The organism is Desulfallas sp. Bu1-1, from assembly GCF_015594625.1.
GTDB lineage: Bacteria > Bacillota > Desulfotomaculia > Desulfotomaculales > Desulfallaceae > JADNRQ01.
The window spans coordinates 56,868-113,731 of sequence record NZ_JADNRQ010000003.1 but is presented as its reverse complement, the minus strand read 5'-3'; the positions used below and the strand labels follow the sequence as shown (position 1 = coordinate 113,731).

Genomic DNA, 56,864 nt, shown 5'->3' with positions numbered 1-56,864 from the left:
TTCTCCATGCCTCGGGGACAGCACAACAATATTATAACATGAGAACTGTTGTTTGGGAAGTATTTGTCGCCCTGACGGGCAACGACCCTTTTATCCCACGGCTTCCAGTCCCGTGGGTTTTCAGGGGTGATTTTCTATAAAAACAAATTAGTGCAGGATTTTTTCCGCCATCTCCCAGCCCAAATCCAGCGCCTTGCGGTTCAGTTCCCCGGTACCCCGGGGGATTCGGGCAAGTAAAGCCTCCGTCAGCGCCTGGCGGGATACGACTCCGGTGATCCGGGCCATAACCCCCAGCGCCACCACGTTGGCCACCATTTCCTTCCCCACTTCCTCCCGGGCCGCCAGGCTGATGGGCAATTTATAGACCACCCCGTCCACTTCGGGTATGGTATGCACGTAGGTGGAATCGGCAATCAGCACACCGCCGCGCTCCAGGTCGCCGGCAAACTTGTCGCAGGCCTCCTGGCTCATCACCAGCAGCACGCCGGGCCGGGAGACTTTGGGATAATCAATTTCCTCGTCACCGATAATCACCTCGGCGCGGCTGGCCCCGCCGCGGGCTTCCGGGCCATAGGATTGGGACTGAACGGAATTCTTGCCGTCCCGGATGGCCGCTTCGGCAAGAATAATCCCGGCCAGGATCAATCCCTGCCCTCCCTTGCCGCCGAGCCGCAATTCACTCTGTTCGCCCACGGGATTCACCTCCCTTTAAGGGGGTTAACGTGCCCGGCCCGCTCTCCTCCCTGGCCCGGGCAATGATTTGATCATACACAAAGGTATATTCCGGCGTTTCTTTTTTATGTAAAAGGCCAATCACGATCTTCCCTTCCAGTTCCCCGGGGGACATCTGTTTAGTCTTTTGTACATGCACCGCGTTGTCCCGCTGCCACAGCAGCATTTCCGCACCGCCCTTCATCTTGTTACGCCGCCCGAAATTGGTGGGACAGGCTGTAATCGCCTCCACCAGGCTGAACCCTTTGTTCTCGATTCCTCCGGCGATCAGGCTGGTGAGCAGGTTGGTATGGTAAGTGGTGCTCCGGCCGACAAACGTGGCACCAGCCGCCCGGGCCAGTTCCGCCACGTCAAAAACCGGCTCAATGGTGCCGTGCGGCGCCGTGGTGGCTTTTTTATTAGCCGGGGTAAGGGGTGAATATTGTCCCCCGGTCATGCCATAAATATTGTTGTTGAATAAAACCACGGTCAGGTCGATGTTTCGCCGGGCGGCGTGAATAAAATGGTTGCCGCCGATGGCCGTGGCGTCGCCGTCGCCGGTCACCACGATCACATTCAACTCGGGCCGGGCCAGCTTGATGCCGGTGGCAAAAGCCAGAGCTCGCCCGTGGGTGGTGTGCAGGGTATTAAAATCCAGGTAGCCCACGGCCCTGGAAGAACAACCGATCCCCCCGACAATAATTGTTTTGTCCTGTTCGAGCCCCAGTTTTTTGATGGCCCGCAGCAGGCACCCCAGGACTATTCCATTGCCGCAGCCCGGGCACCACATGTGGGGAAACCTGTCCCGCCTCAGGTACTTCTCCAGTTCCTGCATCATCTAGACCACCTCCCGCAGGAGCGCCAGTATTTCGCCGGGCGTGATGAGCTCGCCGTTAACCCGGTTGACGCCTCTCACCCGGTCCCGGTCCCCTACCACCCGTTCCACTTCCAGCCTGTACTGCCCCAGGTTCATTTCCGGCACAATGATAGTATGCACTTTTTCCGCCACCGCCGCTACCCTTCGGGCGGGAAAAGGCCATAAGGTCAACGGGCGGTATAAGCCGGCTTTAATCCCGCTGTTTCGTGCCTCCCTGACCGCCCTTCCGGCCGAGCGGGCCGTAGCGCCGTAAGCCAGCACGACCACCCCGGCGTCCTCCAGGTGCATGGAATCATCCATAATTATATCATCCAGGTTGCGGTTGATTTTTTCGTGCAGGCGCAACAGCAATTGTTCCGCCACCTCGGGGTTGTTGGTTGGCAACCCCAGCTCATCGTGAGCCAGCCCGGTAACATGGTAGCGGTAACCATCGCCGAAATTGGCCATTGGCGGCACCCCTGTTTCGTCCGGGCGGTACGGGAGATAACCGGCGGGCGCCACGCCGGGTCCCTTGCGGTTGACAATTTCCAACTCCCCCGGAGCAGGCAGGATCACCTTTTCCCTGAGATGCCCGATTACTTCGTCCAGCAGCAAAACAACGGGCACCCGGTATTTTTCCGCCAGGTTGACCGCCCGCACGGTCAAATCATAAGCTTCCCGCACCGACGAAGGGCTAAGTACAATCACCGGGTGGTCGCCGTGGGTGCCCCAGCGAGCCTGCATGACATCGCCCTGGGCGGGCGCCGTGGGCATCCCCGTACTGGGGCCGCTGCGCTGCACATTGACGATGACGCAGGGCACCTCCGCCATGGCCGCAAAGCCGATATTTTCCTGCATCAGGGAGAAGCCCGGCCCGCTGGTGGCGGTAATCGATTTGACTCCCGCCAGCGAAGCACCGATCACCGCCGCCAGGCTGGCGATCTCATCTTCCATCTGGATAAATTTGCCACCCATCCGGGGCAGCCGTTCCGCCATGATCTCGGCAATTTCCGTAGACGGGGTGATGGGATAGCCCGCAAAGAAACGAACCCCGGCCACAAGAGCCCCTTCGGCCACGGCCTCGTTTCCCTGCATCAACCGGGCCATCTCGACTACTTGAGTCATAACGGCACACCTTCTTCCGCACGTTCCAGTATATTATACCCGCGCGCCGTCCACGCGACCCGGCGCGCGGCCGGTGTGCGAAAAGTTTCCGGCGTACACGGCGATCCTTTCTTTTTCCGCGTGCCGCTCAACCGAAATGGCAAAATCGGGGCAATGGGACTCACATTTGCCGCATCCCGTGCAGGAAGCGGGGTAGGCCGCCACCGCCTTGCCGCGGTTATCCAGCAGCAGCACCTTGTTCGGGCAGAGGGCGGTGCAAATGCCGCAGCCTTTGCACCAGTGCCGGTTAATGCGAATGCTATAATCATCATAATTGAAAACAGGTCTGGCCATGCGCGATCACTCCAATTGCTAAATAAAAAGCTATTTGCCCTCACCGGTTCGCAACTACCGTGCCAGCAGGCCATAAAAATTTTTTTATCTCCCAACACCAGTACCGGCAATGCCCGGTTTTCAACCTTGAGCAAATTTTGTCCGGTATGATTAATCAATCTCCCGTCATCCACCATCTCAAAATGACACAAAAAGCCCGCACGGCCAGTAAAGCCGCGCGGGCTCTCATTTTGATACAAATATCATTCTGATATCTGAAAAGCAGGAATTAATTTAATCCGGGGGTACTATTTACTGAAAAAGTCTTTAAATAACTGGCGCAGGTCCCGCTTTAAGATCTTTCCGCTGGGGGTTTTGGGCAGCTGATCCATAAAGATCACTCCCTTGGGCACTTTGAACGCGGCCAGGTTTTCTTTGCATAGATTGATTATTTCCTCTTCCTTGATGGTTTGACCGGCCTTGGGCACGACAATGGCCGTCACCCCTTCCACCCACTTTTCGTGTGGCAAGCCTATCACCGCCACCTCGGACACCCTGGCGTCCCTGTAGATTACCTCCTCCACCTCACGGCTGGGCACGTTTTCTCCCCCTGTTTTAACCATATCCTTTTTCCGGTCCACCACCGTCACAAAGTTGTCCCCGTCCAGCACTCCGATATCCCCGCTGTGAAACCAGCCGTGAGCCAGGGTGGCCTCGGTTTTATCGGCTTCTTTAAAATACAACAGCATGGCATGGGGACCGCGACCGCAAATTTCTCCGGGCATCCCCGGGGATGTAACGGGCGCGTGGTTGTCATCCTCGATCCGGGTTTCCATGTTGATACCGCCCTGGCCCGCCGCCCCGGCCTTGGAAATTTGAAATTCGGGTTTTAAAATAGTGTGGTAAGGGCTCAGTTCCGTCTGCCCGTAATAGTTGTAAAACCTTTGACAATTGGGCATGCGCAGTTGCAGCTCCTTCAGCACCTCCACCGGCATAATGGAAGCGCCGTAGTACCCCTTGGTAATGGAACTGAGATCGTACCGTTCAAAATCCGGGTGCCGCAGCAAGCCGATCCAGACCGTGGGCGGGGCGAAAAACATGGTGACCTTGTATTTTTCAACGTATTCCATGATCTGCTTGGGGTCTGCCTGGAGCAGCAGCACATTGGTGGCCCCGAGCATCAGGCAGGGGTTGAGAAAGACATCCCGCTGGGCGCAGTGAAAAATGGGCAGCGCGTTCAGGTTGATGTCGCCCGGGGTGTATTCCCCGTCAATGATACAGCCCGTATATTCGGCCAGGAGGGACTGGTTGGTCAGGATAACCCCCTTGGGCAATGTCTCCGTGCCGCTGGTGTAAGTCATTTGCACCGGATCCTCGATATGCAGTTCGACGTCGGGTTCTTCAGCCGGGTATTCGCGATACCAGGCGTCAAAGTCTTTAAACCCGGCGGGGGCGGGTTCACCTTTGCCCTGGTTGGACCAGATAAATGTTTTTACCGGGGGCATGTCGTCCAACACGTCCCGGACCAGGTCGTAGAGGGCGTCTTCCACGATAAAAACTTTGCTTTCCGAGTGATTGATGCAATAACTGATGTCCTTCCCCCTGAGCAGGTAATTGATCGCCAGGTAGATGCCGCCCGCCTTGGCCGTGCCCAGCCAGGTTATCACGTGGTGGATCGTATTGTGGGCCAGCACGGCCACCCGGTCGTACTTTTGTATGCCCAGGTCCAGCAAGGCATTGGCGAACCGGTTGCATTCCGCTTCCAGCTGGGAATAAGTGAGAGTGATATCGTTAAAAATCAAGGCCGGTTTGTCCGGGTAGCGGTAAGCGCTCCGGCGTACCATGTCGGCGACGACCCAGCGGTTGACTTTGTTGTACCTGCTGCGGATAAAATCAATATTTTCTTTGTTGATGACATTAAATCTTTCCTTGTCCTTTTCGCTGAGCGGCGAAATATTCATTATAGTACCCCCTTTATGAAAATTAGAAATGGGCAAAATTTTAGGAAAATTGGGGTTGAAAGTGAAAGCCCTCCAGCCCGAGGCTTCCACTTTTTTATTCACATTACCCGATACTTATATCTGGCGTTCCGCTGGTTTGTTCCGCTCTCTTCGCAATTATCCTTTTAATGGATCAAGTTACTGCCTGTCACTGTGATGATTTTTCATTCTTCTGACGAGCTGCTGGCGACATGGACTCCTAACCCAGTAAATTTTTGGCGATCACAACCCGTTGAATCTGGTTGGTGCCCTCGTAAATCTGGGTAATCTTGGCGTCACGCATCATGCGCTCCAGCGGGTATTCTTTCATGTAGCCGTAGCCGCCCAGCACCTGCACGGCGTCCACCGTCACCTGCATGGCCACGTCCGAGGCGAACAGTTTGGCCATTGAAGAAAACCGGCTGACTTCACTGGCGGGTACATTATTCTTTTTGGCGTTTTCAATCAGGAAAGCGGCCTTGTATACCAGTTGCCTGGCGGCTTCAACCTTTGTCGCCATGTCGGCCAGCATGAACTGGATGCCCTGGAAGGAAGCAATCGGCTTACCGAATTGAACCCGTTGCTTGGCGTAATTGACGGCATAGTCCAGGGCGCCCTGGGCGATGCCCACGGCCTGGGCCCCGATAACGGGGCGGGTGCAGTCCAGGGTCATCATGGCGATTTTAAATCCCCGGCCTTCCTTGCCCAGCAGGTTTTCCGCCGGAACGGGGCAGTTGTCAAAAATAATTTCCGTGGTTTCCGAACCCCGGATGCCCATTTTATGCTCCTTTTTGCCCACGCTCAGGCCGGGGTAGTTTTTCTCCACGATGAAAGCGCTCAGGCCCTTGAGCCCGGCCTTGGGATCGGTGGTGGCAAACACGGTAAATACGTCCGCGATGCTGCCGTTGGTAATAAAACATTTTTGTCCCGAAAGCAAGTACTTGTCGCCTTCCCGGACCGCCCTGGTCTTAACGCTTCCGGCATCCGAACCGGCGTTGGGCTCTGTGAGGGCGAAAGCCGCAATCTGGTCGCCATCGGCGATGCCCGGCAGGTATTTTTGTTTTTGTTCCTCGGAGCCACTCAGTAAAATGGGCATCATTCCCAGCTCCTGGGCGGCAACGATCAGGGACGCGGAAGCGGAGACCTTGGCAATCTCTTCGACGATCAAGCACACCGAGGGAAGCCCGGCGCCCGTTCCGCCGTACTCCTCGGGTATCCCGGCGCCCAGCAATCCCTGCTCGGCAATCATTTCTTTCAGGTCCCAGGGGTACTCATCCTTTTCATCAATTTCAGCGGCCCGCGGCGCCACTTTTTCTTCCGCCAATCTTTGAACTGTTTGACGCAACATTTCCTGTTCTTCAGTTAACTGGTAAGACAATTTAAAACCCCCTATCTTTTATACTTTTTAGTAATGCATGTTTTTGAATTTCACCGGTTTCCGACCCGGGCAGTTGTTCTACAAATTCGTATTGTGCGGGAATTTTATAATCGGCCAATTTATCGCTGCCCCTTAAAAAAGCGTCAACTTCCTTTGCGGTGAGAGCTAAATGCATCAGTGTGCATCACCAAATTTTTTTACCCCTTGGATTCAATTGCTCGATCGCTTGCATAACAAGAGGTTGGAGTTGTGGAAATATTTAGTTTTATTTAAAAATAAATATCGTGAAAATTTACTAACGCAAAATCTATACCAGAAAACAAAATTTCCATAAACTTGGAATTTACGTGTTTTTAAATAGCAATCCCAACCAGAAAGGCGCTAAAATCAGTTTTCCACATCCCTTCGGGGCATACCCGTTCCGGGTACAGGCGGGTCGCGCGCTTTTCGGTGTTTGATTCCTTAGCCCTGGCCATAAATTAGACCAGGCTACTTTCATGAAGCATAAAAACATGTGCTTGCATCACAGGCGCATCAAGGCGCATCGCATCACTTTCAAATATTTTTGACCCCAAATCAGCGATTGCCGGGCTTAATGTTATATTTCTTCATTTTTCTTACTACAGTTGATTGATGAACACCCAATGCTTCGGCAACTTTCCTGGTGCTGCGCAATCTGTTGTATAATTCTTCAATAAGTTCTTTTTCCGAACCAAATCCCTTTTCCGTAAATCCGGGATGCAAATTCCGGCCCGGCTGCAAAAAAATGGTGGGCAGGTCTTTGGTGGTAATATTATCGTGAGCGTTTATCACCACCAGCCGTTCGATTAAATTGGCAAGCTCACGCACATTTCCGGGCCATTTATAGTTAACCAGGTATTCCATTGCATCGGCGGCAATGCTTTTGTTCAATTTATATTTCTCGTTATACTTTCTCAGGAAATGGATGATCAATGCGGGTATGTCGCTGCGCCTTTCACGCAACGGAGGTATGGTAATGGGAACCACGTTTAAGCGATAGTATAGATCGGCACGGAACAGGCTTTTTTTTACAAGGCTATCCAGGTTCTTGTTGGTGGCCGCTATCAAACGCAAATCCACACTGACGGGCCTGATGCCGCCCAGCCTCGTAACCTCGCCGTCCTGAAGCACATTGAGCAGTTTGACTTGCAAAGAAAGGGGCAGTTCGGCAATTTCGTCCAGGAACAGGGTGCCTCTGTGCGCCAGCTCCAACAAACCCGGCTTTCCCTCTCGCCTGGCCCCGGTAAAAGCTCCGGGTTCGTACCCAAATAATTCCGATTCCAACAAATTCTCCGGTATCGCCCCGCAGTTAATCCTGATAAATGGCGCCCGGGCGCGCCTGCTGGCTTTATGAATCAACCTTGCCACCACATCTTTCCCCACCCCGGATTCCCCCTGGATGAGAATGGTGGAATCAACTCTGGCCACCCTGATCGCCAAATCCAGAATATTGCGCATAGCCTGGCTGTTACATACGATTGTGTGACCCAGATATTTTGTACGCAGTGTTTCCAGTTCCTGGTGATATATTTCCGATAATTCCTTGCTTGTTTCTACTTCGCGCCGCAAGCTGATTAATTCGGAAATATCCCGGCAATTAATTACCACTCTGTTTATTTTACGGCTGTTTTTATAGCGAACCGGGTTTGCCGTAAGGAGAATTTCCCTGCCATCCGGAAAACGGTGGACCAGGGTCACGGAACCGCTTTTGTTGATAGCCTCCTTGCTGATGCTGTTTATTATTGCATCAATATCCAATTGCATTTTGTTGTAGGCTGCGTTGCTTTGCATCAAATTGCCATTTTCATCTACAACAACAATGCCATCGTAGGACGAGTTGATGACAGCATTTAATTCTTCATAAAGTTCCGTGGTTTCAGTAAGTTCCCGGGATATTGAAGCCAGCTCGGATATATCCTGGATTACCACCACCGCCCCCATAACACCGTCACCGGTAATGATTGGAGTCCGGTTTGCCACCACCAGGTTTCCGTTAAGAAGCATTTTCTTACCGAATTGTGGTTTACCGCTTGCTATAATTTCCATCACACCGGGATCGAACTTTAAATCAATAACACTTTTACCCAGTATATCGGCTGATTTATATCCAATCAGGCGCTCAGCGGCCTTGTTAAAGATAACGATGATTCCGTTTCTGTCTATGGCATAAATACCGTTATGGGTGGAATCCAAAATGGCATTTAAGCTGTTGATAATTTCCAGCATTTTATGCTCAAATGCCTTGACCAGATTTGTCCTGGTCATCATGGCCACAAGGTTACCGCTATCATCGGTGACGGGCAGCCGGCCCACCCCTTCCGTCTGCGCAATTTGCCATGCTTTCTCGGCCGAGCTTTCCACGCTAATTGTCCGAATATCCTTTTTCATCAAGAGGCTGACCGGGGTATCGGAAGTATAATCGTTAACGTAAGCGCGGTATAAATGAGTCTTGGTAAAAATGCCCTTAATCTTTCCCTGCTCATCAATCACCGGTGCCCCGTCTATGGAATGTTGGATAAAAATTTCAACTGCTTGCTTGAGGGTGTGGTGCTCCTTCAGCGTTATTGGGTTGTGAGTCATAAACTGGGAGATTTTCATTTCATCACATCCCGCACAAGAAAAATGTAAGGTTTTGTTTATAATTAGTTATTTTTTTGTTAAATACCTTTATTTCACTCGTGTTTTAAGATAAATTAATTACCATAATTTATTGCGATTAATTAGTCAGCTGAAGGGGTGATGCAATAATGGGCATGGCAATTTTTAAGCAAAGCAATGGAATGTATGCCGTTAATATTGTGGCATCATGCGGGGTTTTGACCCCGGACCAGCTCGCCGGCCTGGGCAAGGCGGCCCGGGATTGCGGGGTGTTCCGCCTCAAGCTTACCACGCGACAAACCATCGTGGCGGTACTGGACAAGGAGCAAATCCCCCGCCTGGTGGAACGCCTGCCGGAACTGGGCCTGGCGGTTTCCCCGTATGGCGGCGCGGTGCGGGCCGTTAAAGCCTGCGCGGGCAACGCGGCCCTTTGCCCCCGGGCACTCGGCGACGCCCTGGACCTGGGCATTGCCATTCAGGAACAATACCTGGGCCGGGAAGTTCCCAAGGACGTCAAAATAGCCGTGGCCGGCTGTCCCCGCGGTTGCACCGACCCGCTCTGCGCGGACTTCGGCATTGTTGCCCGGGGCGCCGGCACTTTCGACGTATTCCTGGGCGGTCGCGGCGGTAGCGCCAAGCCCGTCCATGGACAATTACTGGCAAACCGGGTGGCAAGGGAAGACATCTTCCCTTTGTTGAATCACGTATTGGAGCGCTATACCGCCCTGGCCCAGCCCAAGGAACGGTTGTCGGCCGTCGTTGCCAGGCTGGGGCTGGATCCGTTCCTGCCGCCGCCGGGCCTAATTACTGCAGATGACGCGCAAGAAACCGTAGATGAAGAATTTTTGGCCTTTCTGGGCGGGAAAGGAAGTGATCAAAGTGGGTAGCACGATTCGGACCTCCGACCAGGTGGACCTGGGCGCCATGATTACTCCGCTGCAAAAAATATGCGCGGAATGCGACCGCTACCAAACCGGGGAGTGCAAGCCGCCGGCATGTCTGGTGGGGTTTGCCCTGCGGTCGTTGCAATTTGCCAAGAAAAAAGGCATCATGGACATTCCCGGTGCGGCAAGCCACATTCCACACACCGACCTGAAACACTACTTCGTGGAAAACATCGTGCCGGCCCTGGCCGAAACCTGCCGCCAGTGCCGGGAATGCCGGGACAACCACTCCCCTGACTGCGTCATCGCGCTGGCACGAACCTGCTTGGAAAACGCCGTGCTGGAAAAGAATATCCCCTACCCCGGCAGCGTGTTCATGTACCTGGCCATGGTTAAAAAACAAAACCCCGCCGTTGCGGAGTTGCTGGCCAAAGAACTGCAAAACAAGTAACGCCGAATTTGACATTATTACCGGAAACACTCTACCAGTTTGTGATAAAATAATTATATTCATGCACAAACTTACGGAGGGGAATTTGAATCATGTACGCGGACAGCGTTAAAAACATCAAAGGTGTGCACTTGAACGCCCCGGGAATAGCCAATGTTTTCAAGCAATCTTTATCTGCATCGTACCCGAGGAAGGAGACGTTTAAGCCCTTAAATCGAAGGATGCCGGAGTGTTGACCGGAGTAAAACCCTCGTCTGCTTAAAGAAGAGGGTTTCTTTTTATTAAGCCCATCCCAATATTCAATATTGATAATTTGCTGATCGCAATGATAAAACATTTTAGGTTTATTTAGGGCCTAGTCTCAATTAACCCATACCTCACAGATGAATAAAACTTTCTTTTATATTTAGTTCAAACGTCATTGTTTTCATCTTTATTTGCTTGTTTACTTTTTTTGGTACGCGATAGTGAAGTAAGCCAACATCCAAAAAATTGAGGCTAAAATGATAATCTTGCTTTTATTCCGGCGGGTACCGGAAATGTCCGGTGATTTCCCAGCGGGTAAGGCAATCTTCCTCCCGAGCCACGCCAGCGTTGTGGATAACCAGGGGTAGACCCCGCCTGTTTTTACGGTCGCTTACTATGCCACAGTGTTCTAAACCGTTGGGAAACTTCCAGTAGACCACGTCGCCCCAGTGCCATTCGGATAAGTTTTCTCCTTCCACGGAAATAGTGAGAGACTGACCGTGCCGCTCAAAAAATTTCATCTGGTTTGGCACCCGGCGGTGGTCGATATTGGAGTCCGGCCCTTTAAGACCCCAGTTTTGCGGGTATTGTTCAAAGTTTGCCTTCATGTCCTCATGAATCAGTTTTTGCAGGTCAATGCCGGCGCGGCGGAAAGCACGCACCACCACGTCGGTGCAGGCGCCCCGGTCCGGCGGCACGTCACCACCTGGATACTCGATTTTTTGGTAGGTGGCATCGTAGACTACCTCTTTAACCACTTCTTCCCGCGCGCCAATCACCACCCGGTCATATACGCTCCGCTTTGCCTCGGGGATTTTTTCCACCGGGGAGGGTCCGGGAAGCCTCGTTTCCGGCATATTGCCCGCCCGCCGCTGTCCACTACCGGTTGTACACCCGGCAATAATCACCATTAGCGCCAGCAGCAGGGCATAAATAATATACTTCCGGCTGTACATTTTGATCCTCCCCGCCTATATCGACCGTGTTATAATTAACCGCTCCGGCTCTTTTAGAACGGTTTATTGTTGCCTCCGGCGGTGACAACCTCCGGCGCAGCGACCACCTTCCCGCCGAAAGCAACCGGGCCACGTCCGGCTTTTCCAGGCCGGCCATTTCCGCCATTTCCGCGTAAGTTAGGCCAAGCACGTCGCGCAACACCACCATCAATCTTTCCATGACCGGCAAGTGCAGCAACGCTTCCTGTATTTTATCCGCATTATTGGCGTTACAGTAAATCGCACTGTTTTCTCCAGCCGGGAAATTTTCGCTTGAATTACCGGAGCAATTTTGAATAAACGTCGAACAGAGGCCCTTTAAGGCTGTAATTGAATCAAATTCCCTGCACCCGTTTAGTTTGGTCACAGCTCCCTTAACCAGTTCCGCTGTTTTGCGGTGATTACCGGTCAACCTGAAGCCGGTATTATAAAGCAAGTTAAATATCTGTTCGGGAGACCCGGCTTTAGTTAAAGCCCAGCCCGGGTGAGACACGGCTGTCCCCCCTTTAAGATTTATTGGTTAATTGGCAAATGGTATATCAGGGCGTGATATTGATTTCAAAACCGATCCCGGGCAGTTTTTCCCCCACGCTCCTTAGTTTCAATAACACTTTTTCATCTTCGGGCCGGGGGAAAGTAACTTTAACGTGTTCCTCGTCCGGCCATTCCAGGCGAATATGTTCCTGCCAGAACCCCTGATCCTGAATCCGGAAGTCGGGCCGGTAATACTGGTGCGGCTTTGCCTCATCGCCTTTAAACTTAAAGTAAAGAGCCAGCTGTTTGTCTTCCACGGCCGCCTTTTCCAGGGTAAATGACACGGGCCCCCTCTTAAAAACATGGTCTATGGACTGTTTGTCCTGGCGGGACCAGGTCAGTTCCATAGTCTGCTCCTGTTCCGGGAAACGGTACAGGTACAGCGGCGGGGAGGTTAGTTTCAACTGCCTGGCCGACGGGTCCACCGGCTCAAAGTGGAAAGATCCTTGAATGCCTCCCGTCAGCGTATCGGTTTGAGTGCGGGTTTCCTCCAGCTTGACCCTCTTGCCGTTGGTTTCATCCACCAGGTCGGCCCAGAAACCGGGCGGGAATGCTCCCGACCCCTTGATCATCGCAGCGGGCGGCATCCGGCTGACCCGGCCCTCCGCGCTGGTGGGGCCACCCGGCCCCATGGTGGTGTGCATGGGATGGTCAATGCCGATTCCGACTCCGGCAATCTCCGGGTCCCGGGGCCAGCGGATGCGGAAAAAGACGATGCTTTCCGATAGGCCCAGCACGGCCCGGTCCACGGCAAACTCCACCGGACCGGCATTTGCCTTAAGAGCCGGGTAAATTTCCCGGGTTTCCTGGGCCACCGTGGTGGGATCCACCGGAATTTCGAACCGGGCCTCCCCGGGCATTGCATCGGTGGTAAATGTCAGCGTAATTTTTTCGGCATCCAGGTTCACCGGTTCCAGATCATAAACAAAATCCCTGCCGTGCAGTCCCCTCCCGCCGCGCGGGTCGTAATGCACGCCTTTATCGTCCAACATGCCGACATTTAAATTAACTTTATCCTGCAATCCTGGTTCAACCCGGTAAAAAACAGTGGTTCTGGCCGTATCCAGCAACACTCGGTCCACGGTAATGCGATAGGGTCCCAGTTCCCTGGACTGGTTAACCTCGGTGAAAAGGCCCATTTTCTCGGCCTGCCGGAAAGACGGGTCGCGCAGGGCCATGTTTCGTCCCGCGTGATATGACGCCCAGGCGATGGTGGAAGTAGCGATAACGATACCGGCCAGCAACACCACCGCCAGCCGGCGCAACCTGAAACCAAAACCATTTCCATCCAAATAACCCGTCTCGTTTTCCGGCAACCCGGGAAGCGCGGGCTCCCGGTATATTTCAAGAAGTTCACGGCACCGGGCGCACCCGGACAGGTGCCGTTCCACCAGTTCAAGGGAGGCATCGCTGGCCACGCCGTCCGCGTACAAGGGCAGAAGATCCTCTATGATTTCACATTCCCTGTTGGTCATTGCCATCACCTTCTGCTAGTTGATTAAACACCTGGCGATACTTTTGCCTGGCGCGAAAAAGGGTCACCCGGGCCGTGGCGGGAGATTTGCCCAGTACCGCCCCGATTTCGTCGAAGGTCATTTCCTCAATTTCCCGCAAAATGATCGCCGCCCGGTATTCCACCGGCAGTTTCTGCAGGGCCAGCCGGGCCAGGCGCCGGTTTTCCGCGTCCTCAACGCTCCGGGCCGGATCGCGGGCACTGCTCCCGTCCTCGATGTCCCGCTCCAGGGGCAAATTACGCTCCCGGGGGTGGCCGCGTAAATACCCGGTATACACGTAAAACGCAATGCGAAACAACCAGGTGGACAGGGCCGATTCGCCGCGGAAACCTTGCAGGGAGAGAAAGGCCCGGTAAAAGGTCTCCTGGGTCAGTTCCTCCGCCAGGTGATAATCCCCGCCCATGCGGTACAAATAACGAAAAACTGCAACCCGGTAGCGATGGTATAGTTTTTCTATGATCGACATGGCCATATCGAAAACCGCTCCTGGTATTCAGTGTCCAATCAGGGGAAAATGTTACACCGGGGAATAAAAACCGGCTAAAAAATTTTAGCGGCAATGTTTATTTTGCCGCGCTGAACAAGAACAGCATATATATTGATTTACGGATAACTAAATAACACATCAGACCTGCTAACTTAAACAATTTAAGAAAATTATCTTGCACGTAAGCTATATTCTCTCCGGCGGTGTAAACGGCGGTCCCGGAAGCGCCATTTGCCCTGCCGGTCAGGTACACTCCGGTAATGATCAACACGCCGCCCAGGAGCTTGCCGGGCATAATTTTTTCGCCGAGAAAAATCCAGGCCCAGCAGCATTGTCCACAGGGGAACCATATTGATAAAGATCGAAGCGCGCCCCGCGCCCGGGGCGAAACGCCAAAAAGCAACAGAAAAGGGCGAAACCTCTCCCACGGTAATTACCCTTTATGTTGATTAACTCCACCTTGTTCCACCACTTAACCCGGCCTCTGCAATTTCGGCGAGGACGGCGGACGCGGCCGCTGCGCGGTCCGGGGCACCGGTTACGGGACGTCCCACCACGATGTGACTGGCGCCCGCCCGCACGGCCTCACCGGGCGTCATCACCCGGCGCTGGTCGCCCAATTGGGCGCCGGCCGGCCTGATACCGGGGGTAATGATTTTAAAGTCCGGCCCGCAAACATTCCGCACCAGCCCGATTTCCCTGGGGGAACACACCACCCCGTCCAGGCCGGACTCCCGGGCCAGCAAAGCCCAGGCCTTCACCCGGTCTTCCACCTCGCCGGGAAAGCCCAATTCCCGGTTAAATGCTTCCCGGTCGATGCTGGTAAGCACCGTCACCGCCACCACCAGCGGCATGGGAAGACCCAGCCGGCCGGCCTCCTCGCAGGCTGACTCCCGGGCGGCCCGCATCATGGCGCTGCCACCCGCGGCATGCACGTTGATAATGGATGCGCCGGAGCGCACCAGTACCCGCGCCGCCCGCCCCACGGTGTTCGGTATATCATGCAGCTTCAGATCAAGAAAAACCTTTGCCCCGGCGTCAATAATTTCCCGCACAATTCCGGAACCGGCCCCGTAAAAAAGCTCCATCCCCACTTTGAAAAATCCCACCTGCCCTGCCAGTTCCCTGACCAGGGCCAGGGCCCCGTCCCGGGTATCCACGTCCAGGGCCACGATCAGCTTGTCCCTCGGCATTTTCTATCCCTCAATCATATCCATTCCTATTGCAAATTTCTTACAAAAAATAACAACACCCGTACCACTTTAAAAAGGGCACAGGTGTATTATACCATGCGAGCATATGTTTAGGAATATCATCACATAGAGCCGCAAAACACTATTCCCGACCGCTACCGGCCATCCCCTTTACGTCGGCGGGGTGCCGTGGTACTTGTTCCTCGGAGGCAGTTTTTCCCTCTTATTTTTTGTGAGCCGAAGAGCTTCGATAATTTTTTTCCTGGTTTCCCCGGGTTCTATGATCTCGTCCACAACCTGCGCCGTCCAGCACTTGGCCACTTCAAAAACGTCCAGCTTTTCCCTGGCCCTGTTCAGGTAGCCCTCGTAAGCGCCGGCTTCGATCCCCATTCCGCCGCGCACATTGCGGTAATCCATCTCCGAGGCCTCAATAGCGAACCGGGCGACCGGCCAGGCGTAGCACAGGTCAACCCCCATGCCCTTGACCCCGCCCATGATGATACTCCCGGCATCACCATAGGCTTCCCTGAGGATAACACTGATTTTGGGAATGGTGGCGGTGGCATATACATCCAGGATTTTGCCGCCGTGCCGTAATAGCCCCCTTGCTTCCTGGCTTTCCCCCGGCACAACGGGCGGGGTATCCACCAGGGTGACCAGAGGAATGTTGTAGGCGTCCAGCACCTGCAGGAACCGGTAATACTTGTCGCAGGAATCAATCTCCAGAATACTGCCGGGTTGCGCCGGGTTATTGGCCACCAGGCCCACAACTTCACCGCCCATGCGGGCGAAACAAGTAATCAGATTTTTGGCGTATTCGTTTTTAAGTTCAAAGTATTCACCATCGTCCACCAGCAGCTCGATTACCCTGTGCATATCGTAAGTCTCGCCGTAATCATCGGGGACGATTTCGGCCAGTTCCGGCACTTCCCGGCGCGGATCATCGCAGGTTGGCTTGTAAGGGGCCTTTTCCCTCCAGTTGGACGGCAGGTAGCCCAATAACAACCGCGCCTTTTGAATGGTTTCGCGATCATCCTCGCCGACCACGTCGCAGGTGCCGCTGAATTCCATGTGATAATCGGCGCCCCCGACGTTATCACCGATCTTTTCCGAGGTGGCGGCCTGCACCATGCGCGGACCGCCCAGCCAGAGGTGCCCGGTCTGCCTGCTCATGAGCAAAAAGTCGCACAGGGTTGGTGCGTAGGCCTGGCCGGCGATGCAGGGCCCCATCAGCACGTTGATCTGGGGGATGACGCCCGAATAGCGGGCTTCCAGGGCAAAATACCAGTCTATACCGGCGGTAAGCAGTGTGCTGCTGCCCAGCCTGCCCCCCGAAGAATCCAGCAACCACACCATGGGAATACCCCAGGCGGCGGCCATTTTAATCAGCTCCGCGCACTTTTGCAGGTGCTGGCTCCCAATGGAGCCCCCCAGCACTGTAAAATCGCTGGCGTAAACCGCCACCAGCCGGCCTTCGACTTCCCCGGTGCCGATCACCGCCCCGTCGCAGGGAGCGTCTACCTCTTTCCCGTCGATGCGCCTGCTGTTGGTATTGACGCAGGAACCCAATTCCGAAAAAGTGCCCGGGTCGACCAGGCATTCGATCCTTTCCCGGGCCGTCAGTTTGCCCCGGGCGTGCTGCCTTTCAATGGCTTCAAGTCCCCCGCCCGCCAGGTTTTTTTGCCTGATTTCCCTTAATCTTTTTACCGCATCTTCCATCGCTTTGCCCATAATCCATCCCCCTTTAAGCCGGCTTGATGGAGCGTTTTTTCTCTGGCCACGCCTCGTGTTTGTTGGCAGTGGCCTCCAGGGCTTTAATTATTTTGTTACGGGTTTCCCTGGGGTCGATGATTTCGTGCACGGTGTAGTACGTGGTCCAGTGTTTGCCCATCTGGAAAACGCTGAACATTTCCTTCAGTATACCAAGGTAGAAATTGAACACCTGCTCGTAATTGCCCTGCTCTTTGGCCTTGGCCAGTTCCTTGTTGAACACGGCGTGCACCACCGTTTCCGGGCCGGTGGGGGCGAATTCCATGGACGGCCACCCGTAGATAAAGTCCGGGTTCATCCGGGAGCAGCCCATAACAATGTTCCCGCCTCCGTAGGAACGCCGCAAAACAACGGTGATTTTTGGACAGGTCAGGTGCGCGTAAGAATGCAGCAGTTTGGCCCCGTGCCTGATCACACCGAGCCGCTCCCACTTGTCCCCCGGCACAAAGGCGGTGGTATCAACCAGCGTCAGCAGGGGTATGTTGAAAGCATCCAGGAAATTCATGAACCGGTCCATTTTGTCCGAGGAATCAGGTTCAAAAATACCGCTCAGTTCCTCGGGGTTGTTGGCGATAACCCCGGCCACCCTGCCGCCGAACCTGGCGAAACCGGTTACCAAGTGCGGGGCGTAGTCCGCTTTCAGTTCAAAAAACTCGCCGTTATCCACGATTTTTTCAATTATTTCATGAATGTCGTAAGTAAACTTGGGATTGTCGGGCATGATATCCAGCAGTGATTCGTCCTGCCTGGCAGGGTCGTCCCCGGTTTCCACCAGGGGAGATTGCTCCCAGCAGTTTTGCGGCAGGTAATCCAGCAACAGCTTGAGTTGCTCCAGCGCCTCCTCATCGCTGCCGGCGACCAGATCGCACTGCCCGCTCCGGGTCATGTGAAATTCCGCCGAACCGGCGCCGGGTGTTTCCATCTCGCCGCCCAGCCATAGAAAGGAGGTTTTCTTGTTCATGATTAAAAAATCCGACAGCACCGGCAGGTACGCCGGTAGGCCGGTGCAAGGACCCAAAAGCAGGGTGATGCGGGGAATGACGCCGGAGTACAGGCAATAATTTCTCAGCAAATTGGCCAGCCCGTTGAAGCCCACGTCCCCGTTTTTCATGCTCAGCCTTTCTCCGGCCGAATCGATAATTCCAATTAAGGGGACCCTGAATTGACCGGCCATTTTAACCAAATCGGCCAGTTTCCAGGCAGCCTGGTCACCCAGGGCGCCCGACATTACCGTAAAATCAACGGCGTATACCAGCACCTGCCGGCCCTTAACCTTCGCCAAGCCCATCACCACACCGTCCCCCGGGCTGCAGCGGGATTTGCCGTCATAAGGCGGTCGGGTGTCCTCCACCGCGGACCCCAGTTCTTCAAAGCTGCCCGGGTCAACCAGCCCGGCGATTCTCTCCCTGGCCGTGAGCTTGCCCAGGCCGCGCTGCACCTCAACCCGTTCATTGCCGCCTCCCTCAAGGCTTTTCCGGCGCAGTTGCACGAGCTTGTTTAAATAGCCGTCCATCCACTTGCCCATGACCTACTCCCCTTTACCAAAATACTGAATTGAACCATCAATCTTCGACTTCTTCCGGTAAAAACTTCTTCACAAAACCGGTGTCGAACATCCCCCCGGCGAATGATTCGTCCGATAGTATCCGCCTGTGCAGCGGAATGGTGGTCTTGACGGGCGCAATGGTAAACTCGTCCAGGGCGCGCAGCATGATGCTGATGGCCGTTTTACGGTCGGGCCCGTGGGCCACCAGTTTGGCCAGCAAGGAATCGTAATAGGGCGGAATTTGGTAGCCCTGGTAAACGTGGGTATCCAGCCTGACGCCAAAACCGCCGGGAGGGCGATACGTTTCAATCACGCCCGGTGACGGCAGGAAAAACCTGTCCGGGTCCTCGGCGTTGATCCGGCATTCAATGGCCCAGCCCCTGGGAGCAAGGGATGTATAATCGTAATCCACCCGCTCGCCCAGGGAAAGCCTGATTTGCTCCCTGACTATATCGATGCCGGTAACCATTTCGGTCACCGGGTGCTCCACCTGCAGCCGGGCGTTGATTTCCATGAAATAAAAGTTGTTTTCCTCGTCCAACATGAACTCAACGGTTCCGGCGTTAAAGTAACCAATTGACCGGGCCACTGTTACCGCCGCCTCGCCCATTTTTTTTCTTAACGCGTCATCCAGTGCTGGTGAAGGCGATTCCTCGATCAATTTCTGGTACCTTCTCTGCACCGAGCACTCCCGCTCACCCAGATGCACGATTTTGCCGCCCCTGTCACCAAGGATCTGGATTTCTATGTGTCTAGGGTTGGGCAGGAACTTTTCCAGGTACAGGGTGGGGTCGCCAAAAGCCGACCCCGCTTCGGCCTTGGCGACGGGGAATTCCTCACGCAGTTCCTCTTCATCGAAACAAACCCGCATGCCCCGGCCGCCGCCACCCGCACTGGCCTTGATCATCACCGGGTAGCCCGTCTCGCCCGCCAGCGCCGCGGCTTCCTCCAGGGAAGTCAGGCCCCGCCCGCTACCCGGGATAACGGGCACGCCGGCCTGGATGGCCTTCTCTTTGGCCTGCAGCTTGTTGCCCGCCAGCCTGATGCTATCAGGCTCCGGGCCGATGAAAACAATACCCGCTTCGGCACAGCTTCTGGCAAACACCTCGTTCTCGGCCAGGTAACCGTAGCCGGGATGAATTGCCCGGGCGCCCTTTTCCTTTGCCGCCCGGATGATCAGGGGTATGTTCAGGTATGTGTCAGCCGGTTTAAAACCGGGCAGGCAAACTTTCTCGTCGGCCAGGGCCGCGTGCAGGCTGTGCTCGTCTGCTTCGGAATAAACGGCCACGGTCTTAATGCCCATCTCCCTGCAGGCCCTGATAATCCGGACCGCGATTTCTCCCCGGTTGGCGACCAATATTTTTTTAAACATAACCGATCATTCCTCTTCAATAATCATCAGCACATCATTGTCGGCCACGGGATGCTCGTTTTGTGCGGCAATTTCGACAACTTTGCCGCTAACGGGCGACTTGATTTTCTGAAAAACTTTCATGGTTTCCAACAAACACAATACCTGCTTCTTGCGCACGGTGTCACCCACCTCGACATATGGCGGTTCCTCGGGAGAAGGTTTGCGGTAAAACACCCCTGCAATCGGAGCCCTGACTTCCACTCTGCGTTCACCCACCAATTTTACCCCCTTAGTATTTTTTTGACCAATCAGTCATTTTTTAAATATTAGCACAAATTTTTATCTTCCGTAAATAATTAATTTAAATCCCGGGAGTTTATTCCCGGGATTTATCACGGACCAACAGGGGCTCCACCAGGTAATCCGCGTAAAACTGTGATATTTCCTGCAGCGTCATCGGCCCCTCCGGCCGGAACCAGCGGCCGATCCAGTTGGCCGCGCCCATAATCAGATTAATGACCACCTTAACCGGCACGTCCCGGAAAATTGCTTTCTCTATACCATCCCTGATAATGCCGGCGATTATACCCTCGTATTCGTCTCTCTTATTGATAATGATCCTGGCATATTCTTCTTCGAGCTCATAGTCGCTGACCAGCATTACGGTTACCAGGTTGAACTCGCTCATCAATGTTTCTATGTGCCCCTTGATCACCTCCTTGAGCATGAGGTCCGGGGCCAGTCCCAAATCCCTGATTCTATATATATTGTCCAGCAGCAGGTTCATTGCCAGTTCATGGCACTGGAAAAGCAGGTCTTGTTTGCTGTTGATATAATAATAAATGCTCCCCTTGGTATATTTTAACTCCCTGGCGATTTCCTCAATGGTGGCGTCATGATACCCCTTCTCACTGAATAGTTTGGCCGCAGCTTTGAGGATGTTCAATCTCCGTTCCGCTGCCCTCGCTTCCCTGAAATTCATCTTTTCCCTCCTGAAGATATTTATTGAAAAGCCGTATCTTGCAAAGCCCCCGGCTTATTTCAAATTTTTCAGTATCTTTTGAATTGAAGCACCATTCACCCTTATTTTTTTACTTTCCGAAGTCTGGTTTTGACCGGTGGCTCCCAGGGGTATTTTAAATTCATATCAATTATCTTACAATACAATTATTCAAAGTTCAACCTATGAGTTAAATTTTAATTTCAAAGTTAAAAAATTGCCGAAACGTAGAATTTTAAATTTTATTTGCCAGCGGTTTAACGCATGCCCGGGATTAAGACATGGAACATAAAGCGTCAACGGCGAGAAACCACGAGAGCGCCCGCAGGATTGGAATACAATGGTTTTTTGAAAGGGGGAATTAAATGAATTACGAACAGGTTGCCGTGGAACAGGAGGGCCGGGTCATGATGGTATCCATGAACCGCCCGGAAAAGAGAAACGCCCTCAGTGAAAAGATGACCGCCGAGCTCATTACAGCCCTGGAGGAAGCCTGCGCTGACCCGGACGTGGGAGCGGTGGTGTTAACCGGCAAAGGGCAGGCGTTTTGCGCGGGCGCGGACTTGGCCGATTTCAGCGGGATGGCCGCCAAAACCGCACCGGTGCTGCACCTGGAAGGGGCGGCTTCCACCGAACTGTTTAAAATGGGGCAAAAAATGACCAAGCCGCTCATCGCTGCTGTGAACGGTCCCGCCATGGGAGGTGGTTGCGGGCTGGTTGCCATGTGCCACCTGGCAGTGGCCAGCGAGAAGGCCAAATTTGGGACGCCGGAGATCAGGGTGGGTATTTTTCCGTTTGTTATTTTTCCGCTGCTGGCCAGGGCGGTGGGGCCTCGCCGGGCCCTGGAAATGGCGCTTACGGGCCGTTCCCTTGACGCGGCGGAGGCCGAAGCAACCGGCCTGGTTCACAGGGTTTTTGCCGAAGCGGATTTCCAACGGAAAACACTTGAACTGGCCACGGAACTGGCGGAAAGAAGCCCGCTGGTAATGCGTCTGGGGCTCAATGCCTTTTACACATCCACGGACATGGAAATAAACAAGGCTTTTGACTACCTGAACACTCTGCGGGTAATCGATTTTTTGAGCGAGGACCTGCGGGAAGGAGCCATGGCGTTCATTCAAAAAAGACCCCCCCGGTGGAAGGGACGGTAAAGTTACTTTATCCCCCGGAAGATAGCTATTGCGTAGCTGACGGAAGGAAACCACCGGAGCGCCGGGTGGAAGTGGTGTAAAAAAAACCAGTACCTGAAAGGAAGGGTTTCCATGAAATACGGCGTGTTTACCGAAGAACACGAGGCGGTGCGCAAAACCATCAGGCGGTTCGTGGAGACAGAACTGGTTCCGCATGTGGAAGAGTGGGAAAAACAGGGCTACTTTGCCGACTGGGTAATCCCCCGCATGGGGGAACTGGGTTTTTTGTCGCTGCGGTACCCGGAAAAGTACGGCGGCGCGGGCGGCGACTACTTTATGGGCATTGTCCTGGCGGAGGAACTGGCCCGCTGCGGTGCGGGCGGCCTGCCCATGGCGGTGGCGGTGCAGACGGATATGGCCACCCCACCCATTATGCAGTTTGGTACTGAGGAACAAATTAAAAAATACCTGATCCCGGCTCTTAAAGGGGAAAAAGTGGCCTGCCTGGGCATCACCGAGCCCAATGCCGGGTCGGACGTGGCCTCCATCCAGACCAGGGCGGTGCGGGACGGCGACCACTGGGTGATCAACGGGCGCAAAACATTCATCACCAACGGCGTGAGAGCGGATTTCATCACCCTGGTGGCCAAGACGAACCCGGACCTGGGATATAACGGCGTGTCCCTGTTCCTGGTCGATAAGGACACCCCCGGTTTTTCGGTAACCAGAAAGCTGGAAAAGGTGGGCATGCGCTGCTCCGATACGGCGGAATTGCTGTTTGAAGACTGCCGGGTACCGGCGGAAAACCTCCTGGGGGTGGAAAACCGGGGCTTCCACCAGATCATGTGGGAACTGCAGGGGGAGCGCCTGATCGGGGCCGCCGGGGCGGTGGCCGGGGCCCAGTATACCTTCGAAAAGTGCCTGGAATACGCCCGCCAGCGCACCCAGTTCGGCAAACCATTGATTCGCCACCAGGTGATCGCCCACAAGCTGGCGGAGATGGCCACGGAAATCGAGGCGGCCAGGCAGCTTGTTTACTCCACCGCCAGAAAATTCGCCGCGGGTGAATACCCGGTCAAGGAAATTTCCATGTGCAAGCTGGTGGGAGGCCAGGTGAGTTTCCGGGTGGCCGATGCCGCCCTGCAGATTTACGGCGGTTACGGCTACATGATGGAGTACGGCGTACAGCGCTCGTGGCGCGATTCCCGGCTCAACCGGATCGGCGGCGGCACCGACGAGATCATGAAGGAAGTTATCGCAAAATCCCTGGGATTGTAACAATCCCGTGCAAGGAGGAATGTGGCATGGCCCACTGGCTGTTCCAGGAGGAACACGAAATGCTGCGTAAAAGCGTGCGCGGCTGGGTGGAAAAGGAAATCAAGCCCCACGTGGAGGAATGGGAACAAAAAGGTGAATTCCCCCGGGAGCTTTTTTACCGGGCGGGCGAACTGGGCTTTTTAGGCCTGACCTACCCGGAGGTATACGGCGGCAGCGGCGAGGATTACCTGGCCGGGGCGGTATTTGTGGAAGAATTGGCCCGCTGCGGATCGGCCGGCGTCGCGGCGGGGCTCGGAGCCAGCGTTGTTATCGCCGGGCCGCAAATATATAAGTTCGGCAGCGAGGAATTGAAACAGAAGTTCCTGGTGCCCACCATCACCGGGGAAAAAATCGGGGCGCTGGGCATCACCGAGCCAAACGCCGGGTCCGACGTGGCCTCCATTTCCACCACGGCCCGGGATGAAGGCGATCATTACGTGGTCAACGGGAGCAAAATTTTCATTACCAACGGAGTAAGGGCGGACTACGTTGTCACCGCCGTGAAAACAGACCCGGCGGCGGGGTACAAGGGGATCAGCCTGCTGGTCATCGAAAAAGACACCCCCGGTTTCACTGTGGCCAAAAAGCTGGAAAAACTGGGCTGGAACGCCTCGGATACCGGGGAGTTGGTCTTTGAAGATTGCCGGGTACCCAAGGCCAACCTGGTGGGGAAGGAAAATATGGGCTTTTACTACATTATGCAAAATTTTGCCTGGGAAAGATTGGTAATGGCCCTCGAGGCGGTGGCGGCTGCCGAGCTTGCCCTGGAGGAAGCCATCCGCTACGCCCAGCAAAGGATTCAGTTTAAACGGCCCCTGTCCAAGTTCCAGGTGATCAGGCACAAGCTGGCCGACATGGCATCCTGGATCGAAACCGCCCGCAGCCTGACCTACCATGCCCTTTCCCTGTTCGCGTCCGGAGAGGACGCCGTCACGGCGGTGGCCATGGCCAAGGTCTACGCCTGCGAAACGGCCAACCGGGTGGCCGACGAGGCGCTGCAAATCCACGGCGGATACGGGTATATGATGGAGTACCCTGTGCAGCGTTACTGGCGGGATGCCAGGGTTGGCACCATCGGGGGCGGTACAACGGAAATCATGAAACAGATTATTGTAAATAGATTGATTAAATAGTGGTAAAGGGGGTTGTTTGATGCTGGACAAATATTTTGATGAACTGGAAACCGGTACAAAAGCTGTTTCCAGGGCGCGCACCATTACCGAGGCCGATCTCGTAATGTTTTCCGCCTTCAGTGGCGACTGGTACCCGCTGCACACGGACGTGGAATACGCCAAAGGCACCATCTTCGGGCAGCGCGTCGCCCACGGCATGCTGGTGTTGAGCGTGGCCACCGGCCTGGTCCCCATGAAACCCGGCGTGGTGGTGGCATTTTACGGCATGGACAAAGTTCGCTTTACCGCCCCCACCTTCATCGGTGATACCATCCGGGTGGAGGCCGAGGTTGTGGATAAATCAGACAAGGGGGCCTTCGGGGTGGTCACAATCAAGCAGGAAATCAAGAACCAGCGGAACGAGGTCTGCTGTACCGCCGTTTTAAAGGTAGCGCTGAAAAAAATGAGCAGCTCTGAGTGACGGCGCCATGAAGTTCAGCATAGGTGTCTGAGTTATTAAATTGCTGCTTTTTACGGATAGCGGTTAAGAAGGAGGAGTTGTTCGTTGAAGAGTGTGCGAATCGGGGCGGGGCAGGGTTTTTGGGGCGACTCCCCCTTCCCGGCCCTGGACGTGGTGCGCGCGGGCAACGTTCAGTACCTGGCCTGCGACGCTCTGGCCGAATTGACCCTGGCTATTTTACAAAAAGCCAGGCAAAATGACCCGGCCAAGGGGTACGTTGAAGACATGTTTTTCAACCTGCTTTTGCGCCCCTGCCGGGAAAAAGGAATCAAAATACTGACAAATGCCGGGGGAATCAACCCCCGCGGAGCCGGGCGAATGGTATATGAGCTGGCCCAAAATATGGGACTCAAAGGGTTGAAAATAGCCGTCATTACCGGTGACGATATTATGCCCAGGCTTGGCGAACTCCGCGCCCTGGGAGTGGACCTGTCCGACATGGAGAACGGTGAAGATATCTCAACCATCGAAGACAGAATACTGTTCGCCAATGTCTATCTCGGGGCAAAACCAATGGTGGACGCGTTGGAAATGGGCGCGGACGTGGTCGTTACAGGGCGCACCTCGGACCCGGCCCAGTTTCTGGCCCCGATGGTGTTTGAACTGGGATGGCGGTGGGACGACTGGGACCGCCTGGCCGCCGGGATTCTGCTGGGACACCTGATGGAGTGCTCAGCCCAGAGTACCGGCGGGAACTTCAGCGGCGACTGGTGGAACATCCCGGGCATGGAAAGGATAGGCTACCCCGTTACCGAGGTTTATGAAAACGGCGACGCCGTGCTGACCAAACCCGAGGGAACCGGCGGGCGGGTCGATCTGCGGACTGTTAAAGAACAAATGTTATATGAAGTGCATGACCCCACGGCCTATATTACGCCGGATGTGATCGCCGATTTCACCGCTCCCCTGCTGGAACAGGCCGGGCCGGACCAGGTCAGGATAACCGGAATGAGGGGCAAGCCGCGGCCGGATAAACTGAAGGTTTCCATTGGATATAGCGACGGCTGGCTGGGCGAAGCCATGATCAGGTACTCCTGGCCCGATGCCATGAAAAAAGCCCGCAAAACGGAGGAAATTATCCGCAAACAGTTCACCGCGCTGGGACTGCACTTTGAAGAAATCTTGACAGAATACATCGGTTACAATTCCCTGTCCGGCCCCCTGGCCTTCGGGGACGGTGAAGACCTCAACGAAGTAGGTTTAAGGATCGCGGTGCGCACCCGGAATAAACAGGACGCCGCCAGGATGCCCCGCTTGCTGCCCCCCTTGGCGTTAAACGGCCCGCCCACGGCCAGCGGGGCCGGCGGGATGCCCAGGCCCCGGGAACTGATCGGCCTCTGGTCGGCACTGGTGCCCAGGGAAGAGGTGGAAAAGCAGGTCAAAGTCGAGCTGATGGAGGTGTAACAGGTGCCCAGGATACTGCTTAAGGAACTGGCCCACGCCCGGTCGGGTGATAAGGGCAACACAGTGAATATAGGGCTGTTTCCCTACCGGGAGGACGACTACCAGCTACTCAAGGAAAAGATAACCGCGGAACGGGTTAAGGAACATTTCAAGGGATTGGTGGAGGGCGATGTGGTTCGCTACGAGGTGCCCAACATCAAGGCTTTCAATTTCGTCCTCAGAGGGGCGCTTAACGGGGGAGCATCCCGCTCCCTGCGCAGCGACAACCTCGGCAAGTGTTTCGGGGCCAACCTGCTGCGCATGTACGTGGATATTGACTAAGAATACAAATTACAATTGCCGGGACCGGTGCCTGGCGGTACCGTTCCCGGTCTTTAAGTTTAATCCCACCGGGCAAGGCGTTACTTAAAGAAAAATACCTAAACGAAAACCATTGAGAAATAAGGCATATTGACTGAGTAATAAGATGTATAAACTACATTTCGGTGCCCTGCAATGTAATGATGAAGGGCGAGGAACTGGCCTACATCCTGAACGATTCCGGCGCTGAGACGATGAAGGGAAAAAGCGCAAAGAAAGTGCTAATAGCCGTTTAAATATTTATATAATGGGAGGGTTAAATATGGACCCGATGCTCGGCAAAAACCTGATCCAGCGGGTGGCCGTAGGCGATATCCTGCGCCGGTCAGCGAGGCGCAGACCCCAAAAAGAAGCACTAGTTGAATACCGGAGTGGTCAAAGGAACAGTTTAACCTATTACCAGCTTAACGATGCTTGCAACCGTTTTGCAAGGGCCGTCCGTGGCCTGGGCTTGCAAAAAGGAGACCGGGTAGCCGCCGTTTGCTTGAACTCAACGGAACTAGTGGTTTCAATTTACGGCCTGGCCAAGGGAGGGTTTGTTTGGGTGCCGGTGAACCCCGGCCTCGATCCCAGGGAACTGGCCTACGTTCTGAACCATTCAGAAGCCAAGGCGCTGGTTCTTGATGATGCTTTTGTTCCCGTCTTCAGTAAATACCTGGACCAGCTTTCAAATATCAAGCATTTTATCTCACTTCCCGTTACCGGACAGCAGGTGACGGAGCCATTTATAAATTTTAACGCCTTTATAGACGGTATGGACGGGACCGAAATCGAAGATGTGATCATCGAAGACAGGGATATAGTTCAAATAATGTATACCAGCGGCACCACCGCCATGCCCAAGGGAGTTTTAATCTCCAACCTCAACGTGTATATCGCCGCCCTGCAGAACACCATTGAATTGAGAATAGACCCCAGTAGCATTATTTCAGTCATGATGCCCATATTCCACTGCGCCCAGCACACCCTGCTCAACACCGGCCTGCTTGCCTGTTCCACCGTCGTGGTGATGCGGGGCTTTGACCCCGAAGGGCTGATGAAGACCATCCAGGCTGAAAAAATCAACTGGTTGTTCGCCCTGCCCATGATGTTCAGGAGTATGATCGACCACCCGGCTTTCCACAACTACGACCTGTCCAGCCTGCAAGTATGCCTGTACGCCATGACACCAATGGATAAGCGCACGCTGGCCGAAGCCAGGAAACGGTTGAACGCCACGTTCATCCTGGGCACCGGCCAAACCGAGGCCTACCCCGCCACCAACTATTACAAACCAGACTGGTATCCGGAAAAGGAGGGCAATATCTGGGGCATGTCCTCGCCCGGCTATGACACGGCAGTCATGGACGACGATGGCAACATCCTACCCCCTGGTCAGGTCGGGGAAATAGTCTGGCGCAGCCCCGGCATCATGGAAGGATACTTCAAAGATGAAGCTGCCACCGAGCAGGCCAGGAAGTTCGGCTGGCACCACTCCGGAGACCAGGGCTATATAGACGAAGACGGCATGCTGGTATTCGTCGATCGCAAGAAAGACATGATCAAGACCGGCGGTGAGAACGTGCCCTCCATCAAGGTGGAAACGGTAATCCTGGCCCACCCCGAAGTAGAGTCGGCCGCTGTTATCGGCCTGCCCCACCAGCGTTGGGCCGAGGCGGTGACCGCAGTGGTGGTGCCCAAAAAGGGCAGCAATCTAACCGGGGAAGAAATAATCAACTGGTGCAAGCGCGAACTGGGCGGTTTCCAGGTCCCCAAGTCAGTCATTTTGGTGGATGAATTACCCCGCACCACCACCGGTAAAATTAAAAAACATGAATTAAGGAAACAATTTGAACAGTATTATAACAACCAGCTTTAATACAAAAACCCCCGGCACCCGCAACCGCGTCAAACCGGGGGTTTTTTATGTTAACTAAAAGTTGCTCCAGCCATAAAGGTAAAATTGCGAAACGAACGGAGGAAACCGACGGAGCGCCAAATACAAGTACCGGTTTTTGCAGCAAAATCAATGTTTCATTGGATTCCATTTAGATTCCTGGAATGATAATCCAATTCCTTTTAAGGGTTACACACCCGGCAGGGCTCGTAACCTGCGTTCAGAGCATCATCCACGGTTTTAAACTTGACCAGGTTGGCCGGTGCTATTTTTTGGCCCCACTCGCAGCCGGGCCGGTGAAACTTTTTGCTCCGGGAGCTCGCTACGTAATAATCCTCTATCTTGCCCGCCTTTTCTTGTGTGGTAAGGCCCCACAGCCCTTTACCGGCTTCCCTGGCTTCCCGCTGCAGCTCAACAAAAAAATCAGCATATTTTACGTTGGGTGGAACGGTCATAACCTGGGCGTAACCTTCCTTGAGCAATTCAGCGTTAAACATCTTGTCCCGTGCTTCCGCTTCAGTATCCCTTACCGGCTGTTCCAGCCAAATGTAAGCCAGCAGCCTGCCGTAGCGGTCACGTTCTTCCGCATCCAATTCCAGCCAAACCTTACGTCCTTCCAAACGGCTTTTGGTATAAGCTGATGCCTCCTTCCCGTAGGGTTCGATTTCCTTTGTAGATTCGGGGGTGTCAACTCCAATCAGGCGCACTTTTTCTTCCCGGCCGCGGGCCAGTTTAACTTCAACCGTATCACCGTCCACCACGTGTGTAACGGTAGCGGAAATAAGTTTCCGTGCTGTAGCACCGGTTTGTTGGCCGGGGGAATTCCCCGGTTCATTTGCATGCCCGGTTTTCCCGTCAACCTGTCGACCCGGTGTTTCCCCCGGCGCCGGTGCATTCTGTTCCTGGTCCCGGTGTTGCTCTTGTTGCAGTGTTACACCCGTTTTTTCCGGCTTGTCGCTTGATGTACTTTCCTTGCCGCATCCCGCAGCGGTAAGAAGCAGGAAAACTGATAACAGCCCGATTATAAGTGTGTACCTGTTTAACTTCAGCACCCGGATTCACCCCTTTTGCTATAATATCAAAGCCCCTGGCCCGCAACCGAGTAAAACCCGGAGCTATAATTTAAAGAAAATGTCGTTAACATGATGCTAAAATCCGGAAACATTCCCATTCTTACCTCATTTTCAAACATCACCACATAAAAAAATTATATCGCAAGCATTATACCATATATTAGAATTGCACACTATTATAAGAATATTTCCCCGCGGTTTATCGCCTACTGTGCCGCAAGGTACCGCGCGGTTGCCGGCCGGGACGGACCGGGAATCCCCCGGCTTGGCCGGAGGAACGACCAAAGTTGGCTATTGACTAGATGCTCTTTTCCTCATAAAATTAGATTTAAAGGGGAGTAGCTGCCCGGACTAACGGGTTGCCAAATCGTCAATACGGCCAAAGGCCCGGTTTGGCGTAGCTTTTTGAAGATGGCTAAGCGAGACCTGCACGAGATTATTCGTGAGGGTCTCGCTTTTATTTTTAACCATTACAAAACAAAACCTTTGGAAAGGGTGAAAAAAATGTCAATAATAGTTTATTTGATTGGTGGATTGGCACTGATTTTGTTTAGCGCGGAATTATTTACAAATGGGATCGAATGGCTGGGCAAAAGACTGAAACTATCCGAAGGCGCGGTGGGAAGCATACTGGCGGCAGTGGGAACCGCCCTGCCGGAATCCATGATACCTGTTATCGCCATTTTATTTGGAACCGGGGAAGCAGCGCACGAGATCGGCATAGGCGCCATCCTCGGAGCGCCATTTATGCTGGCCACGCTTGCGCTGTCCATCACAGGCATCGCCGCCCTTTTTTACACGGTTAAAGGCAAGCGGCGGGAGCATATGCTGGTCGACCATTCCATTATGAAACGGGACCTTGGTTTCTTTCTGCTGGTATACTCGCTGGCTATCATAGCCGCTTTTTTACCCATGGCGTATAAACCGCCCGTGGCAATACTATTAGTAATCACTTACATTTTTTACGCCGCCCGTACTCTCAGAGATGGTAAGGCCCTTGGGGAAGCTGAACTAAAACCCCTGTATTTGGCCAGGAAACAACAAGAGCCGGCTTCCCCCGTAATCGTGCTTCAAGTGCTTACAGCCTTGGGCGGCATTATTGCCGGGGCGCACCTTTTTGTGGACGGAATCACGCATGCAGCTGAAATTCTGCACATTTCGCCTTTTGTTTTATCAATCTTTATCGCACCGATTGCAACGGAATTACCGGAGAAATTCAACAGCCTGATCTGGGTGCGCCAGGGCAAGGACACCCTTGCTTTGGGCAATATAACCGGGGCAATGGTGTTCCAGAGTTCCATTATCCCCGCTTTGGGCATAGCTTTAACTCCCTGGGCGCTGTCTGATTTGGCCTTGATCAGCGCTATTCTGGCCCTTGCGGGTGCGGGACTGGTTTATTTAAGCTTAAAGCTGAAAAAGACAATCCGTCCCATAACACTGGTCTCTACCGGAGCGCTTTACGTGGTATTTATTATTTCGGCCTTTACGATTTAACATAATCACAATCCAAGCCCGCCGCACCTGAATGCAACCGGCGGCACGGAGGCGGCCTTTTGGGCAAAGCATTTTGAACCATATTTCATGGTATGATATGGTAAATATCAAAAAAAGCAACATAAAGGTGGCATCTAGTGTGGCACTTTCTCTTTGGAATATGCAGCAAATCAATACAAATTTGAATAAATTCTAGTCCATGGTTCAAACTAATAAGCATAAATGGAACTGTAAAGAACTACTTACAGGAGTGTTGTTATATAATGCAATTTATAAGTTCATTTTGCAATAATACAAAAGAAAAACCTCATTGCGGGGAAGTATTTTGCTTATGGCAACATCTTGCTCAGAGATATGATACTTTAGAAATAACACAAATTTTTCAGAACTTCGCCCACGATAATGATTTTAAAGCTATATTAACTATGGGATTAAAAATCCTCAATAATGAAATAGAATTTATCGAAAAACAAATGAATTATTTTGCTATTCCTTTACCCCCAAGACCACCAAAGTCAGTAAACACTCCTACTAATACTGAAATATTACGAGATGAAATAATGTTTCGCATCATTTATTCGGGAATACAAAATTTTATAATTCAGCAAACAAAAAGTATATTAGCGGTCGAAAAAGAACATTTAAAAAATATGTTTATTAAAATGCTGGAAACAGAAATAAATCTATATGATAAACTTACCTCTTACGGTAAATCAAAGGGCTGGTTATATGTCCCACCCATGTGTGACAAAAGAAGTTAAGCATACTATTATTACGCAGTTTAAGACATAAAGCGCAGGTTTTAAAGTTAACCCCTGCGCTTTATATCTGACTGCGATTTGCTTAACACCCGGCCACATTGCGCTGGGCCAGGCCGGTCAGTTCGTTTATATCCGTAAAACCGTTTTCCCGCATGTATTGTTCGATACCTTCCACCACCTCCACGGTGGCACGCGGGTTGACGAAATTTGCTGTTCCCACCGCCACCGCCGTGGCTCCGGCCAGGATAAACTCCAGCGCGTCCCGGGCCGTCATGATGCCCCCCATGCCCAGGATGGGCAGCGAAACCGCCCGGTATACCTGCCAGACCGCCCTTACCGCCACCGGGCGCACCGCCGGGCCGCTCAGGCCCCCGGTGACGTTGCCCAGCACCGGCCTGCGCCTGTCCACGTCGATAGCCATGCCCAGCAGGGTGTTGATCATCGACAGGGCGTCCGCCCCGGCTTCAGCCACGGCCTCGGCCATGGCCACAATGTCGGTGACGTTGGGTGAGAGCTTGACGATTACGGGCAACCCGGTGGCCGCCTTCACCGCCCGGGTCACCTCGGCCGCCGAACGGGGGTCACTTCCGAACTGAATGCCACCCTTCTTAACATTCGGGCAGGATATATTCACCTCCAGCCCCACCACCCCCGGCGCGCCGTCCAGTTTCCGGGCCACCAGGGCGTAATCCTCCACGGTGTCCCCGGCGATATTGACTATTACCGGCGTGCCCAAACCCGCCAGCCGGGGTAAAATTTCCTCCACCACCCGGTCTACGCCCGGGTTCTGCAGGCCGATGGCGTTGAGCATACCCGAAGGCGTTTCGGCAATGCGCGGCGGAGGGTTGCCTGCCCGGGGCGACGGGGTGGTTCCCTTGACAATAATTGCCCCGAGACGCTGCAGATCGATGTAGGGTTGGTACTCCAGGCCGAACCCGAAGGTACCTGAGGCTGTGGCAACGGGGTTTTTCATTTTAATGCCGCCTAAATTCACCGCCAGGTTCATCACCAGACCACCTCCCCCGCCGGGAATACCGGACCGTCCACGCAGGCCCGGCGATAGGTTTCCCGCCCGCCGGCGTCGCGCACCCGGCAGGCGCAGGACAGGCATGCGCCCACGCCGCAGGCCATCCGCTCCTCCACCGAAACCTCCCCGGGCACTCCGGCCTCGGCCAGCAGGGCGCAAACCGTCTTCAACATGGGCGCCGGCCCGCAGGCATAAACAAAACCCGGATGCCGCCGCAGTGCATTCGCCAGCAGGCCGGTTACCGGCCCATGGTGCCCCGCCGTCCCGTCATCCGTGGCCACGTGCACCACAAAACCCATTTTTTCCACTGCTTCGCGAATCAAGAGCTGCCCGGCGCTGCGCGCGCCCAGCAGCACTGTGGTTCGCCCGGACTCGCCGGATCCAGCGATTTCCTGCAGCAAAAAATGTAGCGGAGCGACTCCGATTCCGCCCCCCACCACGATAATATCGCCGGTGTTTCCAGTGCCCGCCGGGGCGTTCCCGCTCGAGTTATTACAGTTACGACAGGCCTGACCCCTGGAAAAGCCGCGGCCCAGGGGGCCCATGACGTCGATCATACCCTCCCCGCTCCGGGCCAGCAGGGCGGTGCCCCTGCCCACCACCTGGAATAAAATCCTCACCAGGCCGTCCCGCCGGTTCACAGCGTGAATGCTGATGGGGCGGCGAAGCAGGGGGTCGCTACCCTCCCCGCAACGGATATGCACGAACTGCCCGGGTTGTGCCGCCCGGGCCAGGGACGGCGCGTAAAATTCAATCAGGCAGAACCCCGGCGCCGGTTCTTCCCGGCTAGTGATCCGGGTCCGAACTAATTGGGACATTGGAAAAACCTCCAAAAAATTTAATATTATTTTCATTGACATTTTACATAACACTGTTATATTGATAGAAAAAGGAGGTGTTACATGATGACCGACAAAGAGCATGCCGTGAGCGCACTGACCGAAATGATCCGGTCCAACGCGCAAAAGGCCGAAAAACAACGGGAACTTAAGGAATGGTTCAACAACCTGAACCGGGACCTGATGAAAGCAGTGGAAACCTTGAAAAAAGGTGCTTAAATCGGGTCCTTTTTATTCCCCCTGACATATCCTCCGGGCCGCGGCCCGGTTAAGATAAACCCCGGATGGGTTTGGATTGGCAAACCCGTCCGGGGCTTTTAGTTTAATGTAAATGGCCCGACCACCGGCGACTGGCGATTGACGACTAATTCAAGTACTCCTGCAGGGGGATCAACGAAATTTCGGAACCCTCCTGGAAGTCGCTCAGTACCTCCAGGATGGCCCGGGCGGTATCCAGGGAGGTCAAGCACGGCACCGCCAGTTCCACCGTAGCCCGCCTGATTACGAAACCGTCCCGCTCTGGCGCCTTGCCCTTGGTGAGAGTGTTGATCACCAGGTGTATTTCTCCCCGGCGCAGCAGGTCGTCAATGTGCGGCGATCCCTCGCGCACCTTGTTCACCCGCGTCGCCTTGACCCCGTGCTCCTCCAGGTAACGCGCCGTGCCCGCGGTGGCCAGGATGTTGTACCCCAGGCTCGCAAAGCCGCGTGCGATGGGCAGCGCTTCCTCCTTGTCCTTGTCGGCCACCGTCATTAGAATGTTGCCGCGCTGCGGGAATACCACCCCGGAAGCCAAAAGCGCCTTGTACAGGGCCACGGGGTAACTGGCGTCCACGCCCAGCACCTCGCCGGTGGACTTCATTTCGGGACCCAGCGATATATCCACCTGCAGCAGCTTGGCGAAACTGAACACCGGCGCCTTCACTCCCACCAGCTTCGTTTCCGGGTACAGCCCGCCCCGGTAACCCATGTCCGCCAGCTTTTGGCCCATGATGATCTTGGTGGCCAGGTTCACCATGGGGATGCCGGTGATCTTGCTCATGTACGGTACCGTGCGGCTGGCCCTGGGGTTGACCTCCAGCACGTAAATCTGCCCGTTGTAAAGCACGTACTGGATGTTGATCATGCCCCGCACGTTCAGTTCCAGCGCCAGCCTGGTGGTGTAGTCGACGATCTGCTCCCGCACCCGCTGGTCCAGGTGATTGGCCGGGTATACGGCGATGCTGTCCCCGGAATGCACCCCGGCCCGCTCCACGTGTTTCATGATCCCCGGGATGAGCACTGTTTCGCCGTCGGCAATGGCGTCCACTTCGATTTCTTCACCCAGGAAGTATTTATCCACCAGCACCGGGTGCTCCGGCGTTACTTTCACCGCGTTCTCCATATAGTTTCTCAAATCGTCAAGATTATAAACAATTTCCATGGCCCGCCCGCCCAGCACGTAGGATGGGCGCACCAGCACCGGGAAGCCGATGCGCTGGGCTATTTCCTCCGCCTCGGCCACCGAAGTGGCCGTGCCACCCGGAGGGCGAGGGATGTCCAGCCGGGCCACCAGGGCATCGAACCGCTCGCGGTCCTCAGCCCGGTCGATGCTGTCCAGGGATGTGCCCAGGATGTTGAAACCGGCCCGGTGCACGTGCGCGGCCAAATTGATCGGGGTCTGGCCGCCGAATTGTGCGATTACGCCTTCCGGCTTTTCCTTTTCCAGGATGTTCAATACATCTTCCGGCAAAAGCGGCTCGAAATACAACCGGTCGGCCGTGTCAAAGTCGGTGCTTACGGTTTCCGGGTTATTGTTGATGATAATGGCCTCGTAGCCCATTTCCTTCAACGCCCACACCGAGTGCACCGAGCAGTAGTCGAACTCGATGCCCTGGCCGATGCGGATGGGACCGCCGCCCAGCACAACCACCTTGCGGTTGGCGGTGGGCTCGGCTTCGTCTTCCTGATCGTAGCAGGAATAATAATAAGGCGTGACCGCCTCGAATTCCGCGGCGCAGGTGTCCACCATCTTGTAAACCGGCTCAATGCCGTTCGCTTTCCGGAGCGCCCTGACCTCGTCCACCGTTACGCCCGCGACCTGGGCCAAGTAGGCGTCGGCCATGCCCATTTGCTTGGCTTCCAGGAGCAGCCGGGGCGACAGGGCGGCCTTGCCCCACCGGCGCAGCTTGTTCTCCAACTGCACCACGTTGCTGATCTTCTGGATAAAGAACCGGTCTATTTTCGTTAAATTAAAGATGCGGTCAAAAAGCATGCCCCGGCGCAGCGCCTCGGCCAGTACGAACAGCCGCTCGTCATTCGGCTGGGCAAGTTTTTGCTCAATTTGTTCATCGGTTAATTCGGCCATGCCCGGATAAATCAGGCCGGGCACCCCGATTTCCAGGGAACGGATGGCTTTCAGCAATGCTCCCTCCAGGGTGCGGTCGATGGCCATCACCTCGCCGGTGGCCTTCATTTGAGTGCCCAGGGTGCGATCCGCCAGGGCGAACTTGTCAAAGGGCCAGCGGGGAAACTTGATTACGGTATAATCGATGGACGGCTCAAAACAGGCATAAGTTTTGCCCGTCACCGCGTTCTTGATCTCGTCCAGGTTCAGGCCGATGGCGATTTTGCTGGCCACCTTGGCAATGGGGTAACCGGTGGCCTTGGAGGCCAGGGCGGAAGAACGGGACACCCGCGGGTTGACCTCGATGACGTAATAAGTATAACTGTTGGGGTCCAGGGCAAACTGGATGTTGCAGCCGCCCTCCACGCCCAGGGCCCGGATGATCTTCAGCGCGGCGCTGCGGAGCATCTGGTACTCCCGGTCGCTCAGGGTCTGAACCGGGGCCACCACGATGCTGTCTCCGGTGTGCACGCCCATGGGGTCGATGTTTTCCATGCTGCAGATGGTAATGCAATTGTCCGCCCCGTCCCGCATGACCTCGAACTCAATTTCCTTCCACCCCACCACGCTGCGCTCGATCAGCGCCTGGTGGATGATGCTCGCCTTCAAACCACGGGTGCAAGTGGCGACAAGCTCGTCCATGTTGTACACCATGCCGCCGCCGGTGCCGCCCAGGGTGTAGGCCGGGCGGACCACCAGCGGGAAGCCGATTTGCTTGGCGAACTCCACGGCCTCTTCCACTGAACTGACGATTGTGCTCTCGGGTACGGGCTCATTGATTTTTTCCATGGTGGACTTGAACTGCTCCCGGTCCTCGGCCCGCTTAATGGCTTCCAGCGGGGTGCCCAGCAGTTGAATCCCATACTCGTCCAGCACGCCCAACTCGGACAGCTGCAGGGCCATGTTCAGCCCGACCTGGCCGCCCAGGGAGGGCAAAAAACCGTCCGGTTTTTCCTTTTGAATTACCCGGGTCACGAATTCCGGGGTAATGGGCTCGATGTAGATTCGATCCGCCATGTTGGCATCGGTCATAATGGTAGCCGGGTTGCTATTGATCAGCACCACTTCCAGGCCTTCCTCGCGCAACGCCCGGCAGGCCTGGGTGCCGGCGTAATCGAATTCAGCCGCTTGGCCGATGATAATGGGGCCGGAACCCACCACCAAAACTTTCTTGAGTCCTTTCTTAATTGGCATGATTACTGTTCCTCCCCGCGCATCATATCCATGAACTGGTCAAATATATAGTCGGAATCATGCGGCCCCGGTGAAGCCTCGGGATGATACTGTACCGCAAACACCGGCAAATACTTGTGCCGGATCCCCTCAACCGTATTATCGTTTAAATTGATGTGCGAAATCTCGATATCCAGTGTTTTTAACGATTCCTCATCCACGGAAAAGCCGTGGTTGTGCGAGGTAATATAAACCCTGCCGGTATACAGGTCTTTTACCGGGTGATTGGCGCCGCGGTGCCCGAATTTCATCTTATAGGTCCTGGCCCCCAGGGCCAGGGCGATGACCTGGTGCCCCAGGCAAATGCCGAACAGAGGGTATTTACCGATCAGCGCCCGGGCGGTATCAATGGTGCCCGGCACATCCACCGGATCACCGGGGCCGTTGGATATCAGCACCCCGTCGGGTTCAAGCTCCCCGATTTGTCCGGGAGTAATACCCGGCGGCACCACGATTACTTTGCAATCCCTTTGTCTGAGCCGCCGGATAATGTTTTGCTTGGAACCCAGGTCGATCAGAACCACCCGGGGGCCGTTGCCTTCAATTGTATATGGTTCTTTGGTGGCCACGTCCGCCACCAGTTTTTGCCCGCTGAGGTGGGGACAGGACCCGGCCTTTTTCACCAGCTCGGCCGGGTCCACCTCCGCGGTGGAAATAACGCCCCGCATGGTACCATAACTGCGCAGGTGCCTGGTCAGCGCCCTGGTGTCCACTCCGCTGATGCCCGGAATTCCCTCGCGGGTCAGAAAATCACCGATCCGGTAACCGGCGCGCCAGTTGCTGGGGTGGTCGCAGGCCTCCCTGACCACGAAGCCGCGGATATACGACCTTTTGGCTTCAAAATCTTCCCTGTTGATCCCGTAATTACCGATGAGAGGGTAGGTCATCACAATGATTTGACCGCAGTAGGAGGGGTCGGTCAATATTTCCTGGTACCCGGTCATGCCGGTATTAAATACCACCTCGCCCCACTGCTCCCCCGCGGCGCCAAATGACTCTCCCGTAAAAATTGTGCCGTCTTCTAGGGCTAAAACAGCTTTCAAGCTAATACACCTCCGCAGTTACTAAGTAAGTCTATTTAAAATAAATGATTATCCAAATCGCAACAACGCAACACCTGGCACCAATTATCTCCGGTATTTAATCTCGCCGGCCACTATGGTCATCACCGGCAGGCCCTTGAGCCTGCGCCCGGCAAAGGGCGTATTTTTACCCTTACTGGTAAACTTTTCCGGGTCCACGGTTTCTTCCAGCCCGGGATCGATAATGGTAATATCAGCCGCGGTCCCCATGGCCAGGGTACCGCGTTTTAGACCCAGAATGCGGGCCGGGTTTAAAGATAATTTGGCCGCCGCCTGCAGCGGCGTGAGAATGCCGGTGTGCACCAGCTCGGTCCATACCAGGCCCACCGCCGTTTCCAGGCCCACCATTCCGAAGGGGGCCAGGTCGAACTCCACGTTCTTTTCATCAAAAGCATGCGGCGCGTGGTCGGTGGCGATGGCATCGATGGTATTATCGGCCAGGCCCTCCCGTACCGCCTGCACGTCGGCCTCCCCGCGCAGCGGCGGGTTTACCTTGGCCGCGGTATTATACCCGGCCACCGCCCGGTCGGTGAGGGTGAAGTGATGGGGCGTGGCCTCCGCCGTTACCGGGATGCCTCTTTTTTTAGCCTCCCGCACCAGGGCCACCGAACCGGCGGTGCTGATATGCGCAATGTGCACCGGGCAGCCTGTTTCCGCAGCCAGGATAATTTCCCGGCTTACCATAATTTCTTCGGCGGAAGCGGGAATCCCTTTCAGTCCCAGGATGGTGGAATAATATCCCTCGTGCATCACCCCGCCCGCCGCCAGGGTTTTATCCTCACAGTGCGATATGATCACCGCGCCCAGCATTTTACAGTACTGCATGGCCAGGCGCATGGTCCCGGCTTCCATGACCGGATGGCCGTCATCGGAAAAGGCCACCGCCCCGGCGTCCCGCATATCCGCCAGCTCCGCCATTTCCTTGCCCCGGCTGCCCCTGGTGATGGCGCCCACCGGGTAAACGCCGGCCTGGCCGGCTTCGGCTGCCCTTTTGCGAATAAATTCCACTACGTAACGGTTGTCGGCAACCGGGTTGGTGTTGGGCATGCAGGCCACGCCGGTAAAACCGCCCCGCACGGCCGCAGCGGTGCCGGTGGCAATGGTTTCTTTATATTCATAACCCGGTTCCCTCAGGTGTACGTGCATGTCGATCAACCCCGGCATCACAAGTTGGCCGGAGGCATCCACAATCGCAGTGCCGGCGTCAGCTTCAAATTTATCGCTGATCAACCCGTCACATATATACAAATCAGTTACTTCATCCCTGCCGGAAGCCGGGTCCAGTACCCGGCCGCCTTTAATGATCATTTTCATGTCCCGCACCTCCCCCGGCCAGCAGGTACAGCAGCGCCATGCGCACCGCCACCCCGTTGGTCACCTGTTCCTCGATCACGGCCCGCGGGCCGCCGGCGATGTCGGCCGTAATTTCCACACCCCGGTTCATCGGGCCGGGGTGCATGACCAGCACGTCTTTGCGCGCCAGCGCCAGGCGCTCCCGGTTTAACCCGTACATCCGGGCATATTCCCGCAGGCTGGGGAACAAACCTTGCTGCTGCCTTTCCTTTTGGATGCGCAGCATAATAATGACGTCGGCATCCACCAGAGCCTCCTCCATCCGGTGGAAAACCTTGATGCCCGCCTGTTCCAGCCCGGGTGGAATCAGCGTCGGCGGGCCGCATACCCGCACTTCCGCCCCAAGTTTGGTAAACCCCCAGATATCGGACCGCGCCACCCGGCTGTGTAAAATGTCGCCCACGATAACCACCCGCAGGCCGGAAATTTCTCCGCGATGTTCCCGCACCGTAAACAGGTCCAGCAGGGCCTGGGAGGGGTGTTCGTGCGCCCCGTCCCCCGCGTTGATCACCGCCGCCGGCACCGCCCCGGCCAACAGGTGCGGCGCGCCGGCCATGGGATGGCGCAGAATGATCACATCCGCGCGCAGCGCCTGCAGCGTGCGGGCGGTGTCGTAAAGGCTTTCCCCCTTGGCCACGCTGCTGGAGGAACTGGATATGTTGATGCTGTCCGCGCTCAAGTATTTGGCCGCCAGTTCAAACGAACCCCGGGTGCGGGTGCTGTTCTCGTAAAAGAGATTGACCACCGTGCGGCCTCGCAGCGTGGGCACTTTTTTAATCGGCCTGGTGATTATTTCCTTCATGGGTACGGCCGTATCCAGCAGCAGCTCAATTTCCGCGGCGGTCAGGTCCTTGAGCCCCAACAAATCCTTGCGCTTAAACACTTTAACACCCCTAACCTAATAAATAAGGCCTCCCGGGCTGCAAGTGCATCCCGGCGGAGGCCGGCAGGGCGAACGTAATTGTTGGTCCCCCTTGCCGGCCTCGCAGGACCGCTTTAAAGGATGGCACCATCGATCATGTTTTTTCCTGGATTACAACTTCGTCCTTCCCGTCCGTTTCCTCGAGGCGTACCTCCACCAGTTCCCTGCGGGAAGTGGGGACGTTTTTGCCGACGTAATCCGCCCTGATGGGCAGTTCGCGATGTCCCCGGTCGATCAGGGCCGCCAGTTGAATGTTGTATGGGCGGCCCAGATCCATAATGGCGTCCAGGGCGGCCCGGATAGTGCGGCCGGTGTACAGCACATCGTCCACCAAAACAACCTTTTTACCCTTAACGGGAAAATTAACCTCGGTTTGCCTGACCACGGGCTGGTGGGCCAGGGTGGACAAATCGTCGCGGTACAGGGTAATGTCCAGTACGCCTACCGGCACCAGGCTGCCCTCAATTTCTTTAATTTTTTCCGCCAGCCGCCGGGCCAGCGGAACGCCGCGGCGCCTGATGCCGATTAACACCAGGTTATCAGTGCCCTTGTTGCGCTCGATAATCTCGTGCGCGATCCGGGTCAGGGCGCGCCTGATACCGTCACTATCCAGAATCCGGGCTTTCTCCTTGAGAGTTTCCAAGATAATGCACCCCCGGCTACAGATGGCATGAAAAAAACCTGCTTTTACCGGTAAGCAGGCATAGACAGGCGCATTGCGCCCCCGTTTCGCATCTATGAATCCTTACCGGCCTCACGGGACCGATTTCAAGGTGGTTTTACATTTAACTTATAGTAACAAAAACAAAAAGCGGCGTCAACTTTTTTTTTGCCAATATATATTGCAAAAGCGCAAAGCGCTACAGCTTGTTAATGCCCAGGAAAATCAGCGCCACCCCCAGCATGATGGAAACCATTCCCATCAACGATACCTTGCCGGCCAGACCAACCAGTCCCAGGGAAGTGACGGTGATCAGCGCCGTGGGTCCCACCAGGGCCAGCACGGCATTTATTTTAAAGGCGTCCTCCACCCTGTTGAAGTACAGCATCAGCATGGCCGCGCTGAATTCAATGGTGGCCGACAAGAAGCGCACCGCCGCCATGGCCATGACAATTTTATCAAAAATAAAAAACAAGCTTATTCCCCCCTTTTTTTACTACTTTTTATTATGCAGGTGCAAAACCCAAAATGCATACCTTGACCGGGGCGGAGGCAAAATATCGAATGTTCATGAAAGGATGTGAAACGGTAAATGGGGGCGAAAGCCGGAACCGCCACAATTGCCGCCATATCGGGTGTGCCGTTCATCATGGTGCTGGGCAATTCCATGCTCATACCGGTGTTGCCGGATATAAAGGAAGCGCTGCATTTAAGCCAGCTTAAAGTCAGCATGATCATTACCGCATTTTCCGTACCCGGCCTGCTCATTCCGCTGGCCGGCTTTTTATCCGACCGCATCGGCCGTAAAAAAGTGATTATCCCGGGATTGATCCTCTATGGACTGGGCGGAGTCATCGCCGGGCTCGCGTCCATATTCCTCCAGGAAAGGGCTTATAACTGGATTGTGAGCGGCCGGATCGTCCAGGGCATCGGCGCCGCGGGCACCACCCCCATCGCCATGGCCCTTACCGGCGACATCTTTGCGGGGAAAAAGCGCAGCAAGGCCCTTGGGGTGGTGGAGGCCGCCAACGGCATGGGCAAAGTACTCAGCCCCGTGCTGGGCGCCGCCATCGGGCTGATCGCCTGGTACGCAACTTTTTTATTTTTCCCCGCCGTTATCGTTCCCATTGCGCTGGGCATCTGGTTTCTGGTCAATGAACCGGAGGGCAACCGGGCCACGCAAAGTATACCCCGGTACGCGCAGTCCATTAAAAAGGTGTTTCAAAAAAAATCGGCCATGCTGCTGGCCTCTTTTCTGGGCGGCATGACCGCGCTGTTAATCCTGTTCGGCATTTTGTTTTTCCTGAGCGATTACCTGGAGAAAAGAATGGCCATTGACGGAATTCTCAAAGGTGCGGCCCTGGCCATTCCCGTGCTGTTCATGTGCACCACTTCGTATATCACCGGCCTGCTCCTGAAAAACAAGGTCAAGCTGATGAAATGGCTGGCCGTGACGGGTTTGGGGTTGGTGGCCCTTGCCCTGGCCTCTTTGAACCTGTTCCAGAACGTTTACTATTTCTTTACCGCAATATCCGTGGCGGGCACCGGCACGGGCCTGCTGTTGCCCTGCCTGAATACAATCATCACCAGCACGGTGGACTCAAAAGAAAGAGGACTGGTGACATCCCTGTACGGCAGCGTTCGCTTTTTGGGCGTAGCCGCGGGTCCCCCCCTGTTCGGCTACTTGATGGATTTGGGTAACGCTTACATGTACTGGGGCGGTGCCGGCCTGGCCGGTGTGGCGGCGCTGGGGGCGCTGTTTTTCATCCGGGTGCGGGACATGGTCCGGCAGGGGGAGGGCCCGGAACCGGACCGGCGGCCGCCGGAACAGGCGGAAATGGCCGAATTCGTTTTTACACCGGCCCGCAAGCCTTTGCCGGATAAAAAACAAATCAAAGGGGAAAATTAACCTGAATATTTTTCATAAGGCAAACCCCGGGTAATTTTTCCACCGGCTTGCTTGTTTACTCACACGCGGGTCAAAAATGCTCAAAAATTTACAGCTTCTCTTCAAGTAAATATAAAAGTTTATCCTGCATGTTGTAAAACAAGGGCGCCACCAGTATTTTGGGGTAACGGTTACGCAACCGTTTGGCCTCGTTCAATACAAAATCAATCTCGTTGCCGATTTCAAACATGGGCACAAAATGCATAAAATGCTCCTCCGCCAGTTCCCTGGGCCAGCCCGCCCTTTCCACCAATCCCTGGACAAACCTGTCCTTTTTGGACATCAAGTTCACCATGCCGCAGTTATCGTGGCCGATCAGGGCAATGGCTGAAACCCCTCCAATGGCGATGGCGTAAGACAATTTGAACTCGCTATAACGCAGATTGCCGCCTCCCGTGCGTAAAACGTAAGCAAAATTGTCGGGTATGCGCAGGTGTTTACGGTAATCCATGCACATCCCAATCAGCAATTCGGCATGGCCGTAAGTGTCAAAGGGATATTGCAAATTGTGGTATTTAAGCAACTTTTCAATGGGCGTACCGCGATACTCTTGAAAAATATCCTCCATTGAGGAAACCGGCACCAGGTTATTCATTTTTCCTTACCCCCCATTTTTTAACCAATCAAGAATAGTTATGTACTATAATTCACTTGCCTCGGATCAAAAACTTTGTTCCGGCTGCCCTTTGCGATTGTCGTCCATGCGGATTGTGATATTTTTTACTATATTATTTAATTCGGCTAATCAGGCAGTTATTCCTCCTTGATCATAATTATTTTTGTCACATCACCCGAGCGCTATTTTACCGCCAGGGTGTACCGGTCCATGCCGATACCAGCAAAAGCGTTCCCAGCCAAGTCCTCAATTTTACCCGCCGGGTTAATTACGCTGTATACACCCCCGGCTAACGGTTTGACGCCGTTCATCATGAAAAACTGATCATCACTCCCCGCATATTTTTTGGTGAAATCGCCACCTGTCCTTATATACACAGGACAGCCGTTATTTGGCAGGTAATCCGGGTAACCAACCAGTCATGCTTTGAATAATTTTAATCAAATAACACCGAACCTTTTCCGTTGGAACCGTAAAAGGAGGTGACTGTTTGCGCTCGCCCTTCGGGATGAGTGACAACGGGAAAAGGAGTTGATACTTTGTCCGGGCATGAAAATACCGGCACCTGGCGGGATATTATTAACTATCCCCTTGGTTCACGAGAAATGAAACCAAGAAAACGCGGCTTAACCATGATCATCGACAAGGGCATCGGCATAGGGGAAACACGGGATCTCTTGAAAATCAACCACGAACACGTTGATTTTATCAAGCTGGGTTTCGGAACCCCGGCGCTTTACGCCGGAGGCACCTTGGAAGAGAAAATTCAACTGGTGCGCTCTTACAACATTGATATTTACCCGGGGGGCACATTTTTCGAAGTGGCTTTAAGGCAGAACAAGGTCGGGGAATTCCTGGCCAAATGCAAATCCCTGGGTTTCACCGCCATCGAAATCAGCGACGGCACCATTTCCATGAGCCGGGAGGTGAGAGAGCGGGCAATTTTTATGGCTGCGGAAATGGGTTTCACAGTCTTAACGGAGGTGGGCAAAAAAAACAACGGCCCCGAGATATCGGTGCACACGCTGGCCCGCCAGGCCCTTAGTGACCTTAAGGCGGGAGCTTACAGGGTGATAATGGAGGGCAGGGAATGCGGTCTTAACGTGGGACTTTACAACGCCAAGGGTAAAATGATGGATGAGCACATGCAAGTAATGCTGGACATGATTGATGATCCTTCATTTATTATCTGGGAAGCGCCCCTGAAAATTCAACAGCAGGACCTGATCACCCGGTTCGGGCCGGATGTTAACCTGGGTAATATCCCCCCCCAGGAGGTATTGGCGCTGGAGGCGCTGCGGGTGGGATTGCGGGCGGACACCCTGCAGCTGGTGATCGATGACATGGAAATCCAAAAAATAGGCTAACCTGATCCTGGTAATACGTTTGGCGGAGGTGGCATATATTTACTACAACCTATACTAGCGAGGCGAGCCGGCCATGAATGGAGTTTCGCTTTTGGTGGCACTGCTCCTGGTGGGGATCATCGCCCGTTCCAACCTGATCGCCACCGCCGCCTGCGTGTTGCTGATCATTAAATTCGCCAATTTGAATTTTATTTTTCCCATCCTGGAAAAACGGGGCCTGGAACTGGGCCTGCTGTTTTTGCTGCTGGCGATTCTCGTCCCCGTGGCCAAAGGCCAGGTAACGGAAAAAGAACTGCTCCTGACTTTCACTTCGTTGCCGGGAATACTGGCCATTGTGGGGGGAGCGCTGGCCACCCACCTGAACGGTGAAGGACTGCAGCTGCTCCAGATTGACCCGGAAATGATTTTTGGGCTCTTAATCGGCTCGGTGATTGGAATCGTGTTTCTGGGCGGTATCCCGGTGGGCCCGTTAATGGCGGCCGGTCTCACCGCCCTCTTTCTGGAGACGATCAACCTGTTTAAATAACCGGCGGTTCCAGGCCCAGCTTTTCCAGAACCGCAGACAGCTCTTCCGGCAGCGGGGCTTTGAATTCCAGGTATTCGCCGGTCCGCGGGTGGACAAAGCCCAGCAGGTAGGCGTGCAGAAACTGGCCGTCAAGGTTAAAATGAGGCCGGGCCGGGCCGTAACGGGTGTCCCCCACCAGCGGGTGGCCGGTATAGGACAGGTGGACCCTGATTTGGTGGGTGCGCCCTGTTTCCAGGCGCAGTTCCAGCAGGGTATAATTTTGCGCCCGGCCCAGCACCCGGTAATGGGTTACCGCCCGCTTGGCGTTGCGCCCGGTCACGGCCATTTTCTGCCTGTCCCCGGGATCCCGGCCGATTGGAGCGTCCACCACCCCAATGTCGTATTTTAACGCGCCGTGGGCCAGCGCCAGGTAGCCCCGGGTAACGGTGTGTTCTTTCAGCTGTTCGGCCAGGCGCTCGTGAGCCTGGTCGTTTTTTGCCACCATCAAAAGGCCCGACGTATCCTTATCGATTCTATGCACAATGCCGGGGCGCAGCACCCCGTTGATGCCGGACAAATCCCGGCAGTGGTAAAGCAGGGCGTTTACCAGCGTACCCGTGTAATTGCCCTCCGCCGGGTGCACCACCATGCCCCTGGGCTTGTTAATCACCAGTACGTCCGCGTCCTCATAATATATGTCCAGGGGAATGGGCTCCGGAAGCACGTCAAGTTCCACGGGCGGCGGTATTGCAACCGCCACCTCGTCCCCTTCCTTCAGCCGGTGATTGGCCTTGGCACCCTTGCCGTTAACCAGGACCAACCCCTCGCTGATTAATTTCTGCACAAAAGACCGGCTCAGTTCCTCCTCCATGGATGCCACGAAGACATCCAGCCGCTTGCCGGCATCGCCCGCCCCAACCAGGTAAGATTCATTCCTCGGCACCGGTATCCATCCTTTTTTTACCTTCTTTGTCCGAACGCCAAACGTCGATAATCAGCAAAAGCGCCCCGATCACAATCGCGGTATCCGCCAGGTTAAACACCGGCCAGACCCGAAAGTCGAGGAAATCCACAACCCTGCCCAGGCGGATCCGGTCGACCAGATTGCCCAGCGCGCCGCCCACAACCAGACCCAAGGCGTTATGAATCCACGTTCTTTCCCGGGGCAGGTACCGGTAACCCGCCATCACACCGATAATAACGAGAAACGAGACGAGGATGAAAAAGTTGGTGCGGTGGGCCAGCATGCCGAAAGCCGCCCCGGGATTCAACACGTAAGTAATGTAAAATACCGGTGGGAAAACCGGTATTGATTCGCCCGGCATCATGTTGGTATAAATGATATACTTGGAAACCTGATCCGCCACCAGCGCCAGCCAGGAGATTAAAATAAAGCGCAAGCTCCATTACCTCCTCCAATATCCCATTACATGATATAATACCACATGTTCGGGTGGAAAAAACCGGAGCACGCGTAAAAAGGAGTGTCTGCCATTGTTAGCATGGATTCCCGCCATCATCTGGATGGCCGTAATTTATTACCTGTCCGGCCGCACCGGCGGCGAGTTGAGTTCGCTTTTCCCCTTTATCAACAACTTTGACTTCGGCCATATCATCGCTTATTTTATCCTGGCCGCATTATATTACCGGGCGCTGTACAAAACGGGCCGGCCCCGCCCCCACCTGCTTTCCTTTTTATTATGCCTTGGTTACGGAGTAACAGATGAAATTCACCAGTATTTTGTGCCCGGAAGGTTTCCGGATTTCCACGACCTGCTCAGGGACCTGGCCGGCGCAGGCCTGGCCCTGGTTTTGATTTATTTTCTAAAGAAAGAAAAAAAGCACCGTGCTTCCAGCAGATAATTATTTTATATAAAATTATTAGAAAAGCAGGACTTTTTGAAAATTAAGAAGAAAATTAACTAAAAGACCATCCAGCCAAGATCGTGCTGAGACAAAGGAGGATTTCTTATGCGGGACGTAGTGATAGTGGCGGGAGCCCGCACGCCGATCGGCGATTTCGGCGGAGCCCTGCGTTCGGTAACCGCCGGCCAACTTGCCGTGACGGCGATTCAAGAAGTAATCAAGCGCTCCGGGATTAACCCGGCGGAAATCGACGACGTTATCCTGGGCTGCTGCGCCCAGAGCAGCGACGAGCCCAACGTGGGCCGTACTGCGGCGCTCATGGCCGGTCTGCCCAACAGTGTAACCGGCATGACCATTCAAAGGCAATGCGCCTCCGGCCTGCAGGCCATCATCTGCGGGTACCAGCAAATAGTCACCGGCGACTCGGAAATCGTCCTGGCCGGCGGCACCGAGAGCATGAGCAACGTCCCCTACGTGTTGAAAAAAGCCCGCTGGGGCATGCGCCTGCAGCACGGGCAGATTACCGACGCCCTGTGGGAAACCCTGACCGACCCCATCCACGGCATCCTGATGGGTGAAACCGCCGAACGCCTGGCGGACAAGTACGGAATTAACCGGGAAGAACAAGACGTTATTGCCTACCGCAGCCACAAAAACGCCATCAACGCCATCGAAAAAGGATACTTTAAGGAGGAAATCGTGCCGGTTGCGGTGCCCCAGCGCAAAGGCGACCCGGTAGTGGTCGACCGGGACGAACACCCCCGGGCCGACATCAGCATGGAAAAACTGGCCAAGCTGCCCCCGGCCTTTCGCAAAAACGGCACGGTTACGGCGGGCAACGCCTCCGGCCTGAACGACGCCGCCGCCGCGGTGCTGCTCATGTCCGAAGAGAAAGCCCGGCAATTGGGCCAAAAGCCCCTGGCCCGGATTGTCAGCCACGCCCGGGCCGGCGTGGAACCCGACCTGATGGGCTACGGCCCGGTGCCGGCCATCAAGAAAGCGCTGCAGCGAGCGGGCCTTACGCTGGCTGACATCGACCTGATTGAGTTGAACGAAGCCTTTGCCGCCCAGTACCTGGCCTGCGAAAAATTGCTGGACTTAAACCGTGAAATCGTCAACGTCAACGGCAGCGGCGTCGGCCTGGGCCACCCGGTGGGATGCACCGGAACCCGCATAGTCGTCACCCTGCTGCACGAAATGGCCAGGCGCAACGCCCGTTACGGGCTGGCTTCATTATGCGTGGGCGGCGGTATGGGCGTCGCCATTGTAGTGGAAAGGGAGGTATGAGCAAATGACCATTAAAACCATTGGCGTTGTGGGAGCCGGCACCATGGGTGCGGGAATCGCCCAAGTGGCCGCCGTCGCCGGCTATGACGTAATCATGCGGGATATCACCGAAGAATTTGTCAACCGCGGCAAAACCGTGATCCGGAAAAACCTGGACCGCAGCGTGAAAAAAGAAAAAATGACCCGGGAACAAGCCGACGCCGTTTTGGCCCGCATAAAAGGCACCACGGCGCTGGAAGACCTGGCTCCCTGCGATTTTGTCATTGAAGCCGTCATTGAAAAAATGGACCTGAAAAAGGATGTATACCGCCAGCTGGATCAAATCTGCAAACCCGAAGCCTATTTCGCCTCCAACACCTCGGGCTTGAGCGTAACGGAAATGGCCGCGGTAACCACCAGGCCGAATAAATTTATCGGCATGCACTTTTTTAATCCCGTGCCCGTAATGAAACTGGTGGAATTAATCCGGGCCGCCGAAACGGATGACGACACCGTCGAAGTGACCAAAGAACTGGTGCAAAAAATGGGTAAAGAGTATATTATGGTCAATGAAGCGCCCCTGTTTGCCGTCAACCGCATCCTGGTGCCCATGCTCAACGAGGCCATGTTCGTGTTGATGGAGGGAGTGGCCACGGCGGAAGACATCGACAAGGGCATGCAGCTGGGCGCCAACCACCCCATTGGTCCCCTGGCCCTGTCCGATCTGATCGGGCTGGATACCCTGTTGATGGTATGCGAAACCCTGTACATGGAAACAGGCGATTCCAAGTACCGCCCCTGCCCTCTGTTGCGCAAGCTGGTGCGGGCCGGACACCTGGGCCGGAAAACCGGGCGCGGTTTTTACAACTATAGTTGATAGTTGATCAGTAGTTAATTGGCCCCGCAATTATATCATAGGGAGGGGAAAACCATGGAACAAAACCAAAAATACAACCCGGCGGAAGGCGGAACTTCCCCGATTGTCAGCCACAGATTCACCATGCGACAGGTGGAGAACGCGTTGTATGAACATTCCGGGGTGGACGAAGTGGCGGTTTTCTTCGTTACCGGTGACGATGGAGTGGAAAAATTGGTTGCCTTCGTCGTGCCGCGCGCACCCGGGTTAACCGAAGCGGAAATCATGGACTTTCTGGCGCAGAGCGGCCAGTTGGGAACGGAAAGCCTACCCCATGCAGTCAAACTAGTTCCGCGGATTCCCAAGTCCCCGAGCGGAAAAGTGCTCAAGCTGAGACTGCTGGAGGGAATTTGTCCCTGATTTGAGCTTGTGATATAAAACCTGCGGAAATCCGCAGGTTTTTTTATGTATTTACCGGGTTCGGGACAAAATATTACCGGAAAGCACGCATTAAAAAAGCCGGGGACCAGTTTGGGAATCCCCGGCTCCTGCCTCGATCAGCTTTAAAGGTGGATAAAAAATATGGAAACAGCCTGCTTCCTCTGCAATGCCCTGCGGACAATTACACCTGAATGTTCCTGCGGTGAAGTTATGCTTGATTCAGGTCCGGTTACCGATTACACGGGGCCTTACAGCCCTTACTTCAACGTAAGTTTTGCAAGCGAATACTGCCTGCACTTGTTCACCTGCCCCGCCTGCGGCAACGATCAAATCATTGCCGTGCCGCTTTGCGTAATTCGAGAGCCGTAACGGTACGGCATGGAAAGATGTGTAAAGTAATATCGCCAAAGTCCTTCACCTAAAAACAACTGCGGCATATTATAAATAAAAAGCCTATTCAAATGAAAGGAGGACAATACAGTTGGCGAACAAATTTAACCCTAATCCCTTTACCCTATTTTTAATTTTAATTTTGCTTGCTTTAAGTACAGATAAATATGCCGCCGATAAACTGGGACTCGTCAGGGGCATTATTGATCAAACCTCGCGCACCGTCAGCACGCTCAGGGAAGGCATTTTGGCCATGCATCAAAGTTTTGAGCACGCACAGAATCTGTTTGTAAACATGGACCCCACCAGTGATGCCGGCGACATTAAAAATTAACCGTGAATCAGCGACGGAAGGCATTTGGTACATACCCAAATGCTTTTGCCTCCTTTACGGCACGGCAGCACGGCAACCTGGTCCTCGTTGCGACCGCAGTTAAAACAAACCTGGGGAATATAATTTCCCGGGTTTTGTGTTATATGTTCCTCCACCGCCTGTTCATCAAAGGCCGGGGCCTCCCGGTATTCAACGGAAAGCGCCCCCTGCGGGCATACCCCGATGCAAAAGCCGGCGCCGTCGCAAAGCGCCTCGTTTTTCACCCTGGCTTTACCGTTTTCTATGGTAATGGCGCCCTCCACGCAGGGGCTTACACATAAACCACACCCGTTGCATTTTTCTTCATCTATTTTTACGATCTGCCTTTTAGCCACTTCAATCACCTCATTTTCTGTTGTGCACTATTAATATATACAATTCAGCTTGTTTTTAAAGTTAACTTTTTCGCAACGGGGATGTGATATTGCTCACATTTCTTTTACCAGGTAATAGTCCAGAACTCTGCATGTTGCGGTGATCACGTCCTCCACATCCGATATGCAGCCCCGCCGCGCCCGAGGATACGGCCACGGCGTACCTGGCGCCAACGTAGCGGGCCACCGCTTCTTCAAAGCGCTTCACCATTTCTCCGCTCCCCAGTTGTCCCCCCCGCAACACCTCGCTAACTGCACGGATATCTTCTTCATTAATGGAAGACCCGGCCAGGGGCAATAGCCGGTCCCGCACCGGCCTGCCGCCGGCGATTGCTGGTTTGTCCGCCATATTGAACGGGCTGTTTGCCCTTCCCCTCCCCACGTAAAAAAATTATTACGACCAGGCCTGCTCATGGTCGGAACTTATTACACCCATGATACCAACGCGTTTAGAAACCCGCAATACTCCGGCGTTTTACGGGTGGCACCCCGGATGGTGAGGTGAGCACCCCTATTGTGGACTTGCTTAAAATGAAATTATTTTTGTAGGTTGGCCAAATATATTGTTGCAGGTATTTTCGCAACAAAGCAAGAAAAATAAATATGTTACCCGGTCCACAAAAAAATGCCGGGGCGGTAATTTTACCGCGCGGCATGACAAGGAGAGTGATTATCTTGCCCATTGCGCAAAAAATAGAAGGATTTTTGTCCGCCTCGTCATGGATCCGCAAAATGTTTGAAGAAGGCGAAAAGCTGCGTAAAATATACGGTGCGGACAAGGTCTACGATTTCACCCTGGGCAACCCGAACGTGGAGCCGCCCGAAAGCTTCCACCGGGAGCTGCTGAAACTGGCCACCAACCCGGTGCCGGGGATGCACAGGTATATGAGCAACGCAGGTTACGTGGAAACCAGGCAGGCCATTGCCGGCGTGCTGGCGGAGGAAACGGGAAAACCCGTCAAGGCGGACCATATCGTGATGACCTGCGGCGCCGGCGGCGGGCTCAACGTGGTCCTAAAAACGCTGCTTAACCCGGGCGAGGAAGTGCTGGTTCTCACGCCTTATTTCGTGGAATACCGTTTTTACGTGGACAACCACGGCGGCAGAATCCGGGAAGTACCCACGCTGCCGGACTTCCAGCCGGACCTGGAGGCCATAGCCGCAGCCATTGGGCCTCAAACCAGGGCTCTGATCATCAACTCGCCCAACAACCCAACCGGCGTGGTTTACCCGGCCGAAACGCTGGCCGCCCTGGGACGGTTGCTGGAGGAAAAGGAACGGGAACTGGGCACTACCATTTACCTGATTTCCGACGAACCGTACGCCAAAATCGTCTACGATGGAGTTACCGTGCCAAACGTGTTCAGTCATATCAGGAACTCCATCATAGTAACCTCGCACAGCAAGGACCTGGCCTTGCCCGGAGAGCGCATCGGGTACGTCGCCATCAACCCGGACATCCGGGACGCCGCGCTTATTTTCGAGGGCCTGGTTTTCTGTAACCGCACCCTTGGATTCGTCAACGCACCCGCGTTGATCCAGCGCCTGGTTACCCCGTTGCAGCGCGAAAGCGTTAATATTGACGGTTACAGGGAAAAGCGGGACCTGATTTATAACCACCTGACCGAACTGGGGTTCGAGATGGTCAAGCCTCAGGGCGCGTTTTACTTTTTCCCGCGCTGTCCCATCGATGACGACGTGGAATTCGTCCGCCGGGCGCAAAAATACAACCTGCTACTGGTCCCCGGCAGCGGGTTCGGAAAACCAGGATATTTCCGGCTCTCTTACTGCATCGACAGGCAAATCATCCATAACTCGTTCCCGGCCTTCGCCGAACTGGCGCGGGAGTTTAATTTGCCGCAAAAGTAAAACTAAATGCCTTTTCCAAACCACCGGAGCGCCCGGTAGAAAAAGCAGGCCATTTGACTAAAACCCGTACTTCTTCTGCTTGGTGGTCAAGTTATTGGGCGGTGTCTTGTAGGGATTTTGCCGCAAGGCCTCGCCCTTTTCATCCTTGTCCCACAGTTCGCGCGGGGATTCCTCGCGCACCAGCTCGTATTTGAACGTTTTCTTGTCATCCTTCATTTCATTCCCCACCTTGTTGTTTTTTAATATTCTCCCTGAATAACAACCAGCCCATACAATGAAAAAATCCCCGCAGCTTTAAAACGGGGATTGACCCGGTACCTCATTCTTCCTCGGTCAACAGGATCAGTTTTTCATGCATGTGCAGGTTCAGTTGCTCCAGCACCTTTTCCAGCGATTCTTTGTCTTTCAACTTAAAGCCGTTTTCCCAGCGTTCAATCAAATATTTGATAAATTCCATATAACCGTTAATCATAGTTAAAGTGTACAGGTCCTTGAAACGGTTGTTGCTTTCCGGCTGGCACTTGCGCTCGGGCGTGTTTTTATGTGACAGCGTAAAATTGGAAAGCGTGTTATTGTCCCTGGTCCAGGTAAGGATTCCTTCGTGAACCGCAACTTCCTCCCCGCATACATCGCAAACAAACCTGGACATTGGCGCCCTCCCCCTTAGAAAAAAAGATATTATAATTCCTCTATGTTATAATATATCATAACACCAACATGCTAACCAGAACCTAAATCAGGTAGTGACAATCTTTTTAACCATCACGGAGGCTATTAAATGAGATACTGGTATATTGAAGACGCGGGCGGTGGCTGCAGGGCTTTTTCAGAAGTGCTGGTGCTTGTCTGTGAAAATCCCCGCCGGATTTATAAGAGTTTTCTCCCCCTGACCTGGGACCGTAACGTTACAATGGAGGAAATGGCCCGCCGCAAAGTAGTGGAAATGATGCGGAAAGCGGAAGTCACCCGGGACGACTACCTCTACGTTTGTTCCGGCAATATTTTTTACGGCCTGCACAGGTGGCTGACCGAAAACGGCTACCGCTGGGAAACCGTTAAAATGGACGGCCTGGCCCACGAGATTGCCGAAACGGCCTTCCACCGCCAGATCATCGCCGCCGGCTTTCCGGCGGAAATCAAACTGGAGGATCGCAATTACAGGGATTTTTACCGGATGGTGGATAGGTGGCTGAAAGAAGATCCCAGCCGCAGCCGTTTTTTCAAGGACATGGAAGTGCGCCGCAAACCGGAACAATTGCGCTACCTGTTAAAGGGCAACTCCGCCCACACCCGCCTTTGCTCGCGCTGCCGAAAAAAGATTTTGCCCTACACTCCCATTGTCCAATACCGTTACAGGGAAAACGGCAAAAAAAAGAACTGTTATTTCCACCCCGCCTGCTCGCCCGTCAGGCCGCATAAAAACAAGCTGGAACAGGTTCGCGTGCTTTGGAAGGGTAACCCGGTGGAGGGTGTGGTTTTACCGGTCCGCCAGGCGAAGCCCTGCATGGTGTGCGGAGTGGAGATCCCGGCCGGTCCCAAAGCCCTGCATGCCCGCAGCGGCAAGGAACTTGTCTTCGGACACCCGGAATGTTTCGTCAAGGCTGGTGATAATTCACAGCGCGAGGATTAATTTGGGGGTAAAATCAAGGTAATCGGCACTGGTCAGGTAAAAGTTGATGCCCCAGGCCCGGTCGGGCAGCCTGTACCGGCAGGCCTGGGCATGCAGGTGACCGTATACCACGGTTTCCACTCCGTATTTTTCGAACAGCTCGATAAACCCCGAATATTCATGTTTCTCATTGGTGGGCATATAATGCATCATCACAATTTTTCGACCCGTACCCGCGCTGCGCAGCGAATTCTCCATCCTGATCAATTCGCGGCGGTAGATTTTTTCGTCCTCTTCTTTGAAAAACGAACCGTTGGGACAAATCCACCCCCTGGAACCGCATATATTTATACCCGCCAGGGCGGCATGGTCGTTTTGGATCAAGGCCACGTTGGGCGGCACCGCCGCCCGAACCCGGGAAATGCTTTGCCACCAGTAATCGTGGTTGCCCTGCACGCAAATGATCCGGCCCGGCAATAACCCCAAAAATTCCAAATCCGGGCGGGCTTCCTCCAGCCGCATGGCCCAGGAAATATCGCCCGGCACAAGCACGACATCTTCCTTGGTAACTACCCGGCGCCAGTTTTCATAGATCCTCCGGGCATGATGGCGCCAGGACCGGTCTATTACTTCCATTGGCTTGTACTCCGCATTTTCATCCCATTTATCGACGTTCACGGGCTTGCTGAATGACAGGTGCAGGTCGCCGATGGCAAAAATCCTCAAAACTTATCCTCCTAATATAGATCAAAAATATCCCGCGGCAGGGAGGTGATATTTTGAATGAATACAAGCTTGTTACCATGGTCGAAACTAAAGAATACGTTTATATTCGCTTATTTATCAACGGCATCCTGGTCAACCCGGAAGGACTGATCCGCCTGAAACACGAGGAACTGGACCGGCTGTTCCGGGACCTGTTTAAAGGCTCCAGGGGCAGGTGCGTCCGGTTAAAGTGCGTGTACTCCTAAGCCAGAATGTTACTTTCTACCGGGAGGGTGCTTATTCCTGCCTTAAAATAATTGTATTATAATTATTATTTACATGACCGTGCTCCACGTGCAGTAAACAACAAGATATAATTACAAAAGTATTAAGAGGATATACCTTGGAAATGATTTCAGGGTATATCCTCTTTTTTTTGGCACCGAAAACGCCAAAGCCGGGAAAAATTTTTGGAGTTGCCATGTACAGCAACTCCAAACCGCGTGCTTTATTTACTTCTCGAAGCCAACTCCGCCAAAACCAAAGAAGCCTGCGCCGAATACCAGCAGAACCAGGATCAGAAAGAGGATAAAAGCAGGATAGAAGCTAATACCGCCAGCCATTGAAAATTCCTCCTTTTTAATATTTTTTACTGCATAAACGTAGCCAGCCAGCGCGTTAATGCCGCCAGTTAATCATTACGTCTACAAGATGAGTTGCCAACCGGTTACTTCTCGAAACCTACGCCGCCGAAGCCGAAGAAACCTGCGCCGAATACCAGCAGAATCAGGATCAGAAAGAGGATAAAAGCAGGATAGAAGCTAATACCGCCAGCCATTGAAAAATTCCTCCTTTAATATTTTTTTATCGCATTAAACGCACTTATTTAGTGCGCCATGCTGCAACTTTGGTGTTTCTTTTCGCCCTATATCTACATGCTATTCAGAAACATTTTGAAGTGTTACCAGGTTATAGATTTTTTGGGCTTGCCCGGTCAATGTACCACTGTACGTCGGCTACATTTACATGCTATTCACCAATTCCACAAAGTGTTACTTACCCGGTTGTTCTATTACATCACCGCTACAGCCCGTTAAATGCCAACCGGCCCGGCAGCAGGGGGTAAAAATACTTCTTAGACAAGTAACAAATTGCCTCAGACACTATATTATGGTAAT

General features: G+C 54.2%; 60 protein-coding genes. 24 read left to right on the top strand and 36 right to left on the bottom strand.

Going from position 1 to position 56,864, the window contains the following annotated elements:
• Nucleotides 1-147: 147 nt before the first annotated feature.
• The 7 genes from IT084_RS04765 to IT084_RS04735 form a co-directional block, all read right to left on the bottom strand.
• The gene (locus IT084_RS04765) at nucleotides 148-693 is read right to left on the bottom strand and encodes a 2-oxoacid:acceptor oxidoreductase family protein (protein WP_195711635.1); all 546 of its coding nucleotides are present in this window, start codon (nucleotides 691-693) and stop codon (nucleotides 148-150) included.
• Nucleotides 677-1,549 carry a 2-oxoacid:ferredoxin oxidoreductase subunit beta gene (locus IT084_RS04760; RefSeq protein WP_195711633.1) on the bottom strand — a complete coding sequence of 291 codons (873 nt, stop codon included), beginning with the start codon at nucleotides 1,547-1,549 and terminating at the stop codon, nucleotides 677-679. The genes IT084_RS04765 and IT084_RS04760 overlap by 17 nt, the downstream gene beginning before the upstream one ends.
• Nucleotides 1,550-2,692: a 2-oxoacid:acceptor oxidoreductase subunit alpha gene (locus IT084_RS04755; RefSeq protein ID WP_195711631.1), complete on the bottom strand. Its 1,143-nt coding sequence runs from the start codon at nucleotides 2,690-2,692 to the stop codon at nucleotides 1,550-1,552.
• A 33-nt stretch (nucleotides 2,693-2,725) separates the two neighbouring features.
• Nucleotides 2,726-3,025, bottom strand: coding sequence for a ferredoxin family protein (locus IT084_RS04750; RefSeq protein WP_195711628.1), 300 nt, complete (start codon nucleotides 3,023-3,025; stop codon nucleotides 2,726-2,728).
• 287 nt (nucleotides 3,026-3,312) lie between these two features.
• A complete protein-coding gene (locus IT084_RS04745; RefSeq protein WP_195711624.1) occupies nucleotides 3,313-4,965 on the bottom strand; it encodes an acyl-CoA synthetase in 1,653 nt (550 codons plus the stop codon).
• Nucleotides 4,966-5,203: 238 nt separating this feature from the next.
• Entirely contained in the window at nucleotides 5,204-6,361 is a 1,158-nt protein-coding gene (locus tag IT084_RS04740) for an acyl-CoA dehydrogenase (RefSeq protein ID WP_195711622.1), read from the bottom strand.
• A gap of 576 nt (nucleotides 6,362-6,937) precedes the next feature.
• Entirely contained in the window at nucleotides 6,938-8,980 is a 2,043-nt protein-coding gene (locus IT084_RS04735) for a sigma-54-dependent Fis family transcriptional regulator (protein ID WP_195711619.1), read from the bottom strand.
• A 149-nt stretch (nucleotides 8,981-9,129) separates the two neighbouring features.
• Between IT084_RS04735 and IT084_RS04730 the strand changes: the two genes are divergently transcribed.
• Both IT084_RS04730 and IT084_RS04725 read left to right on the top strand, forming a co-directional pair.
• Nucleotides 9,130-9,867 (top strand): nitrite reductase, encoded by a 738-nt coding sequence (locus tag IT084_RS04730; protein ID WP_195711617.1) that lies wholly within the window; start codon nucleotides 9,130-9,132, stop codon nucleotides 9,865-9,867.
• On the top strand, nucleotides 9,851-10,315 hold the full coding sequence (locus IT084_RS04725) for a hypothetical protein (protein WP_313885418.1): 465 nt from the start codon (nucleotides 9,851-9,853) through the stop codon (nucleotides 10,313-10,315). Before IT084_RS04730 ends, IT084_RS04725 begins: the two co-directional genes overlap by 17 nt.
• A gap of 518 nt (nucleotides 10,316-10,833) precedes the next feature.
• Here IT084_RS04725 and IT084_RS04720 read toward each other — a convergent pair.
• From IT084_RS04720 to IT084_RS04670, 11 genes are all read right to left on the bottom strand, one after another.
• Nucleotides 10,834-11,517, bottom strand: a complete 684-nt coding sequence (locus tag IT084_RS04720) for a DUF1287 domain-containing protein (RefSeq protein WP_207744410.1) — start codon at nucleotides 11,515-11,517, stop codon at nucleotides 10,834-10,836.
• Nucleotides 11,441-12,049: an RNA polymerase sigma factor gene (locus IT084_RS18520; protein ID WP_195711615.1), complete on the bottom strand. Its 609-nt coding sequence runs from the start codon at nucleotides 12,047-12,049 to the stop codon at nucleotides 11,441-11,443. Before IT084_RS18520 ends, IT084_RS04720 begins: the two co-directional genes overlap by 77 nt.
• 46 nt (nucleotides 12,050-12,095) lie before the next feature.
• Nucleotides 12,096-13,565, bottom strand: a complete 1,470-nt coding sequence (locus IT084_RS04710; RefSeq protein WP_195711613.1) for a zf-HC2 domain-containing protein — start codon at nucleotides 13,563-13,565, stop codon at nucleotides 12,096-12,098.
• On the bottom strand, nucleotides 13,546-14,076 hold the full coding sequence (locus tag IT084_RS04705) for an RNA polymerase sigma factor (protein WP_195711611.1): 531 nt from the start codon (nucleotides 14,074-14,076) through the stop codon (nucleotides 13,546-13,548). Before IT084_RS04705 ends, IT084_RS04710 begins: the two co-directional genes overlap by 20 nt.
• Before the next feature lie 91 nt (nucleotides 14,077-14,167).
• A complete protein-coding gene (locus IT084_RS04700) occupies nucleotides 14,168-14,386 on the bottom strand; it encodes a hypothetical protein (RefSeq protein WP_195711609.1) in 219 nt (72 codons plus the stop codon).
• Nucleotides 14,387-14,540: 154 nt separating this feature from the next.
• Nucleotides 14,541-15,284, bottom strand: coding sequence for an orotidine-5'-phosphate decarboxylase (pyrF, locus tag IT084_RS04695; protein WP_195711607.1), 744 nt, complete (start codon nucleotides 15,282-15,284; stop codon nucleotides 14,541-14,543).
• 171 nt (nucleotides 15,285-15,455) lie between these two features.
• Nucleotides 15,456-17,015, bottom strand: a complete 1,560-nt coding sequence (locus tag IT084_RS04690; RefSeq protein WP_195711588.1) for an acyl-CoA carboxylase subunit beta — start codon at nucleotides 17,013-17,015, stop codon at nucleotides 15,456-15,458.
• A 13-nt stretch (nucleotides 17,016-17,028) separates the two neighbouring features.
• Nucleotides 17,029-18,579 carry an acyl-CoA carboxylase subunit beta gene (locus IT084_RS04685; RefSeq protein WP_195711587.1) on the bottom strand — a complete coding sequence of 517 codons (1,551 nt, stop codon included), beginning with the start codon at nucleotides 18,577-18,579 and terminating at the stop codon, nucleotides 17,029-17,031.
• Between the two features lie 37 nt (nucleotides 18,580-18,616).
• On the bottom strand, nucleotides 18,617-19,972 hold the full coding sequence (gene accC / locus IT084_RS04680) for an acetyl-CoA carboxylase biotin carboxylase subunit (RefSeq protein ID WP_195711586.1): 1,356 nt from the start codon (nucleotides 19,970-19,972) through the stop codon (nucleotides 18,617-18,619).
• 6 nt (nucleotides 19,973-19,978) lie between these two features.
• Nucleotides 19,979-20,230 carry a biotin/lipoyl-containing protein gene (locus IT084_RS04675; protein WP_195711585.1) on the bottom strand — a complete coding sequence of 84 codons (252 nt, stop codon included), beginning with the start codon at nucleotides 20,228-20,230 and terminating at the stop codon, nucleotides 19,979-19,981.
• A gap of 100 nt (nucleotides 20,231-20,330) precedes the next feature.
• Nucleotides 20,331-20,936 (bottom strand): TetR/AcrR family transcriptional regulator, encoded by a 606-nt coding sequence (locus tag IT084_RS04670; RefSeq protein ID WP_195711584.1) that lies wholly within the window; start codon nucleotides 20,934-20,936, stop codon nucleotides 20,331-20,333.
• 383 nt (nucleotides 20,937-21,319) lie between these two features.
• Here IT084_RS04670 and IT084_RS04665 point away from each other — a divergent pair, with 383 nt between their 5' ends.
• From IT084_RS04665 to IT084_RS04635, 7 genes are all read left to right on the top strand, one after another.
• On the top strand, nucleotides 21,320-22,105 hold the full coding sequence (locus IT084_RS04665) for an enoyl-CoA hydratase/isomerase family protein (protein WP_195711583.1): 786 nt from the start codon (nucleotides 21,320-21,322) through the stop codon (nucleotides 22,103-22,105).
• A gap of 111 nt (nucleotides 22,106-22,216) precedes the next feature.
• Nucleotides 22,217-23,362, top strand: a complete 1,146-nt coding sequence (locus IT084_RS04660; protein ID WP_195711582.1) for an acyl-CoA dehydrogenase family protein — start codon at nucleotides 22,217-22,219, stop codon at nucleotides 23,360-23,362.
• 26 nt (nucleotides 23,363-23,388) lie between these two features.
• Nucleotides 23,389-24,534: an acyl-CoA dehydrogenase family protein gene (locus IT084_RS04655; RefSeq protein ID WP_195711580.1), complete on the top strand. Its 1,146-nt coding sequence runs from the start codon at nucleotides 23,389-23,391 to the stop codon at nucleotides 24,532-24,534.
• A 19-nt stretch (nucleotides 24,535-24,553) separates the two neighbouring features.
• Entirely contained in the window at nucleotides 24,554-24,994 is a 441-nt protein-coding gene (locus IT084_RS04650) for a MaoC/PaaZ C-terminal domain-containing protein (RefSeq protein ID WP_195711578.1), read from the top strand.
• 93 nt (nucleotides 24,995-25,087) lie between these two features.
• Nucleotides 25,088-26,437 (top strand): acyclic terpene utilization AtuA family protein, encoded by a 1,350-nt coding sequence (locus IT084_RS04645; protein ID WP_313885425.1) that lies wholly within the window; start codon nucleotides 25,088-25,090, stop codon nucleotides 26,435-26,437.
• A gap of 3 nt (nucleotides 26,438-26,440) precedes the next feature.
• Nucleotides 26,441-26,758 carry a hypothetical protein gene (locus tag IT084_RS04640; RefSeq protein WP_195711573.1) on the top strand — a complete coding sequence of 106 codons (318 nt, stop codon included), beginning with the start codon at nucleotides 26,441-26,443 and terminating at the stop codon, nucleotides 26,756-26,758.
• A gap of 301 nt (nucleotides 26,759-27,059) precedes the next feature.
• Nucleotides 27,060-28,655 carry an AMP-binding protein gene (locus IT084_RS04635; protein WP_207744409.1) on the top strand — a complete coding sequence of 532 codons (1,596 nt, stop codon included), beginning with the start codon at nucleotides 27,060-27,062 and terminating at the stop codon, nucleotides 28,653-28,655.
• Between the two features lie 200 nt (nucleotides 28,656-28,855).
• Here IT084_RS04635 and IT084_RS04630 read toward each other — a convergent pair whose 3' ends face one another.
• A complete protein-coding gene (locus IT084_RS04630; protein ID WP_313885417.1) occupies nucleotides 28,856-29,725 on the bottom strand; it encodes a thermonuclease family protein in 870 nt (289 codons plus the stop codon).
• A 525-nt stretch (nucleotides 29,726-30,250) separates the two neighbouring features.
• Here IT084_RS04630 and IT084_RS04625 point away from each other — a divergent pair.
• Together IT084_RS04625 and IT084_RS04620 are read left to right on the top strand one after the other, a co-directional pair.
• On the top strand, nucleotides 30,251-31,240 hold the full coding sequence (locus tag IT084_RS04625) for a sodium:calcium antiporter (RefSeq protein WP_195711571.1): 990 nt from the start codon (nucleotides 30,251-30,253) through the stop codon (nucleotides 31,238-31,240).
• Nucleotides 31,241-31,503: 263 nt separating this feature from the next.
• On the top strand, nucleotides 31,504-32,001 hold the full coding sequence (locus IT084_RS04620) for a DUF3231 family protein (protein ID WP_195711569.1): 498 nt from the start codon (nucleotides 31,504-31,506) through the stop codon (nucleotides 31,999-32,001).
• Nucleotides 32,002-32,083: 82 nt separating this feature from the next.
• Here IT084_RS04620 and IT084_RS04615 read toward each other — a convergent pair whose 3' ends face one another.
• Nucleotides 32,084-33,007: a dihydroorotate dehydrogenase gene (locus IT084_RS04615; RefSeq protein WP_195711847.1), complete on the bottom strand. Its 924-nt coding sequence runs from the start codon at nucleotides 33,005-33,007 to the stop codon at nucleotides 32,084-32,086.
• Nucleotides 33,007-33,846 carry a dihydroorotate dehydrogenase electron transfer subunit gene (locus IT084_RS04610; protein WP_195711567.1) on the bottom strand — a complete coding sequence of 280 codons (840 nt, stop codon included), beginning with the start codon at nucleotides 33,844-33,846 and terminating at the stop codon, nucleotides 33,007-33,009. Before IT084_RS04610 ends, IT084_RS04615 begins: the two co-directional genes overlap by 1 nt.
• Before the next feature lie 84 nt (nucleotides 33,847-33,930).
• On the opposite strand from IT084_RS04610, the gene IT084_RS04605 reads away from it, so the two are divergent.
• The gene (locus IT084_RS04605; RefSeq protein ID WP_243276760.1) at nucleotides 33,931-34,086 is read left to right on the top strand and encodes a peptidase; all 156 of its coding nucleotides are present in this window, start codon (nucleotides 33,931-33,933) and stop codon (nucleotides 34,084-34,086) included.
• 145 nt (nucleotides 34,087-34,231) lie between these two features.
• Here the strand turns inward: IT084_RS04605 and carB are convergent, their stop codons facing one another.
• The 6 genes from carB to IT084_RS04575 all read right to left on the bottom strand — a co-directional run bounded on the left by carB (nucleotide 34,232) and on the right by IT084_RS04575 (nucleotide 41,976).
• Nucleotides 34,232-37,444 (bottom strand): carbamoyl-phosphate synthase large subunit, encoded by a 3,213-nt coding sequence (gene carB, locus IT084_RS04600; RefSeq protein ID WP_195711566.1) that lies wholly within the window; start codon nucleotides 37,442-37,444, stop codon nucleotides 34,232-34,234.
• Between the two features lie 2 nt (nucleotides 37,445-37,446).
• Nucleotides 37,447-38,526, bottom strand: a complete 1,080-nt coding sequence (gene carA, locus IT084_RS04595) for a glutamine-hydrolyzing carbamoyl-phosphate synthase small subunit (protein ID WP_195711565.1) — start codon at nucleotides 38,524-38,526, stop codon at nucleotides 37,447-37,449.
• Between the two features lie 84 nt (nucleotides 38,527-38,610).
• Nucleotides 38,611-39,879, bottom strand: a complete 1,269-nt coding sequence (locus tag IT084_RS04590; RefSeq protein WP_195711561.1) for a dihydroorotase — start codon at nucleotides 39,877-39,879, stop codon at nucleotides 38,611-38,613.
• Nucleotides 39,863-40,801 (bottom strand): aspartate carbamoyltransferase catalytic subunit, encoded by a 939-nt coding sequence (locus IT084_RS04585; RefSeq protein WP_195711559.1) that lies wholly within the window; start codon nucleotides 40,799-40,801, stop codon nucleotides 39,863-39,865. The genes IT084_RS04590 and IT084_RS04585 overlap by 17 nt, the downstream gene beginning before the upstream one ends.
• A 133-nt stretch (nucleotides 40,802-40,934) precedes the next feature.
• The gene (gene pyrR, locus IT084_RS04580) at nucleotides 40,935-41,483 is read right to left on the bottom strand and encodes a bifunctional pyr operon transcriptional regulator/uracil phosphoribosyltransferase PyrR (protein ID WP_195711557.1); all 549 of its coding nucleotides are present in this window, start codon (nucleotides 41,481-41,483) and stop codon (nucleotides 40,935-40,937) included.
• 217 nt (nucleotides 41,484-41,700) lie between these two features.
• Nucleotides 41,701-41,976, bottom strand: a complete 276-nt coding sequence (locus IT084_RS04575; RefSeq protein ID WP_195711555.1) for a YqhV family protein — start codon at nucleotides 41,974-41,976, stop codon at nucleotides 41,701-41,703.
• 117 nt (nucleotides 41,977-42,093) lie between these two features.
• On the opposite strand from IT084_RS04575, the gene IT084_RS04570 reads away from it, so the two are divergent.
• On the top strand, nucleotides 42,094-43,410 hold the full coding sequence (locus tag IT084_RS04570) for an MFS transporter (protein ID WP_195711553.1): 1,317 nt from the start codon (nucleotides 42,094-42,096) through the stop codon (nucleotides 43,408-43,410).
• 88 nt (nucleotides 43,411-43,498) lie between these two features.
• Here the strand turns inward: IT084_RS04570 and IT084_RS04565 are convergent, their stop codons facing one another.
• Together IT084_RS04565 and IT084_RS04560 are read right to left on the bottom strand one after the other, a co-directional pair.
• Nucleotides 43,499-44,044: a carbonic anhydrase gene (locus tag IT084_RS04565; RefSeq protein WP_195711551.1), complete on the bottom strand. Its 546-nt coding sequence runs from the start codon at nucleotides 44,042-44,044 to the stop codon at nucleotides 43,499-43,501.
• Between the two features lie 203 nt (nucleotides 44,045-44,247).
• Nucleotides 44,248-44,442: a hypothetical protein gene (locus IT084_RS04560; RefSeq protein ID WP_195711549.1), complete on the bottom strand. Its 195-nt coding sequence runs from the start codon at nucleotides 44,440-44,442 to the stop codon at nucleotides 44,248-44,250.
• 162 nt (nucleotides 44,443-44,604) lie between these two features.
• On the opposite strand from IT084_RS04560, the gene IT084_RS04555 reads away from it, so the two are divergent.
• Nucleotides 44,605-45,432: a phosphosulfolactate synthase gene (locus tag IT084_RS04555; RefSeq protein WP_243276759.1), complete on the top strand. Its 828-nt coding sequence runs from the start codon at nucleotides 44,605-44,607 to the stop codon at nucleotides 45,430-45,432.
• A gap of 73 nt (nucleotides 45,433-45,505) precedes the next feature.
• A complete protein-coding gene (locus IT084_RS04550; RefSeq protein WP_195711547.1) occupies nucleotides 45,506-45,958 on the top strand; it encodes a DUF441 domain-containing protein in 453 nt (150 codons plus the stop codon).
• Here the strand turns inward: IT084_RS04550 and IT084_RS04545 are convergent.
• Complete coding sequence (locus tag IT084_RS04545) at nucleotides 45,951-46,880, bottom strand: RluA family pseudouridine synthase (protein ID WP_195711545.1); 930 nt, start codon at nucleotides 46,878-46,880, stop codon at nucleotides 45,951-45,953. The genes IT084_RS04550 and IT084_RS04545 overlap by 8 nt on opposite strands.
• A complete protein-coding gene (gene lspA / locus IT084_RS04540; RefSeq protein WP_195711543.1) occupies nucleotides 46,867-47,337 on the bottom strand; it encodes a signal peptidase II in 471 nt (156 codons plus the stop codon). Before lspA ends, IT084_RS04545 begins: the two co-directional genes overlap by 14 nt.
• Before the next feature lie 94 nt (nucleotides 47,338-47,431).
• Here lspA and IT084_RS04535 point away from each other — a divergent pair, with 94 nt between their 5' ends.
• The 6 genes from IT084_RS04535 (at nucleotide 47,432) to IT084_RS04510 (ending at nucleotide 51,090) form a co-directional block, all read left to right on the top strand.
• Entirely contained in the window at nucleotides 47,432-47,800 is a 369-nt protein-coding gene (locus IT084_RS04535; RefSeq protein WP_243276758.1) for a VanZ family protein, read from the top strand.
• A gap of 108 nt (nucleotides 47,801-47,908) precedes the next feature.
• Nucleotides 47,909-49,090, top strand: coding sequence for an acetyl-CoA C-acetyltransferase (locus IT084_RS04530; protein WP_195711541.1), 1,182 nt, complete (start codon nucleotides 47,909-47,911; stop codon nucleotides 49,088-49,090).
• Nucleotides 49,091-49,094: 4 nt separating this feature from the next.
• Complete coding sequence (locus tag IT084_RS04525; protein WP_195711539.1) at nucleotides 49,095-49,946, top strand: 3-hydroxybutyryl-CoA dehydrogenase; 852 nt, start codon at nucleotides 49,095-49,097, stop codon at nucleotides 49,944-49,946.
• A 54-nt stretch (nucleotides 49,947-50,000) separates the two neighbouring features.
• On the top strand, nucleotides 50,001-50,345 hold the full coding sequence (locus IT084_RS04520; RefSeq protein WP_195711537.1) for an AMP-binding enzyme: 345 nt from the start codon (nucleotides 50,001-50,003) through the stop codon (nucleotides 50,343-50,345).
• A 162-nt stretch (nucleotides 50,346-50,507) separates the two neighbouring features.
• Nucleotides 50,508-50,735 (top strand): hypothetical protein, encoded by a 228-nt coding sequence (locus IT084_RS04515; protein WP_195711535.1) that lies wholly within the window; start codon nucleotides 50,508-50,510, stop codon nucleotides 50,733-50,735.
• A gap of 112 nt (nucleotides 50,736-50,847) precedes the next feature.
• Nucleotides 50,848-51,090 (top strand): hypothetical protein, encoded by a 243-nt coding sequence (locus IT084_RS04510; RefSeq protein ID WP_195711533.1) that lies wholly within the window; start codon nucleotides 50,848-50,850, stop codon nucleotides 51,088-51,090.
• Here the strand turns inward: IT084_RS04510 and IT084_RS04505 are convergent.
• Both IT084_RS04505 and IT084_RS04500 read right to left on the bottom strand, forming a co-directional pair.
• The gene (locus tag IT084_RS04505; protein ID WP_195711531.1) at nucleotides 51,087-51,464 is read right to left on the bottom strand and encodes a 4Fe-4S dicluster domain-containing protein; all 378 of its coding nucleotides are present in this window, start codon (nucleotides 51,462-51,464) and stop codon (nucleotides 51,087-51,089) included. The two genes, IT084_RS04510 and IT084_RS04505, sit on opposite strands and share 4 nt — an antisense overlap.
• A gap of 61 nt (nucleotides 51,465-51,525) precedes the next feature.
• Nucleotides 51,526-51,852: a DegT/DnrJ/EryC1/StrS family aminotransferase gene (locus tag IT084_RS04500; protein ID WP_195711529.1), complete on the bottom strand. Its 327-nt coding sequence runs from the start codon at nucleotides 51,850-51,852 to the stop codon at nucleotides 51,526-51,528.
• A 326-nt stretch (nucleotides 51,853-52,178) separates the two neighbouring features.
• On the opposite strand from IT084_RS04500, the gene IT084_RS04495 reads away from it, so the two are divergent.
• Nucleotides 52,179-53,372 carry a pyridoxal phosphate-dependent aminotransferase gene (locus IT084_RS04495; protein ID WP_195711527.1) on the top strand — a complete coding sequence of 398 codons (1,194 nt, stop codon included), beginning with the start codon at nucleotides 52,179-52,181 and terminating at the stop codon, nucleotides 53,370-53,372.
• A 57-nt stretch (nucleotides 53,373-53,429) separates the two neighbouring features.
• Here the strand turns inward: IT084_RS04495 and IT084_RS04490 are convergent, their stop codons facing one another.
• Both IT084_RS04490 and IT084_RS04485 read right to left on the bottom strand, forming a co-directional pair.
• On the bottom strand, nucleotides 53,430-53,588 hold the full coding sequence (locus tag IT084_RS04490) for a hypothetical protein (protein ID WP_195711525.1): 159 nt from the start codon (nucleotides 53,586-53,588) through the stop codon (nucleotides 53,430-53,432).
• Between the two features lie 103 nt (nucleotides 53,589-53,691).
• Entirely contained in the window at nucleotides 53,692-54,021 is a 330-nt protein-coding gene (locus IT084_RS04485) for a hypothetical protein (RefSeq protein ID WP_195711523.1), read from the bottom strand.
• A 129-nt stretch (nucleotides 54,022-54,150) separates the two neighbouring features.
• Here IT084_RS04485 and IT084_RS04480 point away from each other — a divergent pair, with 129 nt between their 5' ends.
• Nucleotides 54,151-55,002: a hypothetical protein gene (locus tag IT084_RS04480; protein ID WP_195711521.1), complete on the top strand. Its 852-nt coding sequence runs from the start codon at nucleotides 54,151-54,153 to the stop codon at nucleotides 55,000-55,002.
• Here IT084_RS04480 and IT084_RS04475 read toward each other — a convergent pair.
• Nucleotides 54,985-55,707: a metallophosphoesterase gene (locus IT084_RS04475; protein WP_195711519.1), complete on the bottom strand. Its 723-nt coding sequence runs from the start codon at nucleotides 55,705-55,707 to the stop codon at nucleotides 54,985-54,987. The genes IT084_RS04480 and IT084_RS04475 overlap by 18 nt on opposite strands.
• A gap of 53 nt (nucleotides 55,708-55,760) precedes the next feature.
• On the opposite strand from IT084_RS04475, the gene IT084_RS04470 reads away from it, so the two are divergent.
• A complete protein-coding gene (locus IT084_RS04470) occupies nucleotides 55,761-55,952 on the top strand; it encodes a hypothetical protein (protein ID WP_195711517.1) in 192 nt (63 codons plus the stop codon).
• Nucleotides 55,953-56,864 lie beyond the last annotated feature (912 nt).

Bases quoted from the DNA above. Each gene is read 5' to 3' on its own strand.
- IT084_RS04530 (WP_195711541.1), top strand. From the start codon at position 47,909: ATGCGGGACGTAGTGATAGTGGCGGGAGCCCGCACGCCGATCGGCGAT.
- IT084_RS04690 (WP_195711588.1), bottom strand. From the start codon at position 17,015: ATGGGCAAAGCGATGGAAGATGCGGTAAAAAGATTAAGGGAAATCAGG.
- IT084_RS04500 (WP_195711529.1), bottom strand. From the start codon at position 51,852: ATGGCGGACAAACCAGCAATCGCCGGCGGCAGGCCGGTGCGGGACCGG.
- IT084_RS04625 (WP_195711571.1), top strand. From the start codon at position 30,251: ATGTCAATAATAGTTTATTTGATTGGTGGATTGGCACTGATTTTGTTT.
- IT084_RS04670 (WP_195711584.1), bottom strand. From the start codon at position 20,936: ATGAATTTCAGGGAAGCGAGGGCAGCGGAACGGAGATTGAACATCCTC.
- IT084_RS04615 (WP_195711847.1), bottom strand. From the start codon at position 33,007: ATGAACCTGGCGGTGAATTTAGGCGGCATTAAAATGAAAAACCCCGTT.
- IT084_RS04650 (WP_195711578.1), top strand. From the start codon at position 24,554: ATGCTGGACAAATATTTTGATGAACTGGAAACCGGTACAAAAGCTGTT.
- IT084_RS04520 (WP_195711537.1), top strand. From the start codon at position 50,001: ATGGAACAAAACCAAAAATACAACCCGGCGGAAGGCGGAACTTCCCCG.
- pyrF (WP_195711607.1), bottom strand. From the start codon at position 15,284: ATGCCGAGGGACAAGCTGATCGTGGCCCTGGACGTGGATACCCGGGAC.
- IT084_RS04655 (WP_195711580.1), top strand. From the start codon at position 23,389: ATGGCCCACTGGCTGTTCCAGGAGGAACACGAAATGCTGCGTAAAAGC.
- carB (WP_195711566.1), bottom strand. From the start codon at position 37,444: ATGCCAATTAAGAAAGGACTCAAGAAAGTTTTGGTGGTGGGTTCCGGC.
- IT084_RS04565 (WP_195711551.1), bottom strand. From the start codon at position 44,044: ATGAATAACCTGGTGCCGGTTTCCTCAATGGAGGATATTTTTCAAGAG.
- IT084_RS04570 (WP_195711553.1), top strand. From the start codon at position 42,094: ATGGGGGCGAAAGCCGGAACCGCCACAATTGCCGCCATATCGGGTGTG.
- IT084_RS04550 (WP_195711547.1), top strand. From the start codon at position 45,506: ATGAATGGAGTTTCGCTTTTGGTGGCACTGCTCCTGGTGGGGATCATC.
- IT084_RS04750 (WP_195711628.1), bottom strand. From the start codon at position 3,025: ATGGCCAGACCTGTTTTCAATTATGATGATTATAGCATTCGCATTAAC.
- IT084_RS04620 (WP_195711569.1), top strand. From the start codon at position 31,504: ATGCAATTTATAAGTTCATTTTGCAATAATACAAAAGAAAAACCTCAT.
- IT084_RS04610 (WP_195711567.1), bottom strand. From the start codon at position 33,846: ATGTCCCAATTAGTTCGGACCCGGATCACTAGCCGGGAAGAACCGGCG.
- IT084_RS04480 (WP_195711521.1), top strand. From the start codon at position 54,151: ATGAGATACTGGTATATTGAAGACGCGGGCGGTGGCTGCAGGGCTTTT.
- accC (WP_195711586.1), bottom strand. From the start codon at position 19,972: ATGTTTAAAAAAATATTGGTCGCCAACCGGGGAGAAATCGCGGTCCGG.
- IT084_RS04705 (WP_195711611.1), bottom strand. From the start codon at position 14,076: ATGGCCATGTCGATCATAGAAAAACTATACCATCGCTACCGGGTTGCA.
- IT084_RS04700 (WP_195711609.1), bottom strand. From the start codon at position 14,386: ATGCCCGGCAAGCTCCTGGGCGGCGTGTTGATCATTACCGGAGTGTAC.
- IT084_RS04720 (WP_207744410.1), bottom strand. From the start codon at position 11,517: ATGTACAGCCGGAAGTATATTATTTATGCCCTGCTGCTGGCGCTAATG.
- IT084_RS04605 (WP_243276760.1), top strand. From the start codon at position 33,931: ATGATGACCGACAAAGAGCATGCCGTGAGCGCACTGACCGAAATGATC.
- IT084_RS04490 (WP_195711525.1), bottom strand. From the start codon at position 53,588: ATGAAGGATGACAAGAAAACGTTCAAATACGAGCTGGTGCGCGAGGAA.
- IT084_RS04735 (WP_195711619.1), bottom strand. From the start codon at position 8,980: ATGAAAATCTCCCAGTTTATGACTCACAACCCAATAACGCTGAAGGAG.
- IT084_RS04525 (WP_195711539.1), top strand. From the start codon at position 49,095: ATGACCATTAAAACCATTGGCGTTGTGGGAGCCGGCACCATGGGTGCG.
- IT084_RS04665 (WP_195711583.1), top strand. From the start codon at position 21,320: ATGAATTACGAACAGGTTGCCGTGGAACAGGAGGGCCGGGTCATGATG.
- IT084_RS04755 (WP_195711631.1), bottom strand. From the start codon at position 2,692: ATGACTCAAGTAGTCGAGATGGCCCGGTTGATGCAGGGAAACGAGGCC.
- IT084_RS04660 (WP_195711582.1), top strand. From the start codon at position 22,217: ATGAAATACGGCGTGTTTACCGAAGAACACGAGGCGGTGCGCAAAACC.
- IT084_RS04710 (WP_195711613.1), bottom strand. From the start codon at position 13,565: ATGACCAACAGGGAATGTGAAATCATAGAGGATCTTCTGCCCTTGTAC.
- IT084_RS04515 (WP_195711535.1), top strand. From the start codon at position 50,508: ATGGAAACAGCCTGCTTCCTCTGCAATGCCCTGCGGACAATTACACCT.
- IT084_RS04760 (WP_195711633.1), bottom strand. From the start codon at position 1,549: ATGATGCAGGAACTGGAGAAGTACCTGAGGCGGGACAGGTTTCCCCAC.
- IT084_RS04685 (WP_195711587.1), bottom strand. From the start codon at position 18,579: ATGGGCAAGTGGATGGACGGCTATTTAAACAAGCTCGTGCAACTGCGC.
- IT084_RS04485 (WP_195711523.1), bottom strand. From the start codon at position 54,021: ATGTCCAGGTTTGTTTGCGATGTATGCGGGGAGGAAGTTGCGGTTCAC.
- IT084_RS04730 (WP_195711617.1), top strand. From the start codon at position 9,130: ATGGGCATGGCAATTTTTAAGCAAAGCAATGGAATGTATGCCGTTAAT.
- IT084_RS04635 (WP_207744409.1), top strand. From the start codon at position 27,060: ATGGACCCGATGCTCGGCAAAAACCTGATCCAGCGGGTGGCCGTAGGC.
- IT084_RS04745 (WP_195711624.1), bottom strand. From the start codon at position 4,965: ATGAATATTTCGCCGCTCAGCGAAAAGGACAAGGAAAGATTTAATGTC.
- IT084_RS04590 (WP_195711561.1), bottom strand. From the start codon at position 39,879: ATGAAAATGATCATTAAAGGCGGCCGGGTACTGGACCCGGCTTCCGGC.